The following is a 42,270-nucleotide window of genomic DNA, read 5'->3' on the forward strand; positions in this document are numbered from 1 at the left end:
GGTGAGTGGTGAGTGGTGAGAGGTGAGAGGTGAGTGGTGAGTGGTGAGTGGTGAGTGGTGAGTGGTGAGTGGTGAGTGGTGAGTGGTGAAAAAATGCCCAACAAGTTAGCGTTTAGAATTTAGGTTTTAGACTTTTTCTTTAGAATTTAGAATTTATTTTTTAGAGTTTCTCCCGTAATTAAACTCCCTATTCACTATTCCAGCTTTTATTATAAATTTGAACCATCAAAATTAGAAACAGAATGACTGAGGTAAGATACAACTGGACGAAAGAAGAAATTGCTGAGATATACCATACCCCATTGCTTGACCTTGTGTACAAGGCCGCTACCATACACCGTGAAAATCAAGACTATGCCGAGGTGCAGATCAGTTCGCTGATCTCAATCAAAACCGGCGGCTGTTCTGAAGATTGCGCGTATTGCCCGCAGGCTGCCCGCTACAACACGGGTGTAAACGTGCATGCCATTATGCCTAAAGATGAAGTTATTGCCGCTGCCGAGAAAGCAAAAGCAGGCGGCGCATCGCGTTTATGTATGGGTGCCGCCTGGCGCGAGGTTCGTGATAACCGAGATTTTGATAAGGTAATTGACATGGTGAAAGCAGTTAATGCGCTGGATATGGAAGTTTGCTGTACCCTGGGTATGCTTACCGAAAGCCAGGCCCAGCGTTTGGCTGACGCGGGCTTATATGCCTATAATCATAACCTGGATACTTCTGAAGAGGATTACAAACGTATCATCACCACGCGTACCTATGATGAGCGCCTGGAAACCCTGAAGCATGTGCGTAAAGCTAAAATTACCGTATGTAGCGGTGGTATCATCGGTTTAGGTGAAACAGTTGAGGATCGTATCTCGATGTTGAAAACATTATCAAACCTACCTAAACACCCGGAATCGGTACCAATTAACGCGCTGGTACCTGTACAGGGAACGCCGCTGGCCGACCAGCCGAGGGTATCTGTTTGGGATATGGTACGCATGATAGCTACTACCCGTATCATTATGCCAAAAACGGTAGTGCGTTTATCTGCAGGCCGTACAGAAATGAGCGTAGTTGAGCAGGCTTTCTGCTTTATGGCAGGTGCCAACTCCATCTTTGCCGGTGAAAAATTATTGACCACACCAAACCCGTCATTTGATACCGATATGGCTATGTTTGAATTGCTGGGTTTATCTCCACGCAAGGCTTTTAAAAATGGCCGCCCAAATGAAGTTAAAGAAGTTGAAATAGCAGGGTAAACCTGTATATAAGAAATATTTTAAAGAGAGGCTCATGTAATGAGCCTCTCTTTTTGTTTAAGAAGGCAGCTTGATTACATCATGTCATTGCTGAGGAACGAAGCAATCGCGAACTATAAAGATCCCCCTGCATAGTTCGCGATGGCCACGCTACGCTCGCAAGGACAAAAATTAATCATAAATAAAAAAAGACGCATGTAATGCGTCTCTACAAAAAATAATTATCTCTTAATTAATCCCGCATATTGATGTACTGCAACGGCTGGCCAAAGTTTTCGGCGCGGCACAGGCTGATCACGGCTTGCAGATCATCGATCTTTTTGCCTTGTACACGCACCTGATCGTCCATAATGGAGGCTTGTACCTTGAGGCCGCTGTCTTTTATCTTTTTAACGATCTTTTTGGCCGCTTCCTTGTCAATCCCTTCCTTGATCTTGATCTCTTTACGGATCATATTGCCCGATGCGTATTGCTCCTTGCCATCGTCCAGTGCTTTAGGGTCAAGGTTTTGTTTTACCATACGGCTAATGATAGCATCGGTTATGGCTTTTAAACGCATATCGTTTTCGGTAACTATGGTAATTAAGTTGGTTTTCTTATCCAGGTCGATAGTACTTTTTGAATCGTTAAAGTCATAACGGTTCAAAATTTCCTTTTTAGCGGTATTTATGGCGTTATCAAGGGTTTGTCCGTCTATCTTGCTTACTATATCAAATGTTGGCATAAGTAAATGGTTTTATAAGTGTTTACAAAACTAAGGTATTAGAAAGATTTATAAAACCTGTTCAGTTAATTTGTTGTAAGCGCAAGCCTCACCTAAACTCTCTTAAAGAATCATAGCCCTTGAAAAGGCATAGTTTAACAGTCATGTTGTTTATCGACTCACCCCGACATCGCTGTGCTTGTCGGCCCTCTCTTCAGCTTCGCTGGAAAGAGGGCGGGAGTTTTCCCGTTTTTCATACCCTCTTTCCGCCGCAGGCGAAGAGAGGGTGGTTCAGCGCAGCGTAGACCGGGTGAGTCTACTAAAGGTCGCTCTTTTTGAACCCTCTCCCTTGGAGAGGGCAGGGTGAGGCAAAACTGTTTAATTAAGCCTCACCTAAATCCTCTCCAAAGGAGAGGACTTAAACTTCGCTCATTAATGTTGCTCTTTTTGAACCCTCTCCTTTGGAGAGGGCAGGGTGAGGCTACGTAATGGCTATGAAAAGCATAACGTATATTAGACTCACCCACCCATTGCTTCGCTCGGGCACCCTCTCTGCCCTTTGGGCAAAGAGGGTAAAGAATCTGTAGGAAAAAATTCCCTCTTTCCGCCGCAGGCGAAGAGAGGGATGGCAAGCGCAGCGATGCCAGGGTGAGTCGATACGGTAAGCTAAGCCCCCTTTGTTAACTTTTTGTAATAATTAATAATCAATAAAAACTCATGAAATACTAATGAGTTAATATTAACTTAACAAATAAATAGGCAGTTTTGTAAAAGCGGACCCCAGTGGGGCAAAGTATATGGATAAACAGGTTCCCTTAATTAACAGAGAAATAAGTTGGTTATATTTTAACGACAGGGTTTTGCAGGAAGCTGCGGATCCAACTGTTCCGCTTATTGAACGGATAAGGTTTTTAGCCATATTTTCGTCCAATTTAGATGAGTTTTATCGTGTGCGTGTGGCTACTATGAGCAGGCTGGCCGCCCTTAACGAAAAATCAAAGGAAATTCTGGGTTTCAATCCCAAAAAGCTGCTTAACCAGATCAAAAATATTGTTGTAAAGCAGGAGCGTAAGTTCAATAATCTTTACGAAAACATTATTGTAAAGCAGCTTGCCGAAGAAAAAATATTCATCCTGAATGATAAGCAGCTTAACGTAACACGCGGAGCGTTTGTTAAAAGCTATTTCAGGGAAAAGCTGCTGGCCACCCTGGTGCCTATCATGCTCAATGATACTTTGCCGCTGCCCGAACTGCGCGACAGGGCCATTTATTTTTTTGTAAAGCTTACCAAAAATAAAAAATCAAGATTTGCCCTTATTGAGTTTCCGGATAACCTGTCACGGTTTATTGTACTGCCCGAAACTAATAACCTGAAATTCATCATCCTGCTTGATGATATTATCCGATATAGTTTAGAAGATATCTTTTTCATATTTGATCATGATAGTATCGAAGCTTATTCGCTTCAGCTCACCCGCGATGCTGAGCTTGACCTGGATAAGGAGGTAAGCGGCAAGTTTATAGACGCGCTGGCAAAAAGCTTACAGAAACGTAAAAAGGGCACGCCCATGCGTTTGCTTTACGATACCGAAATGCCGATGGATATGCTCAAGTACCTGGTAGGTAAAATGGGTTTGCATGGCGAAAGCCTCATTCCGGGCAACAGGTATCACAACTTTAAAAATTTTATATCATTTCCAAACGTAGGCAGCCCGGAGCTTGAATTTGTTAAATATCCGCCTTTACCGGTTGAGGATCTGTCATTTGGCAAAAGCCTGATCGGGTTAATAGCTAAAAAAGATTACCTGATAAGTACACCATACCAATCATACGATTATATTATCCACTTTTTGCGTGAGGCCGCTATCGATCCTAAAGTTAAGGAGATCAGCATTGCTGTTTACCGTTTGGCCGAAAATTCCCGCATTGTACACGCCCTTGTAAATGCCGCGAAAAACGGTAAAAAAGTGAATTGTCTGGTTGAGCTGCGTGCGCGTTTTGACGAGCAAAACAATATTTTCTGGAGTAACAGGCTGGAAGAGGAAGGCGTAAACGTACTGTATGGTATAGCTGGGTATAAGGTGCACTCTAAAATATGCCTGGTTAGCCGATTAGAGAAGCAAAAGATGGTAAACTACGCCTGCTTATCAACCGGGAATTTTAACGAAAAAACTGCTAAAATTTATGCCGACCATACGTTATTTACCGCCAATACAAAAATAACTGATGACCTGGCTATCGTGTTCAGGGCGCTGAAACGGAATATTTTACCTAAAGGGTTAAAAACCCTTATTGTATCACCTGTTGATTCACGGCCTGCAATTTACAAGCTTATTGATACAGAGATAAAAAACGCGAAGGCTGGTAAAAAGGCCTACATGATATTAAAAATGAACAGCCTTGCCGATGAAGATGTGATCAATAAACTTTACCAGGCCAGTAACGCGGGGGTAAAGATCAAGATGATCATTCGGGGTATGTGCTGCCTGGTGCCAGGTGTAAAGGGCTTTAGTGAAAATATTGAGGTAATCAGTATTGTAGATAAATACCTGGAGCATGCACGTGTACATATTTATTGCAATGGTGGCAATGAGCTGATTTACCTGACATCGGCAGATTTTATGACCCGTAATATTGACAACCGCGTTGAGGTGGGTTTCCCGGTTTTAGATGAGCACTTACGTAAAGAGGTAAGGGAGATGATCAATATCCAGTTGCATGATAATACCAAGGCCCGCGAAATAAACAGCGCTAACAATAACAAATATCACAAAACCAGTTCTGCCACCAGTCACCGTGCGCAAATTGAAATATATAACTACCTGAAAACAAAAAATAAATAACCCAAATTGAGATACGCCGCAATAGATATAGGTTCAAACGCAGTAAGGCTGCTGATTGCCGACATTATTGAAAATAATGGTTCGGTTTCCTTTAAAAAAAATACCTTGATCCGGGTTCCTTTACGCTTAGGCGATGATGCCTTTATTCAGCATCATATTTCTGAAAAGAAAACCAACGATCTGGTAAAGTCTATGCAGGCTTTCAGAAACCTGATGGATGTATATAAGGTAACTGATTATCTGGCTTATGCCACATCGGCTATGCGTGAGGCTGATAATGGGGAAGAGGTTGCTAAACTGATCAAACAGGAAGCGCAGATTGACCTGGAGATCATTCACGGCTCAAAAGAAGCTAAAGTTATTTACGCCAGCCATGCAGATCAAAATATCGATAAAAGTAAAAATTACCTTTATGTAGACGTAGGTGGTGGCAGTACAGAACTTTCATTATTTTCAACCGGGCAGCTGATGGCGTCAAAATCATTCAACATTGGTACCATCAGGATACTGGATAACCAGGATTCGGAAGAAACCTGGAACGAAATGAAGGATTTTATACGCGAGCATACCCGTGGGTTTAAACAGCTGGCAGGTATAGGCACTGGTGGTAATATCAATAAGTTATACAGGCTATCCGAAGAGGAGAATGATGCGCCGATGAGCTTTACCAAACTTAAATCGCTTTACACTTACTTAACATCATTTTCGCTGAAAGATCGTATCAATGTGCTCGGATTAAACCAGGATCGGGCCGACGTTATTATTCCGGCTTGTGAAATTTACCTTACCGTGATGAAAAACGCGGGTATTAAGAGCATTTATGTGCCGCGTGTAGGTATGGTTGATGGTATTATTCAACTATTGATAGAGAAAAATTTATAAAAACATAACGTAAAATTATTTTTACAAATTTGTTTAATAATCAAAAAACTGTTATTATCTTTGTAATGCCCTCTCAAGGGCATGTTTTTCATAGGTAGATGTAGGGTCGGGTACTTGTATTCGACCCTTTTTTATGCCCGTAACTTGTGTGATAGGGTTAAATGATGAATTAATCATGAAGAAGAAGATTGTAGTTGCCATTACGGGTGCCAGTGGTTCCATTTATGCCCACCTGTTATTAAAAAAATTAGATCAGTTGAAAGACCAGCTGAAAGAAGTTGCCGTTGTTATGTCAGACAATGCCAAAGATGTTTGGCGCTTTGAGCTCGAAAACGATCATTTTAATAATTTCGATTTCAAATTTTACGACAAAAAAGACTTTATGGCGCCCTTTGCATCGGGCTCGGCCAGGTTTGATACAATGGTTGTTGTGCCATGCTCTATGGGCACCCTGGGCCGCATAGCCGGAGGCATCTCTGATGATCTGATAATCCGCGCCGCCGATGTGATACTCAAAGAACGCCGTAAACTGATCCTCGTTGCGCGCGATACGCCGCTTAACCTGATCCATATCCGTAATATGCAAACGGTAACCGAGGCGGGTGGCATTATTTGCCCGGCCATACCATCCTACTACAGCAAACCAAAAACCATCGAAGAACTGGCCATGACGTTAGTAAACCGCGTTATTGACCTCATAGGCCTGGAAAATGAAAGCTACCGCTGGAGCGAAGAGGAGGGCTGATTTCGGATTTGGGATGTTCGATTTAGGATTTAGTAATTAGAGAAGTCCGGCTAAGTAGGATTTCACTTTTGAGAGGATTAATAGCCCATCAATCGGCATAATCTTTGATTATCGTGGTCTACAAGTAACTCACCCGGTCTACGCTTCGCTGGACCGCCCTCTCTTCGCCTGCGGCGGAAAGAGGGCAAGGAAAAAAAGAAAAAGGAGCAAAGAAAATATTTTTTCCCCGCCCTCTTTCCAGCGAAGCTGAAGAGAGGGTCGACAAGCGTAGCGATGTCGGGGTGAGTCGATAAATGACCTGATTTAATGAAACTGTCAATTCATGGGCTAATACTCTTGAGAAGGGCAGAGTGTACTTACCCGAGGTAATTGATTCTATATTCCGTACATTTGTAATACTAAAGCAGTCCGGCCTTTCTGAGCACCAGAAAAGTCGGACTGTTTTGCTAACCGGGCAAGCCGGAAAAGATATTGAAATCGACTTATATTAGTTAAGGTGTTGTGATTGAGTTTGTTAAAACTTTTTAAAGCAAATAAAACCGCGCTAAAATGCAATAAAACGAGTGAAAATTGAATTTTTAGCCCCGTTTTTGAAGTTTTTTAGTCGTTTTTTGATTGATTTTGACCTCATTTTGTGTTAAAATTTAATTTTAAAAAGTAGTTCGACGATGGTTTTTAAGACTTGGTTTGATGGAGCAAATGTCACAATGATGCAAGGCTTAGTTCCTTAATTCAATAATTATTATCTTTGCCACCTTAAACATGAATAAGAAAGTAGCTTTTTATACCCTGGGCTGTAAGCTCAACTATTCGGAAACATCGTCTATAGGCAGGTTGTTTAACCAGGCTGGTTATGATACGGTTGAGTTTACGAATACACCTGACGTTTTTGTGATCAACACCTGTTCGGTTACCGAAAACGCGGATAAAAAGTGTAAAAAGATAGTTAAGGAAGCGCTCAAGATATCCCCCAACGCCTACGTAACCATTGTAGGCTGCTATGCGCAGCTAAAACCACAGGAAATTGCTGAAATTCCAGGGGTAGACATGGTATTAGGCGCTGCTGAAAAGTTTCAGATCATTGATCACATTACCGATCTCACTAAAAAGCCTAAGGCAGTGGTTTACAATCAGCCTGTATCTGAGGCTAATGAGTTTGTACCGGCCTACTCTTTTGGTGATCGTACCCGCACTTTCCTGAAAGTTCAGGATGGATGCGATTATTCATGTACGTTCTGCACTATACCCCTGGCCCGTGGCAGCAGCCGCAGCGATACTATTGAAAACGTATTGGAGCAGGCACGTCAAATTGCCGCATCGGGCGTTAAGGAAATTGTGCTTACAGGCGTTAACCTGGGCGATTTTGGCATCCGGAACGGTAAAAGGGAAGATAAATTCTTTGACCTGGTAAAAGCATTGGATGAGGTAGAAGGAATAGACCGTTTCCGCATATCCTCAATAGAACCTAACCTGCTTACCGATGAGATTATTGCTTTCGTGGCTGCTTCCAAACGGTTTGTGCCGCATTTTCATATCCCGCTGCAATCAGGTTCTGATAAAATATTGGGCTTAATGCGCCGCCGTTATAAACGCGATCTGTACGTAAACCGGATAGCTAAAATTAAAGAACTAATGCCCGATTGCTGCATTGGGGTAGATGTTATAGTAGGTTTCCCTGGCGAAACAAGAGAAGACTTTATCGATACCTATAATTTTTTAAACGACCTTAATGTTTCATACCTGCACGTATTTACCTACTCAGAAAGGGAAAACACACTGGCCAGCCAAATGACCGGCGCGGTACCCGGATCGGCAAGGGGCGAGCGAAGCAAAATGCTGCATATCCTGTCTGACAAAAAGCGCCGCGCGTTTTATGAAAGCCAGTTGAATACCAGCCAGGAGGTTTTGTTTGAAGGGGATATTAAAGATGGCTTTATGCATGGTTTTACCCGTAACTACGTGAAGGTAAGAACCAAGTATGACCCTGTGCTGATCAACGAATTGAAAACCGTTCACTTAACAAACATTTCACCGGATGGTGATGTCGATATAACAGAAAGCGAAGAAATATTGGTTCATTAAAATACTATCTTCGCTTTAAACTAAAACCTATGTTTCCAACTATTACATCGCTTCTACAGTATCTTTTTGGTATAAATATTCCCTTGCCCGTACAAACCTTTGGCTTTTTTGTGGCCATAGCTTTCATGGGTGCCTATTGGGCTTTTGCACAGGAATTTAAGCGGAAAGAAAAGCTGGGGATTATCCATTCTTTCAAAAAAACGGTAACAGTAGGTAATCCGGCATCGATGAATGAACTGGTTGGTAATGGTGTATTTGGCTTTGTTTTAGGTTATAAACTGGTTGACTGCATATTAAACTATCAAGCATTATTAGATAACCCTCAGGATTTTTTGCTGTCGCTGCGCGGCAATTGGATATGCGGCATCATTGGCGCTGCTGCATTTGCTTACTGGTCATATTATGAAGGCCAAAAACAAAAGCGGGCTAAACCGGTAACCAAAGAGGTAACCGTGCATCCATATGAGCTGATGGGCAATATTTTGCTCTGGGCTGCCATATTTGGTTTTGCAGGCGCTAAATTATTTAATGGTTTAGAAAACTGGGATGAGTTTGTAAAAGATCCGGTAGGTATGCTGATAGGCACAAGCGGGTTTACCTTTTACGGTGGTTTAATATGCGGTGGCGCGGCAGTATTATATATTGCCAATAAACACGGCATTAAACCATTAGATATGCTGGATATTGGCGGTCCGGGCATGATGCTGGCTTATGCATTAGGCCGTATTGGCTGTCAAATGTCGGGCGATGGGGATTGGGGTATAACCAATACCGCAGCAAAACCCGGCTGGTTAAGCTGGGCTCCGGATTGGGTATGGTCGTTCAAGTTTCCTCATAATGTAAATGATGAGGGTGTTGCCATACCGGGCTGTATAGGTAAGTTTTGCCATGAATTGCAATATCCCGTTTTCCCAACATCGTTTTATGAACTGGTAGTTTGCTCATTGTTGTTTTGGCTTTTATGGAGCATACGCGACCGTATTAAACCTGCAGGCGTAATGTTTGGCATATATATGATATTAGCAGGTGTTGAACGCTTTTTTATTGAACTGATACGGGTAAATACCAAATACCATGTAGCGGGCATTAGCTTTACCCAGGCTGAATTTATTTCATTGTTAATGGTTGTTGGCGGAACTGTTTTAATTGTAAACGGGCTTAACAAGGATAAAAAATCAGCTGCAGTAAAACATGGCTAATACCAAACTAACTAATAGATTATTAAAGAACCAGGTATTTAGGTTTGTAATTTCGGCAGGCGCGGGTTTTTTGGTAGATGTATCGGCCTTTTATCTGTTTTATCATAACTTACTTACTCAGCATACTTACCAGATATTTTCATATACTGTTCGCAATTCTACAGTATCATTGGCCATATCATTTTGTATGGGCGTTATCGTTAACTTTTTGATTACCCGTTACCTGGTCTTTACCGAATCAAAGCTGTCTGCTTACAAACAATTTATGCGTTTTGCATCGGTGGCTTTTTTGGGTTTCTTCGCCAATTTAGCGGTTATTAAAATATTGATACAGAACTTTGGCATCTACCCGCCGGTAGCAAGGATAGGGGCAGCGTTAAGCTTATTTTTCGCGAGCTTTTTTATACACAAGGCATTTTCATTCAGCTTATCACTAAGGCATCATGGAACTCAAAAACATAACCAACCAGGTAACTGAGGTTGCCAAACAGGCAGGCGATTTCATCAGACAGGAACGTAAAACCTTTGATCCGGATAAAATAGAATATAAAGGACTGAACGATCTGGTATCGTACGTCGATAAAAACGCCGAAAAGATCATCGTAGAAGGCCTTCGTAAAATATTACCCGAAGCAGGTTTCATCACCGAAGAAAAAACTACTACCACTTTAGGTGAAAGGTATAACTGGATCATTGACCCTTTAGATGGTACTACTAACTTTATACATGGTCTGCCAGCGTTTTCGGTAAGTATTGCCCTTAAAGAATATGATAAGCTGGTGTTGGGTGTGGTATATGAAATTAACCAGGATGAGTGCTTTTACGCCTCCAAAGATACCCCTGCTTACCTTAATGGCAAAGAGATCGGGGTGAGTAAAAATAAAGCCGTGGCAGATAGCCTATTGGCCACGGGTTTTCCGTATTATGATTTTTCCAAACAAGCTACCTACATAGATTTGTTTACCGAGTTGATGAGAAGCTGTCATGGCTTGCGTCGTATCGGTTCGGCAGCGGTTGATCTGGTTTATACCGCTTGCGGCAGGTTTGATGCCTTTTATGAATATAATTTAAACGCCTGGGATATAGCCGGTGGTATAGTCATTGTAAAGCAGGCAGGAGGGGATATCGTCAATTTTAAAGGAGGCCCCGAGGTTATTGAAACCCGGGAACTGTTGGCTACCAACGGCCTGATCACTGGTGAGCTTTTATCAACCGTACAGAAGTATTTCAAATAAATAATAGGCACTAATTACACGAATTAAAAATGGCGCTAATTATTGAATTAGCGCCATTTTATAAATCATATTTGTGCCATTCGACTAAATTCGTGTAAATAATATCTTTTATAAAGCTTCAGATACCACTTCGGTAACTTCAGGTACCATACGTTTAAGCAGGTTTTCGATACCGGCTTTCAGGGTAACAGTTGATGACGGACAGCCACTGCATGAACCGCGAAGCTCAACAGTAACAACGCCTTCGTTAAATGAACGGTAAGAGATAGCACCACCATCCTGCTCAACAGCCGGGCGAACGTAATCATGTAATATCTGCTGTATTTTTACCTCGGTTTCAGAACCTTCAAAATTTACATCGGCAGCTTCTTCCTCTAATTGTACCTTCAATTCAGATTCTACAGCGCCTTTTACAAATTCCTTCATAATAGGTTCAACATCAGCCCAGTCGCTACCATCAGTTTTGGTGATAGTTACAAAGTTGCTGGCAAAGAAAACACCATTAACAAAAGAGAATTTATACAATTCTTTAGCGAAAGGTGATTTTTCGGCACTTTCTTTTGTAGGGTAATCTACACTGCCATTGATAAGCAACTTGTTCACAATGAACTTCATAGTTGCCGGGTTAGGCGTTGATTCTGTATATACGTTGATATTCATTTCTGCTGTTTTTAATAAATCTTAATTAACAAATTTAGCCAGCTTTTTTGTTTAAAGATAGCTATTAATTAGTTATGACACGTAAATGATATGTTTGGATGTGCAGATGCGTGAATTTGCGAATGTGCAAATTGATTTTGATAATCATCCGCACATCCACGCATCTACCTTAAATTCCTGTATAATTTAAAGGTGTTATTTGTTTCAATTCGTTTTTTATATCCTCGCTTACATTTAACGTATCGACAAAGGCTGCTATTGTTTGTCCGTTAATTTGTTGGTTGGTACGGGTCAAATCTTTTAGGGCTTCGTACGGGTTAGGGTAACCTTCGCGTCTTAAAATAGTTTGTATAGCTTCGGCAACAACCGGCCAGTTAGCTTCCAGATCAGCATCAATAGCATTCTGGTTTAACAACAATTTGTTTAAACCTTTTATAGTCGATTTAATAGCAATCAGCGTATGTGCCACCGGAACGCCGATGTTTCTTAATACAGTAGAGTCGGTAAGGTCGCGTTGCAGCCTCGAAACAGGTAGTTTAGCGGCCAGGTGTTCAAATAAAGCATTGGCAATACCCAGGTTGCCTTCCGAGTTTTCAAAATCAATAGGGTTAACCTTGTGCGGCATGGCCGACGAACCAACTTCGCCGGCTTTTATCTTTTGCTTAAAGTAGTTCATGGAAATGTAGGTCCACATATCCCTGTCTAAATCAATCAGGATGTTATTGACCCTTTTTAATGCATCGCACTGGGCGGCAAAGTTATCATAATGCTCAATCTGGGTGGTAAATTGCGAGCGGTTAAGGCCTAAAACTTCATTAACAAAATGATTACCGAAGTTTTTCCAATCCTTGCCAGGATAAGCGATGTGGTGAGCATTAAAATTACCGGTAGCGCCGCCAAACTTGGCAGAATACGGAACGGCTTTTAAATGCTGTAATTGTGCTTCCAAACGCTCAACAAAAACTTGTATTTCTTTACCCAAACGGGTTGGCGATGCCGGTTGGCCATGTGTGTGGGCCAGCATAGGAACCTGATCCCAGTCCTGCGCATAGCTTTTTAACGTGTTAACTAATTCATTGATAGCGGGGTAGTAGCTCTCATTAATAGCCAGCTTAAATGAATAAGGTATGGCGGTATTATTAATATCCTGTGAGGTAAGGCCAAAGTGAATAAACTCTTTAAAGGCATCAAGATTGCCTAATTTATCAAACTCTTTTTTGATAAAATATTCAACGGCCTTAACATCATGATTGGTTGTTTTTTCAATCTCTTTGATGCTCAGGGCATCGGCTTCGCTAAAATTTCTGTAAATGTCGCGTAACTTTTCTGACAGATCTTTATCAAACTGTTGTAATTGCGGTAAAGAATATTCGGCTAAAGCTATAAAATATTCTATTTCCACAAATACACGGTATTTGATCAGGGCATATTCAGAAAAATAGTTTGCGAGTTCGGCGGTGGTGTTACGATAGCGGCCATCAACCGGCGAAATTGCAGAAAGCGGAGTAAGCGTCATGATTTATTAAATTTTGGCAAAGATAAGAATTTAGATGTGCAGTTTGTAGATACGCTGGTGAGCAGATCATGAATATGCAGATTTTAAGGTAATTGTATTTTTTATTGGAAACTTTGAAATCAAAAAATGTTTCCTTAGTTTTGACTCGGAAAGTCAATGAGTCAAATAGAGAGAATAATACAGGGTAGCGAAGAGCTGTTTTTGAGGGCTGGTATCAAGAGCATCACAATGGATGATATAGCCAGGCACATCGGTATGTCGAAAAAAACCATATACCAGTTTTTTAAAGACAAGAATGAGTTGGTTACTGCTTCAGTTAAGAAAAAGTTGAAGGAAGATGAAGCGCAGATAAAGGACATCATCAGCAAATCGGAAAACGTGATTGAGGAGATGATCAATATGATGAAATGTTCTGAAGATGTGCTTTCGAGGATCAATCCGGCGGTAATGCATGATCTGCAGAAATATCATTACGAAGCCTGGATGGAGTTTTTGAAATTCAAAAGTGGGGTATTGATCAGCATGCTGGAGCAGCTTTTAACCAAAGGAATGAAACAAGGCTACATCCGTACAGATATTGATGTAAAGATAATTGCCCGGATGCGGGTAAGCCAGATTGAGTTCGGGTTCAATACGGAGATTTTTCCGATTTCTGAATTTAGCACTGTAAAGGTACAGATGCAATTTTTGGAGCATTTTAACTACGGTATTTGCACACTTAAAGGTTATAAGCTTTTAAACCAATACCAAAATAAACATGATGAATAACTGCTGACATAAGGTTGTCATCGAGGTATACTATCTTTAAATCAGCATGATAAGGCATAAAACAACAACAACAATATATAATGAAATATCTACTTTTTACGGCTGCCGTATTTTGTGCTGTAACTTTTAAAAGTTATGGGCAGGATGCCCCACCCAATAACCAAACGTATAATTTTAGTATTCAGGATTGTATCAATTATGCTTATGAACATCAATCATCAGTAGCGAATGCAGGTTTAGATGTTAAAAGCGCAGAATATAAAGTTAAAGAAACCACAGGAATTGGCTTGCCGCAAATAAACGGCACCGCGTCGTTTCAGGATTACTTAAAAATTCCGCAAATACTTTTTCCTAATTTTATTACTCCGGCTGTTTACCAGACTTTAATTGATGAAAAAGTAAAAGATGGTAATAATCAAACTATTACAAAAATACCGGATGGCGCGGGCGGTTATCAGTCAGTTAGTTTGCAGCAAAAGTATAATACCAACTTGGGTATTACTTTAAATCAAATATTATTTGACGGGAGCTATCTGGTAGGCTTCAAGGCATCCAGAACTTACAAGGAACTATCTCAAAAAAGTTTAACAAGGAGTAAAATTGATGCTAATGTAGCTGTTACTAAAGCGTATTATCAGGTTTTGGTAAGCGACAGGCAGATTAAATTATTAGATGCTAATATTGCGCAGCTCAAACAACAAGTCGATCAAACCGTTGCTCAAAATAAACAGGGTTTTGTTGAGAAAATTGATGTTGACCGGATCTCTGTTCAATATAATAACCTGGTTACCAATCGTGAAAACGTTGTAAGGTTACTTGTATTGAATTACCAGATGTTAAAATTTCAGATGGGAATGCCGGTTAATGAAAACCTGACATTAAAGGATAAGCTGGAAGATATCAATATCGAGAATAACCCGGTTGATGAAGATACAGCGTCTGACACATCATTTTATCATAAACGCATTGAATATAGTTTGTCAGAAACAAATGTAAAGTTAAATGAGCTCGATCTGAAAAGAAGAAAATCGGCTTTTTTACCTTCATTATCACTAATTGGAAATACTGCAATTGCTTTTCAGGATAACAGCTTTAGTAAGTTGTATAATACAAGCTATCCGTCAACATATTTTGGTATAAGTTTAAACGTACCGATTTTTAGCGGAGGCCAGCGTATAAATCAGGTAAGGCAATCACAAATTACTGTGTTGAAATCAAAAAACGACCTGTATAACCTTAAAAATCAGTTGAGTTTACAAGCCAGTCAGGCACGTATAAATTATGTAAATGGTTTACAATCACTCAATAATCAAAAGCGTAATCAAACATTGGCACAGGAAGTTTTACATGTAGCCAAAGTTAAGTATCAGCAGGGAGTAGGGTCAAGCATTGAGGTAACACAAGCTCAAACCGGGCTGGAGGATGCTGATAACAAATATATACAGGGTTTATATGATGCCCTTGTAAGTAAAGTTGATCTTGATCAGGCATACGGCCGCATTAAATAAACAATTACCAAACCTTCAACATAGAAACACTCATGAAAAAAATATTATACATACCGGCTTTCATTTTTTTTGCAGCTTGTTCAAATAAACAACCTAAAGATAAAGCTACGGAGCTCGCTGAGCTGAAAAAACAACAAGCCGATCTGAATTCAAAGATCACTAAGTTACAGGCCGAGGTAGGTTCATCAGATTCTACTAAATCGACAGATGTAAGTACAATTGATATAAAACCTGCACAGTTTACCAATTATGTGCAGTTACAAGGTAAAATTGATGCGCAGGATAACGTGATCGCCTATCCGCAAATGCAGGCTACTATTACAGCGCTTTATGCAAAAGTAGGTCAGCATGTAAGTAAAGGGCAGGTGCTTGCACAGCTTGATAATAAGGTATTACTGCAAAATATAGCTCAAAGTGAGGCTCAGGTTGATTTAAATGATCAGTTATTCCAGCGCCAGAAAAACCTTTGGGATCAGAAAATAGGCACTGAGGTGCAGTTTCTGCAAGCTCAAACAAATCTGCAAAGCAGTAAAAAAGCATTATCGTCTTTAAAGCAGCAGGCAAACATGTATCGCATCGTATCGCCAATTAGCGGAACTGTTGACCAAATGGATTTGAAATTGGGCCAGGTTGCAAGCCCGGGACAAACTGGTATACGGGTGGTTAATGCCGATATTTTAAAGGTAAAGGCCGATGTGCCTGAATCGTACTCAGGCAGCGTAAATACAGGTAATGAGGTGAAAATATTGGTTCCCGATGCTAAAGATTCACTGGTTACCAAGGTTACTTTCGCGGCCAAGGTTATCGACCCTACATCGCGCAGCTTCGGTGTTGAAATAAGGTTACCGGATCGTAAAAGCCTGCGCCCCAACATGACCGCTATTATTCAAATAGCTAATTACAGCAAACCAAATACGATTGTAGTGCCGGTTAAGGCCATTTTAAAATCAGAAAATGGTGATTATGTATATGTTAATCAAAACGGAACGGCTAAAAAGGTTAATGTAAAATCGGGCACTACTTATGCCGGTAATACCGAAATATTATCGGGACTGAAAAATGGTGATGAACTGGTTACCGAAGGTGCTACCGAAATTGAGGATGGCGACAAAATCAAGGTTTTACAGTCTGCTAAATAATTATTAACGCTTGATCTGTTAATTATGAAAGATCTGAACAAAGAATTTGGGCCCTCAAGCTGGGCCATTGATAATAAGACAGCCATATATGTGCTCATATTTTTGGTGTCGGTGCTGGGGCTTATCAGTTATAATAACCTGCCAAAAGAAAACTTTCCGGATATAGCGCAGTCAAAGGTATTTGTGACTACAACCTTTGCGGGGCAGTCGCCTCAAAATATCGAGAATCTGGTTACCCGGCAAATAGAGAAACAATTGAAATCGTTAAAGGGATTGAAAAAGGTAACCTCTAACTCAGTTCAAAACGTATCTATCATTACGGCAGAGTTTAATGCCAATATTGACATCAAGGATGCTAAGATTGATGTAAAAGACGCGGTTGATAAGGCCAAACAGGATCTACCACAAAATGATAATAATCTGAAAGAATCGGTAATATCAGATATTAACGTTGCCGATCTGCCTATTCTGTATATCAACATTTCAGGTAATTACGATCTGAAAAAATTGAAGGAGTATGCTGATATTTTGAAGGATGAAATCGAAAGCTATAAAGAGATATCAAAGGTAGACGAAGTAGGTGCCTTAACGCCCGAAATTCAGATCAACGTTGATCTGAATAAAATGGCTGCGGCACAGGTAAGCTTTAATGACATTATTCAGGCTGTAGGTAACGAGAACATCTTGACATCAGCTGGTACCGTAAAAACCGATGGCATACGCAGGAGCATTGATATTAAAAAGGATTTTAAAAACGCCGATGAAGTAGCCGCTATGGCTATCCGTAACCCAAAAGGTCAGGCGGTTTATTTAAGGGATATTGCCGAAATTAAAGATTCATTTTTGGAGCAGGAGAGTTACGCAAGGTTAAAAACCAACGATAATCCTAACTTTAAAAATGTAATCACCCTCAACGTAAGTAAACGCGCCGGTGAAAACCTGATCGAAGCATCAGACAAGATCAACGAGCTTATCAAGGTTAAACAAAAAACAGTATTCCCGAAAGGCCTTGACATCGTAGTAACCGGCGATCAGTCAGACAAAACACGTACTACCCTCAATGACCTCATCAATACAATCATCATTGGCTTTATCCTGGTAACGGTTATTCTGATGTTTTTTATGGGTACCACCAACGCCATATTCGTGGCGCTTTCGGTGCCGTTATCGTGTTTTATAGCATTCCTGGTGATGCCGGCCATTGGCTTTACGCTGAACATGATCGTACTGTTCTCCTTCCTGCTGGCTTTGGGTATTGTGGTGGATGATGCCATTGTGGTGATTGAGAACACGCACCGTATTTTTGCTAATGGCAAGGTTCCTATTAAGCAAGCGGCCAAAATGGCTGCAGGAGAGGTGTTTCTTCCGGTATTTTCAGGTACCATGACTACGCTGGCTCCCTTTGTTCCGCTGGCATTCTGGAACAGTTTGATCGGGCACTTTATGTTCTTCCTGCCCATCACGCTGATCATCACCTTGCTGGCATCGTTAGTGGTGGCTTATATTATTAACCCCGTTTTCGCGGTTGATTTTATGAAACCACATCATGATGGCGAACACGATAACCCGAAATTTGACCGCTCTACCAAACGTTCATTATTATACCTGGGCATAGCTACAGTTATAGCTTATTTAATGAATAAGGGTTTAGGCAACTTTATGGTGTTGATCATTGTGCTTTACCTGTTGAATCATTTCTTTTTATTGCGGGTGATAGACCGGTTTCAGAAAAATGCCTGGCCTAAATTTCAGAACTGGTATGCACGGGTGCTGGAAAAAGCTGTACGTCGCCCAATAGTTATATTGCTGGATACTATTGTATTGTTTTTCCTGACCATTGTATTCATGATGGCCCGGTCGCCAAAAGTTGAGTTTTTCCCTTCGGGCGATCCAAACTTTGTGTATGTGTATTTGACCATGCCTATCGGTACCGATCAGGCCTATACCAACGAGATCACCAAAAAGGTTGAGAAACGTGTAGCCGAAGTGGTTGAACCCGATAAAGATATCGTATCATCAGTAATATCAAACGTTACCAAAGGGGTTACAGATCCAACTGATGAAGACCAAGGCGATTATGAAAACAAAGGTAAGGTAACTGTTGCCTTTGTGGAGTTCGGCAAGCGTAACGGGAAAGACACCAAAGTTGTTTTGGCTAATATCCGGAAGGCTGTACAAGGCATCCCGGGCGCTAAAATTGCTGTAGCCCAGGAAAACAGCGGTCCACCGGTACAAAAGGATATCAGTATCGAAATCATTGGTGATAACCTGGATACGCTGGTAGCAACCGGTAACCGTTTAAAAAACTATATAGCAAAACAAAATATAGCAGGTATTGAAGGCCTTATTGCCGACGTACAAAGCGACAAACCGGAAATTGTATTTGATATTGACCGTGAGCGTGCCAACAGAGAGGGGATCTCAACATCGCAAATCAGCCAGTCATTAGCTACGGCAGTATTTGGTGCAAAAGCAGCCGATTTCAGAAATACCAAAGAAGACGACTATCAGATCAAGGTACGCGCCCTGGAAAGCCAGCGCAGTAATCTGGATGAATTGAAGAACATAAAAATTACCTATCGTGATTTGGCTACAGGCGGGGCTATACGGCAGGTTCCTATTTCGGCCTTTACAGATGTACGCTATACTAATACCTACAGTAATATTAAGCGCAAGCAACAAAGACGTGTGCTTACTTTAGGCTCAAACGTCATAAAACCGTTTAATGCCAATGAAGTGAACGCCAATATATTGCAAGCCATTAACAACTTTAAAAAGCCCGATAATGTGATCATCAGGCAGGGTGGTGGTCAGGAAGATCAGATGGAGGCCATGAACTTCCTGTTAGGCGCATTAGCTACTTCATTCGGTTTAATCCTGATCATCTTGATGATCCAGTTTAACTCGATTGGTAAAACATTTATCATCATCAGCGAGATATTCTTTAGTATCATTGGTGTGTTACTCGGCGTAAGTATTTTCGGCATGACCATGTCAATCGTAATGACCGGGGTGGGTATCATAGCCCTGGCGGGTGTTGTGGTGCGTAATGGTATATTACTGGTTGAGTTTACCGACATGCTGATTGAACAAGGCGCTAACCTGCATGATGCAGTGGTAGAAGCAGGCCATACCCGTATGACGCCGGTATTATTAACCGCTACTGCCGCTATATTGGGTTTAATACCACTAGCCGTAGGTTTTAATATTGATTTTGTGGGGCTATTTACGCACTTTGAACCGCATATTCACTTTGGTGGAGATAACGTAGCATTCTGGGGCCCATTAGCCTGGACAATGATATTTGGTCTTGGGTTTGCTACTATTATTACCCTGATACTGGTGCCGTGTATGTACATCATTCGCTATAACTTAAAAACCAAACTTTTTGGTAAAAAGGAAGCGGAGCATAAAGAAGTGCTGGAAACTGAAACTGTATAATTCTCATTTTATAAAGAAGCCGTACTCTACAAAGGGTACGGCTTCTTTGCGTTTATCAGTATCTAAAATTTTATCCGGTTAATCAATCCTTTCAGGCGCAATTGTTTAACCAGTTTATCAAACTTACGTTCATGTTTGCCACCTGCATCAAGTGCCTCGAAAACCAAGCCGGCCGTAACCGCATAAACAGCGTGATGTAAGCCATCAATGGCAATAGCCTGTGGCTTTTCTTCGGTTACCGGAGGGGCAGCGTCAAATTTAGGTAGCATAACCATGGCGGTACCCCAAACAGCCGCGAAATGAACCAAGGTAGCTGGCCAACCTTTTAGGCCTGTAAGCGATATTAAGCCACGTGAAATACCCCAAACCGTTCCGTACGACCAATGTATTTCCTGGGATAGTTTAGGTTTATCAGCATCTGACTTTGGCTTTATACCGGTTATTTTTCCGGCAACTTTAATTGTTGCCTCGCTTGGTTTACGTTTAGTTATCCTCATTTCTATTATTTGCGATAAGGTCATGGCTGCCGTAGCTGCAAGACCGGAAAGCAAGCCTTTTCCAATTGCGCCTCCCAATTCGCCTAAAACATTATTTTCATGTAGTTTCATAGTTTTGATGGTTGGTATATAATCATAACAATAGAATTTACCTATTGATTTATATTTTTAATCAGAAACATAATCCGGATATCGCAGTTCTACTAACAAAAGCTGTAAAAAACTATGCAATTAAAAATATCAAAACCCTTTTGGCAGGTTATCGGTTTGGGTACACTTGCCGGAATGCGTTCAACCTCTGCCCCAACTATAACCAGTCATATATTAAGCCGTCATCAATCAAAAAATCTGGAACATTCGCCTTTAGAGTTCATGCAATCAAAAAATGTTGCTGTAGCCCTCAAAGCTTTGGCCCTGGGCGAAATTGTAGGTGATAAGCTGCCCTCCGCACCAAACCGCATTAAACCCGCGGCAATTGGGTTTCGTATACTTTCGGGAGCGATGGCCGGTGCAAGTATTTACAAAGCAACCGGCAATAATGCCATTATAGGTGCTTTATTAGGTGGTACAGCTGCCTGTGCATCAACTTATGGCAGTTTCTTTCTGCGTAAAAGCGCAGTGAAAACCAGCCATATCATTGACCCTTTAATTGGCGCTGTTGAAGACGCGCTGGTAATAGGCAGCGGAATAGGGTTGGCCAACCTTTCTTAACTCTCCTGTAATTTAGGTTGTATGTATTTTTCAAGGTTACTTACCTCATTCCGTGTTCTTGGCAAACTACCCGGATAGTTTTGCTGTATGTAGGTGATCAGGTTTTCACGGATATAGCAACGCAGATCAAAAGCATTTGATGAAGTAGCCGCGCTCATGAGTACACGAATCTCGATGGTGTGTTCTTTTACGTCTGTCACCTGTACAACTTTTACCCGCTTATCCCATAGTGGTGATTTTACTATCAGGCGTTCAAATTCGTTCCTGATCTCATCAATAGGGATGGTATGATCCATATATAAAAATACGGTACCCAGAATATCGGCTGATGTGCGTGTCCAGTTTTGAAATGGTTTCTGGATAAAATAATTAATCGGTAAAATAAGCCGGCGTTCGTCCCATATTTTTAAAACCACATAAGTAAGCGTAATTTCTTCAACCCGTCCCCATTCGCCTTCAACTACCAACACATCATCAATGCGTATAGGCTGGGTAAACGCTATCTGGAAACCGGCAAGCAGATTACCCAATGAGTTTTGAGCGGCAAATCCAACAATAATACCGCCAATACCTACACCTGTCAATAGCCCGGTGCCTATTTTGCGCATACTTTCAAAACTGAGCAGAATAATGGCTACGGTTACAAAAACAATGATCACTACTAATAGCTTGCGCAAGAACTGAATTTGGGTACGTATTTTTCGTTCCTTTAAATTATCGGTTTTGCTGAGGTCGTAGGTATGATAGATGTAATCTTCCAGTATCCGGATAGATCGCACCAGAATGCCTGCAAAGGAAATGGTCAATAGAATTTCAACGGTTTTATCAAGCGGCGTCTGGAACGCCTTGCTCATGCGCATAAATGGGATAAACAGGTTTAATAAAAACAGCGGAATAAAATAAGTAATAGCCCTGCCAAGGTTAACTATTACCGACCTGAAAAATGAATAAGAGGTTTCTTTTTTAGCATAAAGCTTAAAAAGTTGTGTAATAATGAATTTAATAATGAGCCCTGCCAGGATCGCGCTGATGGCAATCATCAGATTCCAAACTATGGCAGGAAGGTGGTTGGCAAATTCAAGCAGGTTGGCTGGTAACTTATTTTCAATATTCATGGTATATATTTTATATAATTCTATATCTAAAAATAGTAGGAATGTAAAATTGTTTTGGGAATTACCGATGTGAAGCATGTTGATACATATATTAATAGATTTTTTGATAGTTTTGTTAAAAAAGTCAGGAATTTGACTTTGAATAGTTTATATAATTAATAGCAATGGCTGCAGGCAATGACCATCAGGATATAAAAAGAGAGAAAATTTTAGAGGCCTCTCACCAACGGTTTTTACATTATGGTTATTCAAAAACTACCATGAATGAAATTGCCGGCGATTTATCTATGTCAAAGGCTTTGCTATATTATTATTTTCCTGATAAAAGTCAACTGTATATCGCGGTAATGCGCAAACTATCAAATGATTATCTGAAAGTTTTAGAAGATCATTTAGATACTTTTAAAAATCTTAAAGAAGCCTTTGTTTTTCAGACCAATATTCACCACGATTTTATTGTAAGCAATTATAATTTCTTTGATTTTTTCAGGCTTAATGAGCAAAACCTTCCTGATACCATATGGGAAATTGTAAATCAGGTTCACTCCGCCGAATTGGCTTTGTTGAGTAAAGCTGTTAAAACCGAAATTGAGCGAGGTTCTATCAAACCCGTAGATAACCCCGATGAATTGGTTGACCTGCTGCTTGATGCACTGCACGGAATAAGGGTAGGAGCACTCTCTCAAAAGAAAACCAATTTTCCACGTAAAGAGCATTTGGAAGAGATACATGATAAAAAACTTTTATTGATTGATATTTTCATAAAAGGCTTGATGTATTAATGGCTCAGATATAGTCAGTCATTAGTCAAAAAGTTGATAATCAGTATTAAGCTGTAATATTATAGTTACATTTGAGCCTGCAAATAATTTAACGGGATTTAATGTATCCTATGAATTTTTTAAGGAAACTCCTATTTAATATAGAGGTGATTGTTTTAGAGTGATTTGGCAGAATGAAGGATCTTCATTCTGCTTTTTTTATGTTATAACCTCTTTATTTCAAACCGAATACAGATTTATTGGTATATATGTATATGAAGCCTGTAGCTAATAAATTACTGATCATTGCCATGATGATGGTAAGCATAAACCCTGCTATGTCACAAACAACTAATAAGTTAATTGAGGTAGCCAGTTTTGGCAAAAATCAGCCTATAGGCGTTGCTGTAAGTCAGGCTACAAACCGGCTGTTTGTTTCTTTCCCGCACCGGGAACCGTTTTTATATGCCTTGACCGAAATTGTTAATGATAAGCGGAAACCTTTTCCTGATGAGGAATGGAATAAGTTCACTCCCGGGCGAGACGGTTCCCATTTTGTAAATGTGCAGGATTTGTATGCTGATAATAAAAATTGCCTTTGGGTATTGGATTCAAAGCCAATGGGAAATGCCGACAGTAAATTTAAATTGGTAAAAATAAACCTTGCTGATAATAAAGTAGAGCATGTATACACTTTTAACGATATTGATAAAAGCAAAAGTGCGCTGAACGATATGTGTATTGATAATGATAAGCAATTGGCCTATCTGTCAGACCCTGGCCAGCATGCTTTGGTAGTTCTTGATCTTAAAACGGGTAAAAGTAGAGTAGTTTTAAAGGACGATAGATCGACCGTTGTTCAGCCGGGTTTAAAGCTGAATTTGGATGGTAAAGATGTGGTTGATGATCAGGGCAACCCGTTTGTATCAAATGTAAACGGGATCGCCTTAACGGCCGATAATAAATATTTTTATTTCAGAGCTATCAATCAAACTAAATTATACCGTATAGCAACAATTTACCTGGCAGATGCGGCGCTGTCTGATCAGGAACTTGCTGCTAAGGTAGAGCTTGTGGCCGAAACTGGCATATGTCATGGTATGATAGCTGATAATAGAGGCAATATATACCTCAGCAATTCGCCTAACCATGCTATACAATATGTTACGCCCGACAGAAAAGTGCATTTCCTGGTAAAAGATGAGCGCCTGAGCTGGCCAGACTCGTTCGGGATTGGTAATGACGGATTCCTGTACCTGAGCAGTTCGCAATTAAACCGCCTGCCTAAATTTAATAATGGACAGGATAAGGTGGATTATCCCTTCCGGGTTTATAAAGTGAAGCTGCCAACTCCTTAAGCTTTTTACAGGCGGTTAAAAAGCTTCATTTGTTTTAACAACCACTTTTCAATTTCAAAAGTAATAGCATCAGGAGGTAAGCGCCAGTTCCAATTACCGTCGGTAGATGAGGGGATATTCATGCGGTTAGTTTCATCCAAACCTAAAATATCTTGAATAGGTATAATGGCAATAGCTGCCACAGAGTTAAAGCATAATTCGGCTAATTTTTCATGAATATGCTTTGCTTTTACTTTACCGCCAATGTAAGTTTTTAATCGTTTACGATCTTCCTTGCTGGCATCATGGCTGTACCAGCCTTGTATGGTATTATTATCATGTGTGCCGGTATAAGCCACAGCATTAGGTATGTGGTTATATGGTATATGAACAGATGCCGGCATATCATCACCAAACGCGAATTGCAATACACGCATACCGGGTAAATTAAATTGGTCTCGTAGTTGATATACATCAGGAGTTATTTCACCCAGATCTTCGGCTACAAACGGCAGGCTGCCCAGTTCAGTTTTAACGGTTTTAAAAAAATCAGCGCCAGGGCCGGGTTGCCAGCTTCCGTTAATGGCCGTGGTTTCGCCCGCGGCTACTTCCCAATATTTGCTAAACGCCCTGAAGTGGTCTAAACGGAGCAGATCAAAATATTCCATATTGCGGCGCATACGATTAAGCCACCATTGGTAACCAGATGCTTTTAACGCATCCCAATTAAAAATGGGCATACCCCAAAGCTGGCCGTTGGCGTTAAAATAATCGGGTGGTACCCCGGCAACGGATGTCATTTGACCATTGTCATCTAATTTGAAAATTTGAGGGTTGGCCCATACATCTACAGAATCATAGCTTACATAAAAGGGGATATCACCATAAAGTTTTATTCCATAGTTATTAGCATAGGTTTTTAATGCCTTCCATTGTTTGCTGAAAAGCCACTGCTGCCATTTAATGTTATCTAAGTCGGTGGCTTTTTTATCTATAAATGTTTGCAGCGTATTACTTTCCCGGTTTTTATATGCCTCAGGCCATTGATACCAGGGCTTCCCGTTTTGATCGGTTTTAATCACTTCATAGATGGCAAAATCATCCAGCCAAAATGCCTCTTGTTGTTTAAAATGGGTAAAGGGGGTTTTCAAATCTTCGACACTTGATTCCTGAAAACGGCGGTAAGCTGTGCCTAATACGATTTTGCGGATGGCAATAGCTTCTTTATGATCAGCGCGTTGGTCATGTATCAGTTTATGCTTTTCCAGTTCTTCGGCACGCAGTAATCCATCATTAACCAATTCTTCCGGACTGATGAATAGTACATTAGCGGCCATGCTTGATCTTGAACTATAAGGAGAGTATCCATTGGCCTCTTCTACCGGATTAAAAGGCAGCATTTGCCAGTATTTTTGCCGGTTTCTGTATAAGAAATCTACAAATTTGCGTGCTTCAGGGCCCATATCGCCAATGCCAAAGGCCGATGGCAGGGAGGTGATATGCATCAGGATGCCGGCCCCACGTTCATTATCTTCGGCCGAAGATTTGAGCAAAGCCAGCGGAAAATCTTTAAAAATATAGCTGACCGAAATATGCTCCATATCGGCAGACTTTGCACCGCTTAACAGATTATTCCATTTTAAAGGTGCATCGTCAGGTAATATGATCCTGGTATTTCCCCAGTCAATTGCATTGGGTTTGTCGCTATCGGTATTAATTTGCGCCAAATGTAATGGTATGGCTACAATATACCAGTTGCGCCGGTAACAGCGGGCATAAGCCAATACATGATCTTTGTATTTTCCTTTAACCGTGAGCGGAATATAATTGCCTTTTTCAAATGTTTCCGCGTTGGTTTTACGTTCATTAAAAAGCAGCTGCGTAAGCCAAAGTTTAATATTGGCGTTATAACGGTCGGCCCAAAGCGGTGCTATTGAATTTATATTTGAAGATAGCAGCGTATCTAAATTATTAGCTCGTGTATCATAATCAACCAGCCTACGATTATCCGGATCAACCATGCTCAGGTCGAAAAACTCCGTACCCTGGTAAACATCGGGAATGCCCGGACAGGTAAATTTCAATAAAGTTTGCGATAGCGCGTTGATGATACCATGATCGGCAACGGTTGGCTGTAATTGCTTAAAGTTTTTCATAAAGTCGCTTTGAGGTTTTAGCAAAGCGTTTACAAATTTTTTACAACTTTCTTCGTAGGCTTCATTAGGTTCTGCCCATTGGGTATGTAGTTTCGCTTCGCGCAGACCTTTGATCAGATAATCTTCCATTCGCTGATGGAAATCATCCTTTTCACCGGGCATGGGGTAGCTGCTTATAATGGTTTGATAGATCAGGTATTCATCATTGGCATCAGGAACGCCATTGGTTTTATGTTTGCCGTTGATCTTTTGCCAGTGTTTAACCGTACTGATCCATTTGGTAGCTATATCGGTAAGTACATTGAGCCGGGCACGGGTTCCCTCGCCGCGCTTGGTATCATGAGTGGCAGTTGTATTCATGGCTAATGGCCATTGTTGCTGCCTGTTTTGCATGTGCTCATGAAATTGGCCTGCAGGTAGACCAAAGGTTTTTGGTGTATCGCCAACTTCGTTGTGGCCAATAAAGCGGTCGTAAGTATACATCAGGGTATCCTCCACACCTTTAGCCATGAGCGGCCCCGTAAACTGCATGCACCGCATGTAAAAACTTATGGAGCGCTTCGCATAGTCTGCAGATTGATTATCCTGTATAAAAATGTTTTCTATTAGCTCGACAACATCAGCTAAGTTAGGCTGTGCCTCCCGGATGCTTTTAAAAATAGATTGAAGCGCTTGTTGTTCGTACTGGGATAAAGGTTCCTGATTACCATAATATCGGTATACCGGACACCTGATTAAAAACTCAGCGATTATGGTTTTTATATCTGCTGAGTTAACCTTTGTATTATCTGTAAGTTCCAGATCATGAAACAATTGATAAAGGTTTTCCAACTCGCCGGCCATGTGCTGGTATAATATCAGCGATTTCTTTTTTAATATAGCCTGGGATATAGATGTTTGATCGGTAACAATATCCTTGTAAAAATCGGCGAATAATTTTTTACTTTCTGTTTGGGTGAAAAGGTTATTCACGATCGCCAAAAAATCATATCCGGTGCTACCCTGAACCGGCCAGTTTTCAGGAAAGTGTTCACCATCTTCCAGTATCTTTTCAACTACGATGTAGGTTTCAGGCCCGGCCAGCTCACGCAAACGTTCCAGATAGGAAGTTGGATCGTATAAACCATCAATATGATCTAAACGAAGCCCTTGGATAATTCCCTTATCCAAAAGTGTTTTGATAAACTTGTGGCATTCATCAAACACCCCCGGTATGTGCATGTTGAGGCATATCAATCCGTTAACCGTAAAAAAACGACGGTAATTGATCTGTTTTTCGGTTTCCTGCCAGTGACATAGCTGGTAGTATTGCTCATCAGATATGATTTGGAGGAGCTCTGGTTGATCATTAACCAGATCAATACATTGCTGTATATAGCGTTTGGTTAAGGTTTGCTTTTGTAAAGAACTTAATTGTTGCTTTAATTCGCCAAACCGGATGTTGTAAGTTTCGTTATCATTAGCCTGGTGCAGTTCCTGGGCTTCAGCAATTAACTGGTTGATTACCTGCGGGCGATTTGTTTCTACAATCTGTAATATGGTGATATAGGCCTGAAGGTTTAGTGGATAGTTTTGATCTGCATAAGTAAACAAAAACTGATTATCCCGGAACGTGATTTTTATTTGCCCTTCATTCAAAGCTTCCTCAAAGGACAGTCCTAAGAACGGAACCATTAAGCGGCCGTTATATACCGGTGCCGACCAGATAATATCAAAAAACTCAGCAAATTCAGAACGCTGCCCTTTCTCCAGTACATCCATCAGCCAAAGGTTGTTTTGATGAAAGGCCATATGGTTAGGTACAATATCCTGAAGCCAGCTTATATTGTTTTTTTTGAGTATTTGACTAATGCTTTCCAACTCTTCCAGGGTACCAATTTCAGGGTTTATACTTAATGGATTTACCACATCATACCCGTGAGTACTTCCGGGTGTGGCTTCAAAAATAGGAGAGGCATATACGGTACTTACGCCCAAACGTTTTAAGTAAGGTATAATGCGTTTAAGGTGTTTAAAGGTAAAATCCTTATTAAACTGCAGGCGATAAGTACCAACCGGGTTATGCATGATATTGCGTATATATTAAAACAGATTCAGGGCATAGTTTTACTTCCTCGCCGGTACTGATAATTGGAGACGATGCAAGCGGTCCGCTCCATTTAGGTTCGGCAGAATCAAGTAGCTTTTGCCATTGGTTTATTCCCTCAGGAACTATTTCCGTTTGATTTTGCGACGAAAAGTTCAAAAAGCAGATCAGCTGCTGCCCCTCAGCCCAGCGTTGCAGCATCAGCGTATTGTTAACAGCATTAACTTTAATGCTCATGTTTTCACGATGGAGTGTTTTTAAAGCAGGCTGATGTTTGCGAAGCTTGATCAGGTTTTTATAATACTGCAGCATGGTTTGATGAGGCGTTTCATTGATATTGTCCCAATTAAGTTTAGAACGCTTAAATGTTTCTATAGCCTGCGGGTCAGGTGCTTCGCCGTTCATATGGAAATCTGCAAACTCCGCCTTACGGCCTTTTCTTACCGCCTCAATTAATTTTTCGTCGCTATGGCTTACAAAAAACTGAAATGGGCTGGATTCACTTCTTTCTTCACCCATAAAAAGTAGCGGTAAAAACGGGCTGATCATCACCGCCGCCGCCATTAGCTTTTGCATTTCAAAACTAAACAGCTGGCTTGACCGTTCGCCCAGCATCCGGTTACCTACCTGATCGTGGTTTTGAGAGAACACTACAAAGCGTTTTCCTGCTATTCCTTTGGTTGATGTACCGAATGTTTTTTGCCGTTGCTCTGAGTATTGACCGTGATATACATACGCATTCTGATAAGCATTAGCCAGATCTTCAATGCTGTTAAAGTCGGTGTAATAGCCGTTTCTTTCGCCGCCGGCTGTTACCCGCAGTGCGTGGTGAAACTCATCTGTCCATTGCCCATCCATGCCGTAGCCCCCTTTATGAGTTGGAGTAATGAAGCGGGCATTGTTCAGATCGCATTCTACAATCAAATAATGGGTTTTTCCGCTTTGCTGCATCAAGTCATTAACCCGTTCACTTATCTCCTGTAAAATATGTTTGGGGCTCAGATCCTTGATGGCGTGTACCGCATCCATGCGCAAGGCATCGATATGAAAATCACGAAACCACATCAATACATTTTCGATAAAATAGCGTCGTACCTCATCGCTGCCAGCATCGTCAAAGTTGATAGCGCTACCCCAGGGAGTTTGATATTTATCTGTGAAATAAGGCCCAAACTGACCAACGTAATTACCCTCAGGGCCAAAATGGTTATAAACTACATCTAAAACAACGGCTAAACCTTTTTTATGGCAACTGTTAACCAATTGCTGTAAGCTTTGCGGCCCTCCATAACTATTTTGAACAGCGAAAGGGAAAACACCATCGTAACCCCAGTTTCTATCTCCGGGAAACTGGGCCACAGGCATAATTTCAATAGCGGTGATACCCAGGTCAATCAAGTAATCGAGTTTGTCCTCAATATCTTTAAATGTACCGCCCGGGGTAAAGGTGCCGGTATGCAGTTCGTAAAAAATATAATCAGCAATCTGGACGTTTTGCCATTGGTTGTCAGTCCAGTTAAAGGAGTTTACATTAAAAGCTTCTGAGGGGCCGTGAACTCCTTCGGGTTGTAAAAGCGAAGCCGGATCGGGGAGTGCTTTGCCGTTTACCTCAAACCAATACTGGTCTCCAGGCTTAACCTGATCGGTATTTAGTATCCAATAGCCGTGTTCGTCCTTAGCCAAGCTAAGCGATTGGTTTTTAAGTTTGATCAATACCGTTTCTGCACCGGGCGACCACAACTTTATTTCAGCTATACCGGCACTATTAAAATTAATTCCTATTGATCTGTTATTGATGTTTAGTGCCTCCATTATGTATCAATTGGTGTTGAAGTAATACAACCGACCGGCCTGATACCTGTATCGTATCTTCCGCTTTATATTGACCAATAACTTCCTCAGCCTGATTTTTGCAGGTATCTATCAACAGATCCCAGTCTTGTGCATATTGGCTTTTAGGGAGTTTATAATCTAATGGCTGATCGTGTGCATTGAAAATGATATAAAAGCTATCGTCAACAATTTTATTCCCCTCGGCATTAACACTATGCAAACCCAATCCGTTTAAAAATACAGCTACTGATTTTGCAAAATCATGCGACCAGTTATCATCCGTCATTTCAGAACCATTGGGTAAAAACCAGGCTATATCTGCAATGCCATTGCCCTTTACAGCTTCGCCTTTAAACCAGTTTTTGCGCGAAAAAGCGGCATGGTCCTTTCTTAATTTTATCAGTTTCCTGGTAAAATCATGCAGATCCTTATCCAACGTTTCCCAGTTGATCCATGATATTTCGTTATCCTGGCAATAGGAGTTATTATTACCCTGTTGTGTGCGGCTCATTTCGTCGCCGGCAATCATCATGGGTACACCTTGCGAGAGGAAAAGCGTAGTTAAAAAATTCCGTTTTTGCCGTTCGCGTAATGTATTAATGGCCTCATCATCAGTTGGGCCTTCAATACCGCAGTTCCATGAGCGATTATGGCTTTCACCATCATTATTATCCTCGCCATTGGCCTCGTTGTGCTTTTCGTTGTAGGTTACCAGGTCATTCAGCGTAAATCCGTCATGCGCGGTAATAAAATTGATACTGGCCGATGGTCTCCGGTATGATTTATACAAGTCAGAGCTACCGGTAATACGATCGGCAAATTCTGCCAACATGCTTTCAGTACCGCTCCAGTAATCGCGTATGCTATCGCGGTATTTGCCATTCCATTCAGCCCAACCCGATGGAAACTTACCTACCTGGTAACCGCCTTCGCCCAGATCCCAGGGTTCAGCTATCAATTTTACCTGCGATATGGTAGGGTCCTGGTGAATAATATCAAAAAAGGCACTCAGCCGGTTCACTTCATGCAGTTCGCGGGCCAGCGTGGCAGCAAGGTCAAACCGGAAACCATCTACATGCATCTCGGTTATCCAATAACGCAGGCTATCCATCATTAAGCGCAGTACATTGGGTAAATTAGCGTTAAGCGTATTACCTGTACCGGTATAATCCATGTAAAATCTTTTATCATCCGCAAGCCGATAATAGGATATGTTATCAATACCCCTGAATGATAAGGTTGGCCCCAGCTGACTGCCTTCGCCCGTATGGTTGTATACTACATCAAGTATCACCTCAATACCGGCCTTATGCAGCTCCTTAACCATGTTTTTAAATTCGATAACCTGTTCGCCAAGTATACCGCTCGACGCGTAACGGGCATCTGGCGCAAAAAATCCTATAGTATTATACCCCCAGTAATTGGTAAGCCCTTTATCAATCAGGTGCCTGTCTGCCAGGAAATGATGTACCGGCATCAGCTCAATGGCGGTAATGCCCAAATCTTTCAGGTAAGCTATAGTAACAGGGTGGCCTATACCTGCATAGGTACCCCTGATCTCTTCCGGTATTTCGGGATGTAATTTGGTAAAGCCTTTTACATGAGCCTCATATATTACAGAATTATAATAAGCTACTTTAGGGCTCTTATCATTTTCCCAGTCAAAGTTATGATCAATTACAACTGATTTTGGCACAAAAGCTGCATTGTCTGTTTCGCTAAAGCTGAGGTCCTCATCCGGGTTGCCAACCTCGTAACCAAACAAAGAATCATCCCAGTTTACCGTACCGGCAATAGCTTTCGCATATGGATCTACAAGCAATTTGTTGGCATTAAAACGATGCCCATTTTCCGGCTCGTAGGGGCCATGAACACGAAATCCATATAGTTGCCCGGGTTTCAGGCCGGGTATATAGATATGCCAGGTAAGATCTGAACATTCGGTTATTTCAATTCGCGAGGATTCTACCTCGTCTTTAGCCGTGTTAAAAAGACAAATTTCTACGCCAGTAGCATTTTCAGAATACAATGTAAAGTTTACGCCCTCGCCGTCCCAGGTTGCACCCAGGGGAAATGGTTTGCCAGGATATGTTGTTATTTTCATAAGTGTTCAGGTAAATCAATTTTTGTTATCACTACATTTCAAATTGAAATTCGGACGAATTGTTTTGCATGTGATGAATTTTGTAGCTCAAAAGATTGATTTAGACCCTCTAAAAATATCAATCAATAATTAATTAATATTAAAGTAAATTAATTAGAAATTTATTTGTATTATGTGTAGATTTACATATCTACACCATCAAGCCATGAGTAAGAAAATATTTATAGTTGAAGACGATGCTGATCTGTTGGAAGCTATACAGCTAATATTAAAAGAGGAGGGATACGATACTGCCGCGTCGTTCCACAAAAATTCCATTAAAGGGGTTATACTTTGCATGCCCGACCTGATTTTGGTTGATAACAGGCTAAAGGATGGCCTAGGCAGTGAATTGTGCCTGGCTCTTAAAGACCATCCGCTGACCAGGCATATACCGGTAATATTGATGTCGGGCTGGGTAAATGTGGCTGCTATAGCCGAGCAATGCGGCGCGGATACTTATTTAAGCAAGCCCTTTGAAATGGGTGAACTTATTGATGCCATTGACCGGCATTTAAAGCATTTGGTTTAGTTGATAGCTACCATTTTTTAAAGATCACAAATACCGCCAATACAATAAGCCCGAAACCGGCAAGGTGATTCCATCCCAGTTTTTCATCTTTAAAAAATGTTAAGGTGAATAACATAAAAACAATAAGGGTTATAGCTTCCTGTATTGTTTTAAGCTGAACAAGCGTAAATGGGCCACCATTCTCTTTAAATCCACCTTCATTTGCCGGTACCTGAAAAAGGTATTCAAAAAAAGCTAAGCCCCAGCTAATAACAATTATTGAAAAAATGCCCAGGCTTTTACCCCATGAAAACTCCTTGAATTTTAAATGCCCATACCAGGCAAAGGTCATAAAGGTATTGGATATGGTTAAAAATAAAATTGTTCTTAATCCTTTCATATATAAATAACTGACAGATGAGTTAAGCAATTTAAGCTGTAGATGTTTTGTATACAAGCCATTTTTTACTAATTATCACACCAACTTATTTAAAAATTGAGATGATCATGATGCTTTAACCATTAGAGTTTAATAAATTTGTTATCAAGTATCATGGCCGATAAGAGTTTTTTACAGTTACAGGTAGACCAAGAATTAAAAGATTCTTTTTCCGTTAATCAATTATCGGACAGATCTTTTGATGCCTTGTCGGTTCGCCGGGCTAATTATCACCGCATATTTATTGTTAATGATGGGAGGGGGACGTTACAGGCAGACGATACCTCGTTTAATCTGGCAGGCAATGAACTTTTGCTGATAGCCAAGGGGCAATTATATGGATTTCACCCTGGTACACGTATTAATGGTAATGAGCTTTCTTTTGGCGATTGTTTTTGGGAAAAGGCACCTGGCAGCGCAAGTAACTGTAAAGCCGTGTTGTTTAATAATGCATCGGCCAATCAGCAATTACCTTTGAATAATGCTGATTACGTGGAATTGGACGTGCTTTTTAATACACTCTATCAAGAATTTATTAAGGAAGATTACCCCAATAAACTGGATGCATTGGCTGCCTATTTAAAGATCATCATGATCAAAATAGCTAATGTAAACGCATCGCTTATTAACGGTTATGACAGCCATGAAAACCAGCTTTACCGCAGGTTTATTGAATTGGTGAGCAGCCAGTATCAAACCACCCATGAGGTGGCCGATTTTGCAAATCAGTTAGGGATATCGGCCCGCAAACTGTCTGATTTGTGCCGGCGTTGCAGCGGCCGGGGCGCCAAGGATATTATTAATGGCCAGCTTATTGCCGAGGCAAAAAGATCATTGCAGTTTTCTTCCAAACCGGTAAAAGAGATCGCTTTTCACCTTAACTTTTCCACCCCCGATCAGTTCAGCCACTTTTTTAAAAAGAATACCCTGATATCACCTAATGATTACCGCGACCGTTTTGTAAATATTGGCATGTGATTCACTGTTTTTAACATTCCAGGGATGCCATATCCCCAGTAATTTTGTTGATATAAAATCAACAAGTATGTCAGTAAACAGAATGAAATCGGTAGCCGGGATAGTAATTCCGGATAGTACCATAGCCAATCAGGCTACAGAGCTTTTGTTAGAGCACGGGACAGAGTTTATATATAATCACTCGCTACGTGTGTTTCTTTTTTCGTCGTTGAACGGCCAGCGCAACAATTTAAAATACGATGCAGAATTGCTTTATGTTAGTTCAATATTTCATGATTTGGGCTTAACCAAGCATTACAGCAGCCCCGATCTGCGGTTTGAAGTTGACGGAGCAAATGCCGCCCGTGAATTTCTGAAAAGCCACGGTTTACCTAAAGAATCATTACAGCTGGTATGGGATACCATTGCCCTGCATACCACTATAGGTGTCGCTGAACATAAAGAGCCGGAAGTGGCATTAATGTACTCAGGCGTAGGTCTGGATGTAATGGGCGAGGGCTATGAAAACCTGAGTGCCGAAAACAGGGACGAGATTGTTGCGGCTTTTCCGCGTAATGACTTTAAGAAAAACATTATCCCTACGTTTTTTGGTGGTTTTGAACATAAAACGGAAACCACATTTGGCAACATCAAGGCGGATGTATGCGCTTATATGATCCCTAACTTTCACCGTAAAAACTTTTGTGATTGCATTTTGCATTCTCCGTGGAAAGAGTAATCGGCCATATATTATACCGTTCATGCAGACTGTTATATACCTGCATGAACGGTAAATATGGTTATGATCTGAAGATCATTCGGAGCGATTGATCTTTTGATAAGTAAGCGGTTGCCCAGTTATATAGGGTTTTTAGCTTGTTACGATAGTTTACTAATGATATTAAATGGATAAACAACCACATGAACAAAGCCATAATACCACCGATATGCAACTTGTTCTTAAACAAATCGACCACAGCCTTATTCCGGCCAATAATGGCCATATCACCTTTATCAAAGTAATTAAAGGCAGTTAAAGGTTTACCGTGCTGCAATGCTATAAAGTTTTTAGCCAGGTTACGCCCTTGTTGTATAGCTACCTGGGCCAACTGCGGATGCCCTTTAGGGTACCTTTCGTCGGTTATTTGGATGCTGGCATCGCCGATGGCATAAATATTATCAAAGCCTGTTACCTTGTTAAATTCATCGGTGATCATCCTGCGGCCAGTACCCAGACTACTTTCAGGAATACCCTCAAACGTATTGGCGGTAATACCTGCAGCCCAGATCAATGTTTTAGCCTCAATAGTTTCTCCGGTTGATAGGGTTACCGTATTTTTGTCATAATCCTTAACGTAGGTATTAAGTTTTATTTTAACACCGAGATCAGACAATACCTTGTAAGCTTCCTGATGTGTTTTATCGCTCATGGGGCCTAATAAATTTTTACCACCATCAACTATATAAATTCCGCCAAGGGTTCCTTTAAGCTCCGGATAATCCTTGAGGAAAATGTTTTTCTTCATTTCGGCCAGCATACCTGCTATCTCAACACCAGTAGGGCCGCCACCGGCTACCACAATGGTGAGTAGTTTTCTTCGTTCGGCCAGATCTTTGGTCATGGCGGCCTGTTCCATTGTTTGCAGTAAGGAATTACGCATGCGCAGGGCATCGTCAATGGTTTTCATAGGGATGGCATTCTTCTGAACATTGTCCATCCCGAAAAAGTTTATTCGGGCACCTGATGCAAATACCAGGTAGTCATATGTAAGTTCTTCGTTGGCTAAATGTACAGTTTGTGATGCCGGGTCTATTTTTAATACTTCGGCCATCCGGTAACTTATCCTTTTGTTCCGAAACATTTTACGGAAGGGATAACTAATATCCGAAGCGTCAAGAAAACTGGTTGCCACCTGATAAAGCAGGGGTGGGAAATAGTTATAATTATTTTTATCAAGCAAAATAACCTGATAATTTTTGTTTTTGGCTACCTGCTCGGCAAGGTTTATGCCGGCAAAACCACCCCCAATAATAACAATTTTTTTAACGGTGTTTTGAGCATTACTCATAGTTACCGGTGTAGTTTTTATGGAGTTCATTTTATTGATTGTTTTATAGTGTACTTTATACACAAATATACCTAAAATTTTACTGTTTGTTTCTGTATTACAGTTGTATATGGTATTGTTTACAATTGTATGATTGTGGTGTATTTTGTACACTAAATTCATGCAATTGGATTCATTTATTAACTCAACGGCTAAGTATTACAGTGATTAAAATCACTCAAATTGGGGATACCTGGCAAGATGAATAATACTGAGGTTTGTAAGGGTTATTCAGATAGGTATGGAGCAGGTAACAGCAAACAATATTTTCATTTATAAAACCTCTGTTAATAATAAAACTGACAGACGGTATATAGCGCGTGCGCTTAATGCTATGTTAGGAGAAGAAAATTGGACTATTGACCTGACAGATGAAGATAAAGTACTCCGTGTACAAAGTAAACATAATGACGCAATTCTAATTATAGATGTATTAACCAGCTATGGATTTTTATGTGAACAGATGCACTATTGATTGCGAATAGATCAAATTATTTCAATTACCAAAGTTTTCTTATTCAGTACTTTGCTTTATAATATAAAAATTACAAACGGTTAAAGGCTTTTAGCTTTAATATTTATTTTAATTTGGCTTAACAACATAACAGTTTCTTTGGCAAAAATTAAAATCCCATAAACATAGGCATTGCCATATTATATTAAAAGCATGATGAATAAATTTATTAAAGTAGCTACTGTTTTAGGAGTGCTGGCTAACAGTGGTTTAACTGTAAACGCGCAAACTAAAACTTATACCGTTGCCGACGCGCATTCGCATAATGATTATCACAACAATATCCCGTTTTTGCGTGCTTATGAAAAAGGCTTTGGCTCTATTGAAGCTGACGTTTATGCGGTTAACGGCGAGCTCATGGTAGCGCATAATAAAAAGGATATCACTGCTAAACGCTCATTGAAGCTACTTTATATCGATCCTTTGATTGAAAAGTTTCAGCGGGATGCTAAAAGGCAGCTTCGTTTGCTTATCGAAATAAAGGAAGATCATAAAGCTGTACTGCCTTTGGTAATTAAAGAGCTTAAACCGCTGGAGCAATATTTTTCTTATCCGGGGCACCCTGGCCGTCTGTCTATCGTGATGACAGGTGCTGTGCCTCCGCCTGCTGAGTTCAGTAACTATCCGGAATGGATATCATTTGATGTGGATCATATGGATGGGTTTAACTCAGAACAGTGGAAGCGGATAGGTTTGGTAAGTTTTCCGTTTGGTAAATATATGAAATGGAATGGTAAAGGTGTGTTAAACAGTGCGGAGATTGCCAAATTAAAAGGTGGCATAGACAGCGTACATAACGCCGGCAAAAAGATCCGTTTTTGGGAAACTCCTGATACAAAAAGCAGCTGGATCGCACTCATGAAACTGGGTGTTGACGTTATAGGTACCGATAAAGTAGAGGAGCTGGGCGATTTCTTGAATAACAAACCGCATAATGAATATGTATCAACCACGCCGTATGAAATATATCACCCAACTTATAAATCTGATGGCTCATTAAAGAAGGTTAAAAACATTATTTTATGTATTGGTGATGGTATGGGGCTATCACAAATTTATTCAACCTATACCGCCAATAGGGGGCAGCTAAATATTTTCCAGATCCCTAACATTGGGTTTTCTATAACCAACGCGGCTGATGCTTACATTACCGATTCGGCAGCAGGGGGGACGGCATTTGCCACCGGCCAAAAAACTAATGACCGCGCGGTAGGGGTAGACCCATCCGGTAAGCCTTTAAAATCATTGGCGGTTTATAGCTCGGAGGCCGGAAAGAAAACCGCGGATATTGTAGCATGTGAATTAACAGATGCTACTCCTGCGGTTTTTTACGCTCACCAGTCTGAAAGAAGCAATACCTTAGCCATCGCAAATGATATGGTATCTACGCCTATTGATATCCTTTTGGGTTCAGGATATAAAGATTTTTGGCCAAAAACTAATGGAAAATCACCTTTGGATAGACTTCAGGAAAGAGGCTATACCGTGATTCGCAATTTTGATGAATTTTTGAAATCGCCGGCTCAAAAAATAGTTGGACTGATGGATGATACTGTAACTCGTCCAAAAATGGAGGGAAGGGGCAATTACCTGGCCCAGGCCTTTAACAAGGTTACCAATACATTTAAAAATAATCCTGAAGGCTTTTTTATGATGATTGAAGGCTCACAGATTGATCATGGCGGCCACAACAATAACCTTAAACAAGTGGTAACTGAAAACAGCGACTTTGACCGTGTTGTTGGCGATGCTTTACGGTTTGCCGATGAAGACGGTGAAACGCTGGTAATTATAACTGCTGATCATGAAACCGGAGGCCTAACCTTAATAGATGGTAATATAACCAACGGATATGTTTGGGGCGATTTTAGCACTAATGATCATACCGGAACCCCGGTGCCTGTTTTTGCCTACGGTCCGCATTCCGGCGATTTTAGAGGAGCTTATCCTAACACCGCCATATTTGATAAGCTGCTTGCACTCATCAAGAAGAAATAAGCATTAAAAAAGAACGTCTTAATCACATTAAGGCGTTTTCTTTTATAGTACATTTTCGGTTCTAACAGCTCCGTCTTTAATCCTGCCGGTAACTGCAGGTTTATGATCGATCACTAATCTGCTCCATCCCTGGTTGGCACCTTTTCTACCGTCCTTTTTATGTTCGTTCATCACCTTTTTTATCCGGATAGCATATTGCCAGCAAGTGCTTTGCCGTATGCCTATTTTTTCGGAAAGCTGGTATGAAGAAATAGTGCCTTTTGTTGAATACATTAAATAAACCACATAAAATGCCTTGTTTATAGGTATCCTGTTGTTTTGAAATATGGTATTAAAAAGTACCGACTCTTCATAACCGCATTTGGTACACCTGCGGCTATATGGCGCCCTGCCATTTTTGTATAGCGTACTTGCGCACTTTAGGCAGCCATAACCTTTTGCCCATTTTAACTCCGACAGAAATTTGTTGCAGCTTTCCTGATCGGGGTATGTGGAACTGAACTCTTCAAATGATAATTCTGCGGAAAGCACCCTTGCATCGGTAACTTTTTCAATGTTATGTTTCAGTTGTATATTATCACGTTCCAGTAAAACGTTCATCAGCGAAATTTCCGCGGCTTGCCTTTCAATTTCTTTATTGGTATTAATGAGGTCGGCGTTTTGCTGCTCAATAACCTCTGCCTGCTCCGATATTTTTCTTGATTTTTCAATCACCTGCCGGGTGCGTTCATTAACCTTAATTTCAAGTTCCTGGTTAATGGAATCTTTTAGTTGATTGGTGATGGCCATTTGCCTGATGATCTCATCTTTAGCAGCCTCCTTTTCGGTTCTCAGCAACCTTACCTGATCGGCTATAGCTATTGAAAAAAATATCATTTCGGCAATAAAGCTAAAACTCAAACCATAAAAAGCGAAAAGACCCATGCCTCTTACCGCCCCAAGAACGCTGATCACCTTAAATATTACGCCGATAAATAAAGATGCATAGGCCACAACAAAGAACCTGGCCGGTTTATAGCCATTGCTCCAAATTTTTATACCAGTTACAAAGGCTACCGATAACGGGACTACCTCAACAAATTTGTAAATGAAAAAACCTGGATTAATGAAAAGGCAAAACAGCAGATATAAGGTTCTGAAGCCAATAACGTAATTGATGATCTTATTAAATATTGGAGCCTTATGGCGAACATCTAAAAGATCTTTGGTAAACAACAAGGCGAAAAGGCTTATAAAGTATAGCGATACACCGTAGGCATAAGCATTTAAACCTGGCAGTTCCGGCCAGATATATTGAAAAGCAATGCCATCTGTACTCATTTCATAAAAACCAACACTCATAACATACAGCACATAAAATAAATAATGCTTTTTCCGTACCGCCAGAAACATAAGGAGGTTATGAAAACAGAATATGAGCAGCATGCCATAGAATAAACCGTAAGTTAAATACTCAGTTAAAGCATAGTGAATAAAGTAACCTATGGTACGATAAACGATGATCACATTGATGGAATTAGCCGATCTGATCTTGAAATAATAGATATGCTCACCTTTTAGTTTATTGTTGATAGAAAATTCAAAGTTTTTATGGTGGTAAAGGCGGTTAACAAAATTTGTAGAAGCTCCGGCAGTTTTAGACGTGTACAGTCCTTTATTATCGGGAACATAAGCCGTAATAAGTTCGGTGGTTTGATCAAAAAACTCAAATACCGATTGCTTCTCATCCATCGGTCCGTCAAAGTTTACCTTGATCTTATACCAATAATCAGATCTGACATTCTTGTTTTTAGGGTAATACCCCTTATTAACCTGAAAAAGATGGCTTACAGAATCGGTCCTGATATCATCAATAGTCAGTTTATTGGAATTATCTTCCAGGTATTCAATTTCGGCCCCATTAAAAATATGCTGATGTACCGTGCTGTTTATGTTGATGGTTTTTTGCCCAAATACAGGGTTCATCACAACGCATAAAAGCAATACATAAAGTAAGGGTATAGGTTTTATCATGGTTTATAATCGGTTTCTTTTAAAAGAAGGACTGGTTAATCCCTTCTTTAAGGATCTTAAAAGTAGAAGAAAATTGCCAATTGTAACTAACCTGATACAATAATTTACGAAAACGTTGTAGTGCGCAAAAAGTGAAAAACAAGCATATAATACAACGTTAAACAGACTACTGGAGGTTTTTTCAGATCAAGGATTCAAGCGTATTAAAATGGCTGTGTTTTGAGTACACGAAGCTCAATATTATACTGATATATAAGCATTAATCTTTCTTTTTAATATTTCATTAAACGTATTAAAATTAATATAACAAACTAATTATCAGATAATTGTGATTTTTAAGTATTGTTTTATTGACCTGTATTTATATAAATTTGAACCAACAGAGCAGCAAATCTGGCTGCATGCTGATAAACCAATTAATACTAATTTTTAAATGATTTGCGTGAGCTCCCCTGACGGCTAATGATGCCATGTGATTTTTTGCGGTTTACATTATCGCACAATCCAAACCAATTCAAATGTTTTTTAACTATTAAAATTTTATGAGAAAAAAAATTACTCTATTCATCTTCCTTCTTTTTGGGGCACTGAATATGGCATTAGCACAAAACACTACTGTAAAAGGTAAGGTTGTTGATAAGGCCGGCCAATCATTGCCTGGCGTTACCGTTGCTGTAAAAGGTACAACAAACGGCACATTAACCGATAATACCGGCCATTACAGCATTAGTGTAGCGCCAAATGCTATTTTAACATTTTCTTTTATTGGTTTTGCTCCTAAAAGCGTGGCTGTAGGTGGTCAAACCGGTATTAATGTTACACTTGACGAAATTCATAATGATTTGAACGAAGTAGTTGTAGTAGGGTACGGTACACAAAAGAAAAGTGTAGTTACGGGTGCCATATCAGGCGTTAAAGCTACCGATCTGGAAAAACAACCGGTTAACCGTATTGAACAAGCTTTACAAGGCCGTACATCTGGTTTAACAATAGCTTCAACGTCAGGGCAACCAGGTTCTGCTTCAAGCGTACGTTTAAGGGGTATAACTTCTTTTACTAACGATAAGAATAATCCTTTATGGGTGGTTGACGGTGTGGTTATTGACAACGATGGTATAGGTTACCT

The 42,270-nt window shown here is 40.5% G+C and carries 32 protein-coding genes; 21 read left to right on the forward strand and 11 right to left on the reverse strand.

Translation table 11 applies throughout. The features are described from left to right. Positions 1–242 precede the first annotated feature (242 nt). Positions 243–1,244 (forward strand): biotin synthase BioB, encoded by a 1,002-nt coding sequence (gene bioB, locus AAGC65_RS09660; protein ID WP_343112236.1) that lies wholly within the window; start codon positions 243–245, stop codon positions 1,242–1,244. A gap of 232 nt (positions 1,245–1,476) precedes the next feature. Here bioB and AAGC65_RS09665 read toward each other — a convergent pair whose 3' ends face one another. After that, on the reverse strand, positions 1,477–1,968 hold the full coding sequence (locus AAGC65_RS09665; RefSeq protein WP_343112237.1) for a YajQ family cyclic di-GMP-binding protein: 492 nt from the start codon (positions 1,966–1,968) through the stop codon (positions 1,477–1,479). 776 nt (positions 1,969–2,744) lie between these two features. Here AAGC65_RS09665 and ppk1 point away from each other — a divergent pair. From ppk1 to AAGC65_RS09700, 7 genes are all read left to right on the forward strand, one after another. Next, the gene (gene ppk1, locus AAGC65_RS09670) at positions 2,745–4,790 is read left to right on the forward strand and encodes a polyphosphate kinase 1 (protein WP_343112238.1); all 2,046 of its coding nucleotides are present in this window, start codon (positions 2,745–2,747) and stop codon (positions 4,788–4,790) included. Positions 4,791–4,796: 6 nt separating this feature from the next. Continuing rightward, positions 4,797–5,672, forward strand: coding sequence for an exopolyphosphatase (locus AAGC65_RS09675; RefSeq protein ID WP_343112239.1), 876 nt, complete (start codon positions 4,797–4,799; stop codon positions 5,670–5,672). 175 nt (positions 5,673–5,847) lie between these two features. Then, positions 5,848–6,417: a UbiX family flavin prenyltransferase gene (locus AAGC65_RS09680; RefSeq protein ID WP_343112240.1), complete on the forward strand. Its 570-nt coding sequence runs from the start codon at positions 5,848–5,850 to the stop codon at positions 6,415–6,417. Between the two features lie 762 nt (positions 6,418–7,179). Further along, positions 7,180–8,499 (forward strand): tRNA (N(6)-L-threonylcarbamoyladenosine(37)-C(2))-methylthiotransferase MtaB, encoded by a 1,320-nt coding sequence (gene mtaB, locus AAGC65_RS09685; RefSeq protein ID WP_343112241.1) that lies wholly within the window; start codon positions 7,180–7,182, stop codon positions 8,497–8,499. A 29-nt stretch (positions 8,500–8,528) separates the two neighbouring features. Next, complete coding sequence (locus AAGC65_RS09690; protein WP_343112242.1) at positions 8,529–9,698, forward strand: prolipoprotein diacylglyceryl transferase family protein; 1,170 nt, start codon at positions 8,529–8,531, stop codon at positions 9,696–9,698. Further along, positions 9,691–10,176: a GtrA family protein gene (locus AAGC65_RS09695; RefSeq protein ID WP_343112243.1), complete on the forward strand. Its 486-nt coding sequence runs from the start codon at positions 9,691–9,693 to the stop codon at positions 10,174–10,176. Before AAGC65_RS09690 ends, AAGC65_RS09695 begins: the two co-directional genes overlap by 8 nt. Beyond that, complete coding sequence (locus tag AAGC65_RS09700; protein ID WP_343112244.1) at positions 10,142–10,933, forward strand: inositol monophosphatase family protein; 792 nt, start codon at positions 10,142–10,144, stop codon at positions 10,931–10,933. The genes AAGC65_RS09695 and AAGC65_RS09700 overlap by 35 nt, the downstream gene beginning before the upstream one ends. Positions 10,934–11,041: 108 nt before the next feature. On the opposite strand, the gene AAGC65_RS09705 is transcribed toward AAGC65_RS09700, so the two are convergent. Both AAGC65_RS09705 and purB read right to left on the reverse strand, forming a co-directional pair. Then, positions 11,042–11,593, reverse strand: coding sequence for a NifU family protein (locus AAGC65_RS09705; RefSeq protein WP_343112245.1), 552 nt, complete (start codon positions 11,591–11,593; stop codon positions 11,042–11,044). Positions 11,594–11,762: 169 nt separating this feature from the next. Continuing rightward, on the reverse strand, positions 11,763–13,109 hold the full coding sequence (gene purB, locus AAGC65_RS09710) for an adenylosuccinate lyase (protein WP_343112246.1): 1,347 nt from the start codon (positions 13,107–13,109) through the stop codon (positions 11,763–11,765). A 156-nt stretch (positions 13,110–13,265) separates the two neighbouring features. Between purB and AAGC65_RS09715 the strand changes: the two genes are divergently transcribed. The 4 genes from AAGC65_RS09715 to AAGC65_RS09730 all read left to right on the forward strand — a co-directional run bounded on the left by AAGC65_RS09715 (position 13,266) and on the right by AAGC65_RS09730 (position 19,965). Continuing rightward, positions 13,266–13,877: a TetR/AcrR family transcriptional regulator gene (locus AAGC65_RS09715; protein ID WP_343112247.1), complete on the forward strand. Its 612-nt coding sequence runs from the start codon at positions 13,266–13,268 to the stop codon at positions 13,875–13,877. A gap of 80 nt (positions 13,878–13,957) precedes the next feature. Then, complete coding sequence (locus AAGC65_RS09720; protein ID WP_343112248.1) at positions 13,958–15,385, forward strand: TolC family protein; 1,428 nt, start codon at positions 13,958–13,960, stop codon at positions 15,383–15,385. A 32-nt stretch (positions 15,386–15,417) separates the two neighbouring features. Continuing rightward, a complete protein-coding gene (locus AAGC65_RS09725) occupies positions 15,418–16,524 on the forward strand; it encodes an efflux RND transporter periplasmic adaptor subunit (RefSeq protein WP_343112249.1) in 1,107 nt (368 codons plus the stop codon). Between the two features lie 24 nt (positions 16,525–16,548). Next, positions 16,549–19,965 carry an efflux RND transporter permease subunit gene (locus tag AAGC65_RS09730; RefSeq protein WP_343112250.1) on the forward strand — a complete coding sequence of 1,139 codons (3,417 nt, stop codon included), beginning with the start codon at positions 16,549–16,551 and terminating at the stop codon, positions 19,963–19,965. 62 nt (positions 19,966–20,027) lie between these two features. Here the strand turns inward: AAGC65_RS09730 and AAGC65_RS09735 are convergent, their stop codons facing one another. Further along, the gene (locus tag AAGC65_RS09735) at positions 20,028–20,573 is read right to left on the reverse strand and encodes a hypothetical protein (RefSeq protein WP_343112251.1); all 546 of its coding nucleotides are present in this window, start codon (positions 20,571–20,573) and stop codon (positions 20,028–20,030) included. Between the two features lie 114 nt (positions 20,574–20,687). Here AAGC65_RS09735 and AAGC65_RS09740 point away from each other — a divergent pair, with 114 nt between their 5' ends. Continuing rightward, positions 20,688–21,173, forward strand: coding sequence for a DUF4126 family protein (locus tag AAGC65_RS09740; protein ID WP_343112252.1), 486 nt, complete (start codon positions 20,688–20,690; stop codon positions 21,171–21,173). On the opposite strand, the gene AAGC65_RS09745 is transcribed toward AAGC65_RS09740, so the two are convergent. After that, complete coding sequence (locus AAGC65_RS09745) at positions 21,170–22,288, reverse strand: mechanosensitive ion channel domain-containing protein (protein ID WP_343112253.1); 1,119 nt, start codon at positions 22,286–22,288, stop codon at positions 21,170–21,172. The two genes, AAGC65_RS09740 and AAGC65_RS09745, sit on opposite strands and share 4 nt — an antisense overlap. A 164-nt stretch (positions 22,289–22,452) precedes the next feature. Here AAGC65_RS09745 and AAGC65_RS09750 point away from each other — a divergent pair, with 164 nt between their 5' ends. Next, entirely contained in the window at positions 22,453–23,070 is a 618-nt protein-coding gene (locus AAGC65_RS09750; RefSeq protein WP_343112254.1) for a TetR/AcrR family transcriptional regulator, read from the forward strand. A gap of 254 nt (positions 23,071–23,324) precedes the next feature. Further along, complete coding sequence (locus AAGC65_RS09755) at positions 23,325–24,407, forward strand: L-dopachrome tautomerase-related protein (protein WP_343112255.1); 1,083 nt, start codon at positions 23,325–23,327, stop codon at positions 24,405–24,407. 5 nt (positions 24,408–24,412) lie between these two features. Here the strand turns inward: AAGC65_RS09755 and treY are convergent, their stop codons facing one another. The 3 genes from treY to glgX are packed head-to-tail and all read right to left on the reverse strand — an operon-like array spanning position 24,413 to position 32,565. Continuing rightward, a complete protein-coding gene (gene treY / locus AAGC65_RS09760; protein WP_343112256.1) occupies positions 24,413–28,609 on the reverse strand; it encodes a malto-oligosyltrehalose synthase in 4,197 nt (1,398 codons plus the stop codon). Beyond that, positions 28,602–30,440, reverse strand: a complete 1,839-nt coding sequence (gene treZ, locus AAGC65_RS09765) for a malto-oligosyltrehalose trehalohydrolase (RefSeq protein ID WP_343112257.1) — start codon at positions 30,438–30,440, stop codon at positions 28,602–28,604. Before treZ ends, treY begins: the two co-directional genes overlap by 8 nt. Next, positions 30,418–32,565: a glycogen debranching protein GlgX gene (gene glgX, locus AAGC65_RS09770; RefSeq protein WP_343112258.1), complete on the reverse strand. Its 2,148-nt coding sequence runs from the start codon at positions 32,563–32,565 to the stop codon at positions 30,418–30,420. The genes treZ and glgX overlap by 23 nt, the downstream gene beginning before the upstream one ends. Before the next feature lie 205 nt (positions 32,566–32,770). On the opposite strand from glgX, the gene AAGC65_RS09775 reads away from it, so the two are divergent. Next, positions 32,771–33,136, forward strand: coding sequence for a response regulator (locus AAGC65_RS09775; protein ID WP_343112259.1), 366 nt, complete (start codon positions 32,771–32,773; stop codon positions 33,134–33,136). A gap of 7 nt (positions 33,137–33,143) precedes the next feature. Here the strand turns inward: AAGC65_RS09775 and AAGC65_RS09780 are convergent, their stop codons facing one another. Next, positions 33,144–33,515 (reverse strand): DMT family protein, encoded by a 372-nt coding sequence (locus AAGC65_RS09780; RefSeq protein WP_343112260.1) that lies wholly within the window; start codon positions 33,513–33,515, stop codon positions 33,144–33,146. A gap of 153 nt (positions 33,516–33,668) precedes the next feature. Between AAGC65_RS09780 and AAGC65_RS09785 the strand changes: the two genes are divergently transcribed. After that, positions 33,669–34,532, forward strand: a complete 864-nt coding sequence (locus AAGC65_RS09785; RefSeq protein WP_343112261.1) for an AraC family transcriptional regulator — start codon at positions 33,669–33,671, stop codon at positions 34,530–34,532. Between the two features lie 67 nt (positions 34,533–34,599). Further along, positions 34,600–35,250 (forward strand): HD domain-containing protein, encoded by a 651-nt coding sequence (locus AAGC65_RS09790; RefSeq protein ID WP_343112262.1) that lies wholly within the window; start codon positions 34,600–34,602, stop codon positions 35,248–35,250. Between the two features lie 61 nt (positions 35,251–35,311). Here AAGC65_RS09790 and AAGC65_RS09795 read toward each other — a convergent pair whose 3' ends face one another. After that, on the reverse strand, positions 35,312–36,610 hold the full coding sequence (locus AAGC65_RS09795) for an NAD(P)/FAD-dependent oxidoreductase (protein ID WP_343112263.1): 1,299 nt from the start codon (positions 36,608–36,610) through the stop codon (positions 35,312–35,314). A 250-nt stretch (positions 36,611–36,860) separates the two neighbouring features. Here AAGC65_RS09795 and AAGC65_RS09800 point away from each other — a divergent pair, with 250 nt between their 5' ends. Both AAGC65_RS09800 and AAGC65_RS09805 read left to right on the forward strand, forming a co-directional pair. Beyond that, a complete protein-coding gene (locus tag AAGC65_RS09800; protein ID WP_343112264.1) occupies positions 36,861–37,094 on the forward strand; it encodes a hypothetical protein in 234 nt (77 codons plus the stop codon). A 192-nt stretch (positions 37,095–37,286) separates the two neighbouring features. Continuing rightward, positions 37,287–39,131, forward strand: a complete 1,845-nt coding sequence (locus AAGC65_RS09805) for an alkaline phosphatase (RefSeq protein WP_343112265.1) — start codon at positions 37,287–37,289, stop codon at positions 39,129–39,131. Positions 39,132–39,173: 42 nt separating this feature from the next. Here the strand turns inward: AAGC65_RS09805 and AAGC65_RS09810 are convergent, their stop codons facing one another. Continuing rightward, positions 39,174–41,144 (reverse strand): 7TM diverse intracellular signaling domain-containing protein, encoded by a 1,971-nt coding sequence (locus AAGC65_RS09810; protein ID WP_343112266.1) that lies wholly within the window; start codon positions 41,142–41,144, stop codon positions 39,174–39,176. Positions 41,145–41,686: 542 nt separating this feature from the next. Here AAGC65_RS09810 and AAGC65_RS09815 point away from each other — a divergent pair. Continuing rightward, the coding region (locus AAGC65_RS09815; protein ID WP_343112267.1) for a carboxypeptidase-like regulatory domain-containing protein at positions 41,687–42,270 on the forward strand (584 nt) is incomplete at its 3' end.

The organism is Mucilaginibacter sp., from assembly GCF_039207105.1.
Taxonomy (GTDB): domain Bacteria; phylum Bacteroidota; class Bacteroidia; order Sphingobacteriales; family Sphingobacteriaceae; genus Mucilaginibacter.

Bases quoted from the DNA above. Each gene is read 5' to 3' on its own strand.
- bioB (WP_343112236.1), top strand. From the start codon at position 243: ATGACTGAGGTAAGATACAACTGGACGAAAGAAGAAATTGCTGAGATA.
- AAGC65_RS09665 (WP_343112237.1), bottom strand. From the start codon at position 1,968: ATGCCAACATTTGATATAGTAAGCAAGATAGACGGACAAACCCTTGAT.
- ppk1 (WP_343112238.1), top strand. From the start codon at position 2,745: ATGGATAAACAGGTTCCCTTAATTAACAGAGAAATAAGTTGGTTATAT.
- AAGC65_RS09680 (WP_343112240.1), top strand. From the start codon at position 5,848: ATGAAGAAGAAGATTGTAGTTGCCATTACGGGTGCCAGTGGTTCCATT.
- mtaB (WP_343112241.1), top strand. From the start codon at position 7,180: ATGAATAAGAAAGTAGCTTTTTATACCCTGGGCTGTAAGCTCAACTAT.
- AAGC65_RS09690 (WP_343112242.1), top strand. From the start codon at position 8,529: ATGTTTCCAACTATTACATCGCTTCTACAGTATCTTTTTGGTATAAAT.
- AAGC65_RS09695 (WP_343112243.1), top strand. From the start codon at position 9,691: ATGGCTAATACCAAACTAACTAATAGATTATTAAAGAACCAGGTATTT.
- AAGC65_RS09700 (WP_343112244.1), top strand. From the start codon at position 10,142: ATGGAACTCAAAAACATAACCAACCAGGTAACTGAGGTTGCCAAACAG.
- AAGC65_RS09705 (WP_343112245.1), bottom strand. From the start codon at position 11,593: ATGAATATCAACGTATATACAGAATCAACGCCTAACCCGGCAACTATG.
- purB (WP_343112246.1), bottom strand. From the start codon at position 13,109: ATGACGCTTACTCCGCTTTCTGCAATTTCGCCGGTTGATGGCCGCTAT.
- AAGC65_RS09715 (WP_343112247.1), top strand. From the start codon at position 13,266: ATGAGTCAAATAGAGAGAATAATACAGGGTAGCGAAGAGCTGTTTTTG.
- AAGC65_RS09720 (WP_343112248.1), top strand. From the start codon at position 13,958: ATGAAATATCTACTTTTTACGGCTGCCGTATTTTGTGCTGTAACTTTT.
- AAGC65_RS09725 (WP_343112249.1), top strand. From the start codon at position 15,418: ATGAAAAAAATATTATACATACCGGCTTTCATTTTTTTTGCAGCTTGT.
- AAGC65_RS09730 (WP_343112250.1), top strand. From the start codon at position 16,549: ATGAAAGATCTGAACAAAGAATTTGGGCCCTCAAGCTGGGCCATTGAT.
- AAGC65_RS09735 (WP_343112251.1), bottom strand. From the start codon at position 20,573: ATGAAACTACATGAAAATAATGTTTTAGGCGAATTGGGAGGCGCAATT.
- AAGC65_RS09740 (WP_343112252.1), top strand. From the start codon at position 20,688: ATGCAATTAAAAATATCAAAACCCTTTTGGCAGGTTATCGGTTTGGGT.
- AAGC65_RS09745 (WP_343112253.1), bottom strand. From the start codon at position 22,288: ATGAATATTGAAAATAAGTTACCAGCCAACCTGCTTGAATTTGCCAAC.
- AAGC65_RS09750 (WP_343112254.1), top strand. From the start codon at position 22,453: ATGGCTGCAGGCAATGACCATCAGGATATAAAAAGAGAGAAAATTTTA.
- AAGC65_RS09755 (WP_343112255.1), top strand. From the start codon at position 23,325: ATGAAGCCTGTAGCTAATAAATTACTGATCATTGCCATGATGATGGTA.
- treY (WP_343112256.1), bottom strand. From the start codon at position 28,609: ATGCATAACCCGGTTGGTACTTATCGCCTGCAGTTTAATAAGGATTTT.
- treZ (WP_343112257.1), bottom strand. From the start codon at position 30,440: ATGGAGGCACTAAACATCAATAACAGATCAATAGGAATTAATTTTAAT.
- glgX (WP_343112258.1), bottom strand. From the start codon at position 32,565: ATGAAAATAACAACATATCCTGGCAAACCATTTCCCCTGGGTGCAACC.
- AAGC65_RS09775 (WP_343112259.1), top strand. From the start codon at position 32,771: ATGAGTAAGAAAATATTTATAGTTGAAGACGATGCTGATCTGTTGGAA.
- AAGC65_RS09780 (WP_343112260.1), bottom strand. From the start codon at position 33,515: ATGAAAGGATTAAGAACAATTTTATTTTTAACCATATCCAATACCTTT.
- AAGC65_RS09785 (WP_343112261.1), top strand. From the start codon at position 33,669: ATGGCCGATAAGAGTTTTTTACAGTTACAGGTAGACCAAGAATTAAAA.
- AAGC65_RS09790 (WP_343112262.1), top strand. From the start codon at position 34,600: ATGTCAGTAAACAGAATGAAATCGGTAGCCGGGATAGTAATTCCGGAT.
- AAGC65_RS09795 (WP_343112263.1), bottom strand. From the start codon at position 36,610: ATGAACTCCATAAAAACTACACCGGTAACTATGAGTAATGCTCAAAAC.
- AAGC65_RS09800 (WP_343112264.1), top strand. From the start codon at position 36,861: ATGGAGCAGGTAACAGCAAACAATATTTTCATTTATAAAACCTCTGTT.
- AAGC65_RS09805 (WP_343112265.1), top strand. From the start codon at position 37,287: ATGATGAATAAATTTATTAAAGTAGCTACTGTTTTAGGAGTGCTGGCT.
- AAGC65_RS09810 (WP_343112266.1), bottom strand. From the start codon at position 41,144: ATGATAAAACCTATACCCTTACTTTATGTATTGCTTTTATGCGTTGTG.